We start from the raw sequence: 56,176 nt of genomic DNA, 5'->3' as shown, positions 1-56,176 counted from the left end.
CGAGTGCCTCACCGACAACCGCAACCGCGCCGCGTCCGAGGTCCGGGTGGCCCTCACCCGCAACGGCGGCTCGCTCGCCGACCCCGGCTCGGTGTCCTACATGTTCAACCGCAAGGGCGTCGTGATCGTCCCCAAGGCGGGCACCAGCGAGGACGACCTCATGATGGCCGTGCTGGACGCCGGCGCCGAGGAGGTGGCCGAACTGGACGAGGAGAACTTCGAGGTCGTCAGCGAGGCCGGCGACCTGGTCGCCGTCCGCAGCGCGCTGCAGGAGGCCGGCATCGACTACGAGTCGGCCGAGAGCAAGTTCCTGCCGAGCGTCACCGTCCCGCTCGACGAGGACAACGCCAAGAAGGTCTTCCGGCTCCTGGACGCCCTGGAGGACTCCGACGACGTCCAGGACGTCTACGCCAACTTCGACGTCTCCGACGAGATCATGGCCTCGATCGACGCCTGAGCACGGTCTCGGCGGGTTAGCCCGGCCCGGCCCGCCGCCGGTCACCGGCGGCGGGTACGGTCTGGATCATGGAGATCCGCGCCCTCGAACCCGATGAGCCCGAGGCCGCCCGCGACGTCCGGGCCCGCGCCTTCGGGCCCTACTCGGACGCGGAGTGGGAGCGGTCGCTGCGCTACAACGCCGCCACGCTCGCCGCCGAACGGCAGTTCGCGGGCTTCGACGGCGGACGCGTCGTCGCCGCCGGACGGCTGCACGACATGACGCAGTGGTGGCACGGGCGGGCGGTGTCGCTGGCGGGCGTCGGCGGCGTCGCGGTCGCGCCCGAGGAGCGCGGCCGCGGGCTCGGCCGCGCGCTGATGGCCGACCTGCTGGAGCGCTGCGCGGCGCTCGGGCACCCGCTGTCCATGCTGTATCCGGCGACGACGCGGCTGTACCGCTCGCTCGGCTGGGAGCACGCGGGCGCCCAGCACAAGATCGACTTTTCGGCCGAGGCGCTGCGGGGGATCGCGGCCGAGCGCGTCCCGGTCCGCCGCGCCGGGCCGGAGGACGCCGCCGAGGTCGCGGCCGTCATCCGCCGCGTCCACCGGGGCGCGGGCGACTGCGGTCCGGTCGGATGGGCGGACGCGGACTGGCGCGTCCAACTCGCCGAGGAGAACGACTTCTCCTACCTGGCCGACGACGGGTTCCTCACCTACCGCTGGACGGGCGGCAAGACGGCGCTGGAGGTCGTCCGGCTCGTCGCGGCGTCGGAGCGCACCCTGCGGGCGCTGTGGGCGATCGTGGGGTCCGGGTCGTCGGTCGCGCCCACCGTCCACGCGTGCGTCGGACCCATGGACGCGGCGCTGTGGCTGCCCGCCGAGCGCGAGGTCGACCACGTCCGCCGCAACCAGTGGATGCTGCGCGTGGTCGACGCGCCCGCCGCGATCGAGGCGCGCGGCTACCCGGCCGGGGTGGGCGCCCGGGTGCCCCTGCTGGTCGACGATCCGCAGCGCCCGTCGAACTCCGGCCACTGGCTGTTCGAGGTCGCGGACGGGCGCGGCCGGCTGGAACGCTCCGCCGAACACCCGGACGCCGTCCGGCTCGGGCCGCGGGGCCTCGCCGCGCTCTACGCGGGCGTCCCGGTCGCCACCCTGCGCCGCTCCGGGCTGCTCCGGGGCGGCGACGCGAGCGCGCTCACGGCGCCCTTCGCCGCCGCCCCCTTCTCCCTGGACTACTTCTGAGGGCCTTCCGGAAGCGGATTACTTCCGCGACACGTCCGCCGCCGCTGAACGGGTGGGATGCTGGCTTGGTAGCGTGTTCGGCCGAACAGATGATCGAAGGAGTGGCCGTGCGGGTGATGGGGGTGGACCCCGGGCTCACCCGGTGCGGGGTGGGCGTCGTCGAGGGCGCCCCGGGGCGGCGGCTCCATCTGGTGCACGTGTCGGTCGTCCGCACCGACCCGGGCGAGGACCACGCCCTCCGGCTGCTCGGCATCGAGCGCGGCGTCGAGGCGCTGATGGACGAGCTGGCCCCCGAGGCCGTCGCCGTCGAGCGCGTGTTCTCCCAGCACAACGTCCGCACCGTGATGGGCACGGCCCAGGCCGCCGGGATCGCCATGCTCGCCGCCGCCCGCCGCGGGCTGCCGGTCGCGCTGCACACCCCGAGCGAGGCCAAGGCCGCCGTCACCGGCAACGGCCGCGCCGACAAGGCGCAGGTGACCCGGATGGTGACGCGCCTGCTGAACCTGGAGACGGCCCCCAGGCCCGCCGACGCCGCCGACGCGCTGGCGCTCGCCATCTGCCACGTGTGGCGCGGCGGCGCCCAGCAGCGGCTCGCGCGCGAGCAGCGGAGCCGGATCGAGGACGCGGCGCGCGCCGAACGCGAGCGGCTCGCCGCCCGGACGGCCCCGGCGGTGCGGACCGCCCCGACCAGAGGAGGAACCAGCCAGTGATCGCCTTCGTCAGCGGCCAGGTGGCCGCCGCCGGGCCCGACGGGGCGGTGATCGACGTGCGGGGCGTCGGGTACGCGGTGCAGTGCACCCCCGCCACCCTGGCCGGCCTGCGGGTCGGCGACCAGGCCCGGGTGCCCACGTCCCTGGTCGTCCGGGAGGACTCCCTCACGCTGTTCGGATTCGCCGACGACGACGAGCGCACGGTGTTCGAGCTGCTCCAGACCGCCAGCGGGGTCGGCCCCCGGCTGGCGCTGGCGATGCTCGCCGTCCACACCCCCGACGCGCTGCGGCACGCCGTGGCCGCCGAGGACCTGGCCGCGCTCACGCGCGTCCCCGGGATCGGGAAGAAGGGGGCCCAGCGCATCGTCCTGGAACTGAAGGACCGGCTCGGCGGCCCCGTCGGGGACGGCGCGCCCGCCACCCGCGCGGCGGGCCCCGCCCAGGCGTGGCGCGCCCAGGTTCAGGCCGGGCTGATCAACCTCGGCTGGTCGGCCAAGGACGCCGACGCCGCCGTGGAGGCCGTCGCCGCCGACCTGGACGGCGGCGAGACGCCCCCGGTCGCCGCCCTGCTCAAGTCCGCGCTGCGGAAGCTCAGCGGATGAGCGAGGAGGAGCGGCTCGTCTCCGCGGACGCCGAGAACGTCGACGAGCAGGTGATCGAGGCGGCGCTGCGGCCGAAGAAGCTCGACGACTTCGTCGGGCAGGAGCGGGTCCGCGAGCAGCTCTCGCTCGTCCTGCACGGCGCCCTGCGGCGCGGCCGCACCCCCGACCACGTCCTGCTGTCGGGCGGCCCCGGCCTCGGCAAGACCACCCTCGCCATGATCATCGCCGCGGAGCTGGGGCAGCCGCTGCGGATCTCCTCCGGGCCCGCGATCGAGCGGGCGGGGGACCTCGCGGCGGTCCTGTCCACGCTCGCCGAGGGCGAGGTGCTGTTCCTGGACGAGATCCACCGGCTGGCGCGGCCCGCCGAGGAGATGCTCTACATGGCGATGGAGGACTTCCGGGTCGACGTCGTCGTCGGCAAGGGCCCGGGCGCGACCGCCATCCCGCTCGACATCGCGCCGTTCACGCTGGTGGGGGCCACGACCCGTGCCGGGATGCTGCCCGGCCCGCTGCGCGACCGGTTCGGGTTCGTCGCGCACATGGACTTCTACGGCCCCGCCGAGCTGGAGGTGATCGTCCGCAGGTCGGCCCGGCTGCTGGACGTGGAGATCACCGACGACGGCGCCGCCGAGATCGCCGGGCGGTCCCGGGGCACGCCCCGGATCGCCAACCGGCTGCTGCGCCGCGTCCGCGACTACGCCGAGGTCCGCGCCGACGGCGTGATCGACCGGGAGCTGGCCCGGGTCGCGCTGAAGCTCTACGAGGTGGACGAGCGGGGCCTCGACCGGCTCGACCGCGCCGTCCTCGGGTCGCTGCTGCGCAAGTTCGGCGGGGGGCCGGTGGGGCTGTCGACGCTCGCGGTGTCGGTGGGGGAGGAGCCCGAGACCGTCGAGGTCGTCGCCGAGCCCTTCCTCGTCCGGCAGGGGCTGCTCGCCCGCACGCCGCGCGGCCGCGTCGCCACCGGCGCCGCCTGGGCCCACCTCGGCCTCACGCCGCCGCCCGCCGCGCCGCTGACCGGCACGCTCTTCGACGTGGACGGGGACGCCGAAGGCACGGAGTAGTGATCATCGGATAACGGCTTGGGAACTTCCCGGCGTGACCGATCGTCACGTCGTTGCCGGGGTCTCGCGTACTCTCTAGACTCCGGGACTTGGTTCACCGTCCCCAGCCGACGGTTTCGCGGGAGTGACCGCTTCGGTCACAGGCTGGGCAAACCACATCGGAAGGATGCCCCAGTAATGGGCGGCAGCGACATGATTATCGCGGCGGGTTCGGGCGGCGGCGGGGGTTTCAACCTGCTGCTGCTCCTCGCCGTACCCCTGGTCTTCTACTTCTTGCTGATCCGGCCGCAGAGCCGGCGCCGCAAGGAGCAGGCGCAGATGCAGGCCCGCATGGAACCCGGCGCCACGGTGCTGACGACCAGCGGCATGCGCGCCACGGTCGTGGAGGTCGACGACGACGGTCTTCTCCTGGAGATCGCCCCCGGCGTCGAGGTCCGCTTCCTCAAGCAGGCCGTCATGCAGGTCCTCAAGAACGACGAGCCCGAGGACCTCGACGACGAGCTCGACGAGGACGACGACGACCAGGACGAGGCCGAGGACGCGGGGCGTGTCGAGCTGACCAAGTCCGGTGCGGCCGACAAGTCCGACGACACGGACGCCGCCGACGAGACCGCCTCCGCCGATGACACCGCGGACGAGGACGGCGACGACGACGACGCCAAGGGCTCGGGGCGCTCCAAGGGCGCCGAGTCCGTCGAGGTCGCCGAAGGGGCGGGGGCGACGGCCGCGGACGTCGCGGACACCGATGCCCCGGCCGCCAAGTCCGGGTCCAGGTCGAGGGTGCGCGTGAAGGCGAAGGCCGCGGAGAAGCCCACGGCCTGACGCCCCCTCCGGCACCGATACAAGACGGGAAAAACGACCAGTGGCTCCGCCTAGCAATGTTCCCAAGCCAGGGCGCACGCTCCTAGCGCTCTTCGCGATCATGGTGGTGCTGGCCTGCGTGGCCGTCCTGCAGGGGCGGACCACGCCCAAGCTGGGACTGGACCTCGCGGGCGGGACCACCGTCACCCTCACGGCCAAGACCGAGTCGGGGAAGAATCCCCCGTCCTCGCAGATGAACCAGGCCGTCAAGATCATGACGCAGCGCGTCAACGGCCTGGGCGTCTCCGACGCGGAGGTCGCCAAGCAGGGCAACAACAACATCGTCGTGAACGTGCCCGGCGAGGGCCAGGGGCGCGTCGTCTCGCTGATCGGGACGACGGCCAAGCTCCAGTTCCGGCAGGCCTTCGCGATCGCCGACGGCAAGCCGACCACCGGGGCGCCCGCCTCGCCCGCGCCCTCGGCCAGCCCGTCGGGCAAGGACGACGGCAAGAAGAAGGACGACAAGGCCAGCCCCTCGCCGTCCGCGTCGGCCTCGGCCTCGCCGTCCGGCTCGGCGTCCGCCACCCCGCGGGGGCGGGCGCTGTCGGGTGCGCTCACCGCGCCCACCCCGAATCCGTCCGGCTCGGCCACCCCGTCCGGCACTCCCTCGGGGACGCCGACGGGCGTCCCGTCGGGCATTCCGCAGCAGCCACAGCAGCCCCAGCAGCCCCAGCAGGACTACACGGGCATCGACGACAAGAACGTCATCAAGCAGTTCGAGGCCCTCAACTGCTACACCGGCGACCGGCGGGCGCCCGGGTCCAACGACCCGAACCGCAAGTGGGTCGCCGCCTGTGACCAGAAGGAAGAGAACGGCCAGGTCACCAAGTACATCCTCGGGCCGGTGCGGGTCCTCGGCGAGAACGTCGACGGCGCCAACGCGATGCCGCCGGACTCCCAGCAGGGCCAGGCGAGCTGGTCGGTCTCGCTGAAGTTCGACGGCAAGGGCGGCCGCCAGTTCGGCCAGGTGACCACCGAGGCCTACCGCGCCTACCAGCAGAACCCCAGCTCCCCGCAGGCGCAGATCGCGATCGTCCTGGACGGCCAGGTCGTCTCGGCGCCCAGCATCAACCGGGGCGCGATCAACGGCGGCACCGCCAGCATCGACGGCCCGCCCGACAGCTTCAACCGCCAGTACGCCACCGACCTCGCCAACGTGCTCAAGTACGGCGCGCTGCCGCTGGAGTTCACGCAGAGCTCCATCGACGAGGTGTCCTCCACGCTCGGCGCCGACCAGCTGGAGGGCGGCCTGATCGCCGGCGCGATCGGCCTCGGCCTGGTGGTGCTGTACTGCATGCTCTACTACCGGGGCCTCGGCCTGGTGGCCGTGTCCAGCCTCGTGGTGGCCTCGGCGATCACCTACATCTCGGTGGTGATCCTCGGTGAGGGCATGGGCTTCCGGCTCTCGCTGCCGCACATCATCGGCCTGATCGTCTCCATCGGCATCACCGCCGACTCGTTCATCGTCTACTTCGAGCGATTGCGCGACGAACTGCGCGCCGGCCGCAAGCTGCGCTCGTCGGTGGAGAACGCGTGGAAGCGGGCCCGGCGCACCATCCTGGTCGCCGACGCCGTCACCTTCCTCGCCGCGCTGGTCCTGTACTTCCTCGCCGTCGGCGGCGTGCGGGGCTTCGCGTTCGCGATGGGTCTCACGACGCTGATCGACGTCGTCGTGGTGTTCTTCTTCACCAAGCCGATGGTGGCGCTGCTGTCGCGCACCGACTTCTTCGGCCGCGGCCATCCGCTGTCCGGGTTGGACGCCAAGCGGCTGCGCAAGTCCGCGCAGAACGCGGCGGCCACCAAGGCCGCGCGCACGACGAGCCAGGAGGTCTGAGCGAAATGGGGCTGCGTGCGGCGATCTCCCGGATCTACCGGGGCGAGATCAGCGCCGACATCGTCGGAAAGCCGAAGATCTGGTACTCGATCTCCGGGTTCCTGCTCGTGCTGTCGATCGCGGGCCTGCTCGTCCAGGGCCTCAACATCGGCGTGGAGTTCAAGGGCGGCTCGGTCTTCACCTTCAAGGCCTCCGGCCACTCGATCGAGGACGTGCGCGGCGCCGTCACCGGCGGCGGCGCCCACCAGGCGATCGTGCAGAAGGCCGGCGGCGACTGGCGGGTGACCACCGAGAGCCTGTCCTCCGCGCAGGTCACCGAGGTCAAGAAGAGCGTCACCCAGCGGCTGGACGTGCCGGAGAGCAAGGTCAGCACCCAGGTCGTCGGCGCCTCGTGGGGCGGTGAGATCCAGAAGAAGGCCTGGCAGGCGCTGGTCGTCTTCATGATCTTGATCATCGGCTACCTGTCGGTGGCGTTCGAGTGGCGGATGGCGCTGGCCGCGGTGGTCGCGCTCGTCCACGACCTGGTGATCACGGCGGGCGTCTACGCCTGGTCGGGCTTCGAGGTCACCCCCGCGACCCTGCTGGGCTTCCTGACGATCCTCGGGTACTCGCTGTACGACGCGGTGGTCGTCTTCGACATGATCAAGGAGGTCACCAAACCGCTCACGGCGGCCTCCAGGACGACCTACAGCGAGGCGGCGAACCAGGCGCTCAGCAGCACCCTCGTCCGCTCGCTGAACACCTCGCTGGTCGCGATCCTGCCGGTCGGGGCGATCCTGTTCATCGGCACCACGCTGTTCGGCGCGGGAACGCTGAAGGACCTGTCGCTCGCCCTGTTCGTCGGCATGATCATCGGTACGTACTCCTCGCTGTGCGTGGCGACGCCGCTGCTCGTCCAGCTCAAGGAGCGCGAGCCGAAGTACAAGCAGATCCGCGCCAACATCGCGCGCCGCGAGCACAGCGCGAAGCGGCAGGCCAAGGCCGCCAAGGTCACGCGGGCGACGGGGTCCTCCGACGAGGATGCCGACGACGATGACGACGACGGCGGTGCCGAGGACGTGAAGGCGAGCGTGACCGTCCGCAAGGTGGTGCAGCAGGGGCCGCGCCAGCAGCCCAAACGCGGCAGCCGCCAGCAGCGCCGAGGCAAGTAGCGAAGATCGGATAGACACCGGCGGCCGTGCCGCGCCCCTCCCGACCGGGAGGGGACGCGCGCACGGCCGTTCCTTGAGCGGTGGAGTCCATCCTCAAGGGGACCAGCGGCATCCAGCACGGCGGTACCGAGCGCAGGGAGACGAGCGTGGACCTCGACAAGCTGATCCAGGAGCGGATCCGCGACGTGGACGACTATCCGAAGCCGGGTGTGCTCTTCAAGGACATCACCCCGCTGCTGGCCGACCATGTCGCGTTCGCGGGCGTGGTCGACGCGATCGTCAACCACCACGGCCGCGGCACCATCGACAAGATCGTCGGGATCGAGGCGCGCGGCTTCATCATCGCCGCGCCCGTCGCCTACCACTTCGGCGCGGGCTTCGTTCCGGTGCGCAAAAAGGGAAAGCTGCCCTCGCGGACCCACGAGGAGACCTATGATCTCGAATACGGGACCGAGACGATCGAGATGCACGTCGACGCCTTCGGCCCCGGCGACCGGGTGCTGATCGTCGACGACGTGCTGGCCACCGGTGGGACGGCCAGGGCGGCCGTCGATCTCGTCCGCCGAGGCGGCGGGGAGGTCGCCGGGATCAGCGTCCTGATCGAGCTTTCGTTCCTCCAGGGACGCCAGAGGCTCGGGAATGTGGACGTCCATTCGCTGGTTACGGTCTAGCACCAAAAAGGGGCCGGATACACTGGCGAGATCCGGGCCGGTCGCGGCCCGCGGGACCGGTCGGTGCACCGGGCCCGCTCTGACCAGGGAGGCTGAGTGCCAGGTGAGGTGGTATCGACCGACGCGGTGACCGACGCCGCGGTGGATCTCGCGGCCGAGTCCCGCCCGGACCGGGGCGGCGCCGTGGACGAGACCGCCGAGGCGGCGGGAACGCCGCCCTCCGCCATGCCGCCGGCCAGACCGCCCGCCAGGCCATCCGCCCAGTCGCCGCCCGCCCGGTCGCCATCCGCGGGCTCCCCGCCCGCGGGGGCGTCGCCCCCGGGCCCGCCCGCCCTGCCGACCGCCGCGACATCGTCCGACCGGTCCTCCGCCGGCAGGGCGGCGTCCGACAGCACGCCGCCGCCGGGCACGGCGGCCTCCGAGAGGGCTCCCGAGAGAGCACCGTCCGACCGGCCCGCAGGGCCCGCCGCGACGCCCGGGAGCGCCGCCACCGCCGACGGCCCCGCCGGCGGGGGCCCGTCCGCCACGTCCACCACCATCCCGCCGTCCGCCGCCCGGGTGCGCCGCAGGCTCGCCAGGCTGGGCGCCCAGCGCGGTCCCACTATGAACCCGGTACTCGAACCACTCATCAAGACGGTCCGCAACACCCATCCGAAGGCGGACCTCCGGCTGATCGAGCGCGCCTACGACGTCGCCGCGCACTACCACCGGCACCAGAAGCGCAAGAGCGGCGACCCCTACATCACCCACCCGCTCGCGGTCGCGACGATCCTCGCCGAGCTCGGCATGAACACCGAGACCCTGTGCGCGGCGCTGCTGCACGACACCGTCGAGGACACCCCCTACACGCTGGAGGAGCTCGCCACCGACTTCGGCGACGAGATCGCCGCGCTGGTCGACGGCGTCACCAAGCTCGACAAGGTCAAGTACGGCGAGGCGGCGGAGGCCGAGACCGTCCGCAAGATGGTCGTGGCGATGTCGCGCGACATCCGCGTCCTGGTGATCAAGCTCGGTGACCGGCTGCACAACATGCGCACGCTGCGCTACATGCCCCGGCACAAGCAGGAGAAGAAGGCCCGCGAGACGCTGGAGGTGTTCGCGCCGCTCGCGCACCGCCTCGGCATGAACACCCTCAAGTGGGAGCTGGAGGACCTCGCGTTCGCGACGATGTACCCCAAGCGGTTCGACGAGATCGCCCGCCTGGTGTCCGAGCGCGCCCCCCGCCGCGACGTCTACCTCCAGGAAGTGATCGAGAACGTCTCGACCGACCTGCGCGAGGCGCGGATCAAGGCGACCGTCACCGGGCGCCCCAAGCACTACTACTCGATCTACCAGAAGATGATCGCGCGGGACGTCAGCTTCGACGACATCTACGACCTGGTCGGCATCCGGGTCCTGGTGGACAGCGTCCGCGACTGCTACGCCGCCCTCGGCTCGATCCACGCGCGGTGGAACCCGGTCCCCGGCCGGTTCAAGGACTACATCGCGATGCCGAAGTTCAACATGTACCAGTCGCTGCACACGACGGTCATCGGCCCCGAGGGCAAGCCCGTCGAGCTCCAGATCCGCACCTGGGGCATGCACCGCCGCGCCGAGTACGGCGTCGCCGCGCACTGGAAGTACAAGGAGGAGACGGTCGGCGGCCGCAAGGCCGGCGACATGCAGTGGCTCCGCCAGCTCCTGGACTGGCAGAAGGAGACCGCCGACCCCGCCGAGTTCCTGGAGTCGCTGCGGTTCGACCTGTCGGTGTCGGAGGTATTCGTCTTCACCCCGAAGGGCGACGTGATCGCGCTCCCGCAGGGCGCGACCCCGGTCGACTTCGCGTACGCGATCCACACCGAGGTCGGGCACCGATGTATCGGCGCCCGCGTCAACGGCCGCCTCGTCCCCCTCGAATCGACCCTCGACAACGGCGACACCGTCGAGGTGTTCACCTCCAAGTCGCAGGACGCGGGCCCGAGCCGCGACTGGCTGGGCTTCATCAAGAGCGCCCGCGCCCGCAACAAGATCAAGCACTGGTTCTCCAAGGAGCGCCGCGACACCGCGATCGAGTCCGGCAAGGACTCCATCGCCCGCGCGATGCGCAAGCAGAACATGCCGCTCCAGCGCATGATGTCCGGTGAGGCGCTGCTCGCCCTCGCCCGCGACATGCGCTACACCGACGTCTCGTCGCTGTACGCGGCGGTCGGCGAGGGGCACGTGTCCGCGCAGACCGTCGTCCAGCGGCTCGTGGAGGCCCTCGGCGGTGTGGAGAGCGCCGAGGAGGACCTCGCCGAGATCGCCTTCCCGACGCGGCGCAAGCGGAACCGTCCCGCCGGCGACCCGGGTGTCGTCGTCGCCGACGACCCCGACGTGTGGGTGCGGCTGTCGCGCTGCTGCACGCCCGTCCCCGGCGACGACATCGTCGGGTTCGTCACGCGCGGGCACGGCGTGTCGGTGCACCGCGCCGACTGCTCGAACATCGCGAGCCTGAAGTCCCAGCCCGACCGGCTGATCGACGTGAAGTGGTCCCCGGGCGAGGACTCGGTCTTCCTCGTGGCGATCCAGGTCGAGGCCCTCGACCGCCCCCGGCTGCTGTCGGACGTGACGCGCGTTCTGTCCGACCAGCACGTCAACATCCTGTCGGCGTCGGTCACCACCACCCGCGACCGGGTCGCGGTGTCGCGCTTCACCTTCGAGATGGGCGATCCGAAGCACCTCGGCCATGTCCTGAAGGCCGTCCGGTCGATAGACGGCGTCTACGACGTCTACCGGGTGACCAGCGGCGCCACCCGGTAACGCCGGCGGCGGGCCCCGGGGCGGATCCGGGGCGGGTCCTCCAGGGCGACCGCGCTGAGCGGTCGCCCTGAACCGTCCCTAGCCCTCGGCCTGGGCCTCGTCCTCGTCGGGGACCACGTCCACGCCCGCCTCCTCGCGCTGCCGCGCGGTGATCGTGGTGGGCGCGTCGGTCAGCGGGTCGGTGCCGGACGCCGCCTTGGGGAAGGCGATCACGTCGCGGATCGTGTCCTGGCGGGAGAGGAGCATGACGGTCCGGTCCCAGCCGAAGGCGATGCCGCCGTGCGGCGGCGGGCCGAACTTGAACGCCTCCAGCAGGTGCCCGAACTGCGACTCGGCCTCCTGCTTGGACAGCCCGAGCACGTCGAACACCTGCTGCTGCGTCTCGGCGCGGTGGATACGCAGCGACCCGCCGCCGATCTCCGTGCCGTTCAGGACGAGGTCGTAGGCGTCGGCGAGCGCGGTGCCCGGGTCGTCCGCGAAGGAGTCGGCGAACTCCGGCTTGGGCGCGGTGAAGGGGTGGTGGACCGACGTCCAGCCGATCTGCTCGCCCTTCTCGTCCTCGACGGGCTCGAAGATCGGCGCGTCCACGACCCAGACGAACTCCCAGGCCGACTCGTCGATCAGGTTCCCGCGCCGGCCGATCTCCAGGCGGGCCGCGCCGAGCAGCTCCTGCGTGGCGTGCCGCTTGCCGGCGCCGAAGAAGATCGCGTCACCGGCGGCCGCGCCGGTCGCGGCGGCGAGCCCTGACTTCTCGGAGTCGGAGAGGTTCTTGGCGACCGGGCCGCCGAGCGTGCCGTCCTCGCCGACGAGCACGTAGGCGAGGCCGCGGGCGCCGCGCGCCTTCGCCCAGTCCTGCCAACCGTCCAGCTCCTTGCGGGTCTGGGACGCGCCGCCCGGCATGACCACCGCGCCGACGTAGGGCGCCTGGAACACCCGGAACGAGGTGCCGGCGAAGTACTCGGTCAGGTCGGTCAGCTCGTTGCCGAACCGCAGGTCGGGCTTGTCGGAGCCGTAGCGGGCCATGGCGTCGGCGTAGGTGATGTGGGGGATCGGGCGGGGGATCTCGTATCCCGCGACGTCCTTCCAGAGCCGGGCGACGAGGTCCTCGCCGACCCGCAGGACGTCGTCCTGCTCGGCGAAGGACATCTCGATGTCGATCTGGGTGAACTCGGGCTGCCGGTCGGCGCGGAAGTCCTCGTCGCGGTAGCAGCGCGCGATCTGGTAGTAGCGCTCCATCCCGGCGACCATGAGGAGCTGCTTGAACAGCTGCGGCGACTGCGGCAGCGCGTACCAGTGGCCCGGGCGGAGCCGGACGGGCACGAGGAAGTCGCGGGCGCCCTCGGGCGTGGACCGGGTGAGGGTGGGGGTCTCGACGTTGACGAAGCCGTGCTCGCGCATCACCTCATGGGTGATGAAGGTCGCCTCCGAGCGGATCCGCATCGTCCGTGCGACCGCGTCGCGGCGCAGGTCCAGGTAGCGGTACCGGAGCCGGATCTCCTCGTTGACGTTGACGTCGCCCTCGATGGGGAACGGCAGCGGCGCCGAGTCCGACAGGACCTCGATCTCGGTGGCGGCGACCTCGATGCCGCCGGTGGGCAGCTCCGGGTTCTCGTTGCCGGCGGGCCGCACCCGGACCTCGCCGGTGACCCGGACGCAGAACTCGGCGCGCAGGTCGTGCGCGACGCCGCTCACCACGGCGCCCGCGCCGCCCTCGGGGGCGGCCCCCGCGGCGTCCGGGCCGCCCTCCTCGCGGAACACCACCTGCGCGGTGCCGGACGCGTCGCGCAGGTCGATGAACGTGACGCCGCCGTGGTCGCGGCGGCGGCCCACCCAGCCGGCCAGCGTGACCTGCTGCCCGGCGTGCTCCTTGCGGAGCGTCCCCGCCTCGTGCGTGCGGATCATCTCGAAAGCCTTTCCTTCAACGTCGGGGTGATGTCGGCGAGGGGGACGGCGGTCTGCTCGCCCTCGGTCAGATCCTTGACCTGGGCGACGCCGTCCGAGATATCTCGCTCGCCGAGGATCACGGCGTACCGGGCGCCCGACCGGTCCGCGTCCTTCATCGCGCCCTTGAGCCGCTTGCCCCCGAACGCCATGTCGGCGGCGACGCCCGCGCCGCGCAGTTCCGCCACGAGCGCGAACATCGCGCGCTCGGCCGCGTCGCCGAGCGGCACCCCGAACACCTCGCAGCGCGGCTTGGCGGCGAACGCGGCGCCCTCGGCCTCCAGCGCGAGCACGGTCCGGTCGAGGCCGAGGCCGAACCCGATGCCGGGCAGCGGCGGGCCGCCGATGTCCTCCGACAGGCCGTCGTAGCGCCCGCCGCCGCCGATGCCCGACTGCGCGCCGAGCATCGGGTGGTCGAACTCGTAGGTGGTGCGGGTGTAGTAGTCCAGGCCGCGGACGAGGGTGGGGGTGTCCTCCCAGCCGATGCCGAGGTCGGCCAGCAGGCCGCGGACGCGGTCGTGGTGGTCCTTGCAGGCCGCGCACAGGTGGTCGGCCATCAGCGGCGCGCCCGCGAGCTGCTCGCGCACCCGGGGGCGCTTGTCGTCCAGGACGCGCAGCGGGTTGATCTCGATGCGGGCGCGGGTCGCCTCGTCCAGGTCGAGGCGGCGCAGGAAGTCCTGGAGCAGGGCCCGGTAGGCCGGGCGGCACTCCCGGCAGCCGAGCGAGTTCAGCAGCAGCCGCACCCGCGTCAGGCCGAGCGAGCGGTACCAGTTCGCGGCGATCGCGATCGTCTCGGCGTCGACCTGCGGGTCCTCGCTGCCGATCGCCTCCAGGTCGAGCTGGTAGAACTGCCGGTAGCGGCCCTGCTGCGGGCGCTCGGCGCGGAACGCGGGCCCACTCGTCCACACCTTGACCGGCAGCGCGCCCTGCTTGTGCAGGTTGTTCTCCAGGACCGAGCGCAGCACGGTCGCGGTGAACTCCGGGCGCAGCGTCAGCGACCTGCCGCCGCGGTCCTCGAAGGTGTACATCTCCTTGGACACCACGTCGGTCGACTCGCCGACGCCCCGCCGGAACAGGTTGGTGTCCTCGAAGACGGCCAGCTCCAGGTAGCCGTAGCCGGCGAGGCGGGCCTGCTCGGCGAACGCCTCCCGGATGGCGTAGAAGAGGTCCGCGCGCGGCGGGACGTATTCACTGACCCCCTTGGGGGCCTGAAAGCTCGAACTCATGATCTTCTTGGCTCAGATTCCCTTGGTGGGCGCGTTCAGCGGTGCCTCGCCCGGCGAACCCGGAGCGCCGCCCGGCGCGAGCCGCGTGAGGTAGGGGTTGGTCGCCCGCTCGCGGCCGATTGTGGTCTGCACGCCGTGGCCGGGCAGGACGGCGGTGTCGTCGGGACGCGCCAGGCACACACGCCGCAGGCTCTCGGTCATCTCCTCGTCCGACCCGCCGGGCAGGTCGGTGCGGCCGATCGACCCGGCGAACAGCAGGTCGCCCGAGAACATCACCTCGGGGATCTCGGCGGTCGCGGGCGTCCGGAACGTCACCGAGCCCGGGGAGTGGCCGGGGGCGTGGTCGACGGTGAGGGTCAGCCCCGCCAGCTCCAGCGTCGTCCCGTCGGTGAGCTCGCGCACGTCGTCGGGCTCGCTCATCTCCAGGCCGCCGAGCAGCTGCTGGGCGGCGGCGAGGCTCAGCCCGCGGCCGGGGTCGCTGAGCAGGGCCCGGTCGTCCGGATGGATGTAGGCGGGGACGTCCCGGGCGCCGCAGACGGGGGCGACCGACATGACGTGGTCGAAATGGCCGTGCGTGATCAGCACCGCGACCGGCTTCAGCCGGTGCTCGCGGAGGATCTCCTCGATCCCGCCCCCGGCGTCCTGGCCCGGGTCGACGATGACGCATTCCTCGCCCGCGGCGGGCGCCACGACGTAGCAGTTCGCGGCGAGCGATCCAGCGGGGAACCCGGCGACGAGCACGGCCGTCCTTCCTTCGAACCATCTCGGATGGGCGTGTCCGAGGGTACCGGCGCGGCCGAGGCCACCGCGAACGAGATGCCCCGGCCGCCGTGTCGCGCGGCCTGCCGCGCGGGCTCGCGGCGGGGGAGCAGGAGGGTTCCTCCATGTTCGTTCAGGGGGAGGGGCGCCCCGCGCGCGGTACCGCTACTATGCGCTGCACGTTCACCTGATCACCGTGGAGAGGCAGGCCCGTGGCGGGGAAGGATCGCAAGAAGCAGCTCGCTCGGCAGCGCTACGAGCGCCAGGAGCAGCGCCGGCAGGCCGAGGCCGCCAGGGCCCGCCGGGTCAAGATCATAGGGTCCGTCGCGGGGGTGGTCGTCCTCGCGGGCGGCGGCACCGCGACCGCCGTGGTCATGAAGGACGACGACAAGCCCAAGGCCAAGCCCGCGCCCGTGGCCTCGGGCTGCGCCTACAAGGCGGTCGACGCCGCGCAGGCCGCCGACTCCAAGAAGGTCGGCACGCCGCCCGGGAACCCCGCCTACACGGGGATGGTCCAGGCGACCGTCAAGACCGGCCAGGGCGACATCGTCATGTCGCTGGACGCGTCCAAGGCGCCCTGCACGGTGAACTCCTTCGGGTTCCTGGCGCAGAAGAACTACTTCGACAACACCCCGTGCCACCGGATCACCGGCGGGGGCTCCCTCAACGTGCTCCAGTGCGGCGACCCCAAGGGGACCGGACGCGGCGGGCCCGGCTACCAGTACGCCAACGAGAACACCACCGGCGCGAAGTACCCCAAGGGGACGCTCGCGATGGCGAACTCCGGCCCCGACACCAACGGCAGCCAGTTCTTCATGGTGTACGCCGATTCGCAGCTCCCGCCCGACTACACCGTGTTCGGGAAGATCACCAAGGGTGTCGAGGTGCTGGAGAAGGCGGCGAAGGCGGGCGTGGCGGACAACAAGCAGGAGAAGGGGCAGCCCGGCTTCGACGGCGCGCCCAAGGAGAAGGTCACGATCCAGGACGTAACGATCGTCGGGAAATAGCCGAACGGGATACTAAGGTGTGGAGGGTCCGGTGGCCGAGAGCTCGATCGGACCTGCGATTCAGGAGGCAAGGGTGTCCAGCGCTACCGATCCCTGGGGCCGGGTGGACGAGGACGGCACCGTCTACGTGAGAACGTCGGACGGTGAGCGGGTCGTGGGGTCCTGGCAGGCGGGCGCGCCGGAGGAGGCGCTCGCCTACTTCAAGCGCAAGTACGATGCGCTCGCCACCGAGATCGGGCTGCTGGAGCAGCGCGTCCGCACCACCGACCTGCAGCCCGCGCAGGCGCAGCAGAGCATCGAGCGGCTGCGCGAGGCGGTCGTCGACGCGCACGCGGTCGGCGACCTCGACGCCCTCGCGCGCCGGCTGGACGGGCTGACCGAGCAGGTCGGGCGCCGCCGCGAGGAGGTCAAGGCCCAGCGCGAGCAGCACCGGCACGAGGCCCGCGAGGTCAAGGAGCGCATCGTCGCCGAGGCCGAGCGGATCGCCGCCGAGGAGACCCACTGGAAGAACGGCGGGGAGCGGCTGCGCAAGCTGGTCGAGGAGTGGAAGGCCGCCGACCGCATCGACCGGCCGACCGAGACCGCGCTGTGGAAGCGGCTGTCGGCCGCCCGCAACGCCTTCACCAAGCGCCGCAAGGTCTACTTCGCGACGCTGGACGACCAGCGCGAGGAGGCCCGCCGCGAGAAGGAGCGGCTGGTCGCCGAGGCCGAGGCGATGGCCGGGTCCACCGACTGGGGCGACACCGCCGCCGCCTACCGCGACCTGATGCGCCGCTGGAAGATGGCGGGCCGCGCGTCCCGCGAGGCCGAGGAGGACCTGTGGGCCCGCTTCAAGGGCGCCCAGGACACCTTCTTCCAGGCGCGCGGATCGGCGTTCGCCGAGCGGGACGCCGAGTTCCGCGGCAACGCCGAGGAGAAGGAGAAGATCCTCGCCGAGGCCGAGCGGCTGCTGCCCGTCCGGGACGTTCGTGCCGCCAGGCAGGCGCTGCGGACCGTCCAGGAGCGCTGGGAGGCCGCCGGGATGGTGCCGCGCGAGCAGCGCGACCGGCTGGAGGGGCGGCTCCGCAAGATCGAGGAGGCCGTGCGCTCCGCCGAGGAGAACGAGTGGCGGCGCACCAACCCCGAGGCCCGCGCCCGCGCCGAGGCGACCGTCAACCAGCTGCGCAGCTCCATCGAGCAACTGGAGAAGCGCCTCGACAAGGCCCGCGGCGCGGGGCGCGACAAGGACATCAAGGACGCCGAGGAGGCGCTGTCGGCCCGCCGCGCGTGGCTGGAGGAGGCCGAGCGCACGCTCGCCGAGTTCTCCTGACCCGCGCCGTTCCCCTGACCCGCGCCGGTCACGCCCGGTAGGTCCGCGCGTCGGCGTGTCCGTCGGTGGCCCGTCCGGTGGCATGTCCGTCGGAGCCGCGGCCGTCGGCGGGTCCGTCGGAGGCGCGGCCGAGGAAGGCCAGCAGGCGTGTCTGCTCGTCCGCGCCGCGCGGGACCGGCAGCGCCGGGGCCAGGTGCCCGGCCGCCCGCAGCGGCGCCGCGATCAGGTGGGCGGTCGCGAAGGCGTGGTGGACGAGGCCCGGGTCCAGCCGGGACGGCTGGCCGGTGGCCACGGCCAGGTCCCACGCGTGCGCCAGCGGCTCCAGGACGTAGCCGCCGAGGTAGTCGCCCAGCGGCAGCTCGCCCAGCGCCCCCACCGGGACGGGGCGTCTCAGCGCCTCCGGGGTGAGGGCCGCCGCGCACTCCTCGCGCGCCGCGTCCCACGCCGCCCGCACATCGCCGGGGACGAACCGCGCCGGGTCGGCGGTGACGTCCGGGACGGGCCCGCCGCACGCCAGCGCGCGGACCAGGTGCTGGCCGCCGGTGACATGGCCCGCGACGTCCCGCGCCGTCCAGCGGGCGCAGGGTGAGGGGGCGTCCCAGCCGTCCCGGGGGACGCCGGCCACCAGGCCCTCGAACAGGTCGAGGGCCCGGTGGTAGCCGCTGAGGTTCTGAGCCATGGTCGTCAGTGACCCGCGATCGGGGGACGCTGTCAAGCGATATCACGAAGGTGGCCGGGGTCACCTCCGGACCGGTCCGCCGCGTGAGCGCCCCCGCTCGGCGGCCCTCACGCGGCGCCGCCGCCGCGCTCGGCGAGCATCCGGTTCATCAGCGTGATCTCCGCGTTCTGGCCGTCCACCATCGTGCGGGCCAGCCGCCGCACGCGGTCCCGGCCGGTGCGGGCGAGGACCGCCTCCGCCATGCCGACGCCGCCGCGGTGGTGGGCGATCATCAGGCGCAGGAAGCGCAGCTCGGCGTCCCGGCCCTCGGCCTTCTCCAGCTCCGCGAGCTGCTCGCGGGACGCCATCCCCGGCATCCGCGCCGGAGCCGTCCCGCCCGGGGAGGCCGCGCCGTGGCCGGGATGGCCGGACATCCAGCGCATCGGGCCCGCCGGGTCGGTCTTGGGCGCCCCCCACTCGTCCAGCCAGGCGGTCATCATGCCGATCTGCGCCGACTGGGTGTTGATGATGTCGTAGGCCAGCAGGCGGACGGCGGGGTCGCGCGTGCGGTCCCGGACGAGGAAGGACATCCGGACCGCCTGCGCGTGGTGGGTGCTCATGTCCCGGGCGAACCCCGCCTCGGGGCCGTCCGCGCCCGGGCCGCCCGAGCGCGTCATCGCCAGCGTGGCGAGCGCGGCGGCCGCGAGGAGGGCCGCGAGGACGACGGTGACCCGCCGTCCTCGCGCGGGGGCGGGCGTGCTCACGGGGCGTCCTTGGCGCCGTTGCAGGCGGCGCCGGGCTCAGGGGTCTGCGGGCCCTTCACGAACGCGCGCAGGAACGCGTTTACGCGCCCGTCGCCCGCGTCCTGGAGCTTGACCTGGCGGCCCCACGCGGTGAGCGCGAGCGGGGCGTCCAGGGACGGGTAGGGGCTCAGGAACGTGTAGTCGGTGGAGGCGACCCGGGCCTTGAGCCGGTCGAGCTGCTCGGCGGGCAGGCCGGGGCGGTAGGTGATCCACACGGCGCCGTGCTCCAGGGAGTGGACGGCGTTCTCGTTGCGCAGCGGCCGGTCGTACACGTGCGCGTCGCAGTTCTGCCACGTGGGGTCGTGGTCGCCGCCCATCGGCGGCTCGGCGTCGTACTTGACGGCGCCGGTGGTGTGGTCGCGGCCGAGGCCGTCCTTCTGGACGAGCCCGGAGATCGACGCCGACCCCGCCGAGGCCGACCTGGTCTGCATGAACGCGTAGGTGATCGCGACGACCGCGACCAGGCCGATCACGGTGAAGAAGGCGATGCCGCCCCACGGCACCTGCCGCTGGGTCAGCACGTTCTTGTTCCTGGCGCCGGAGCCTCTCGCGCTGGTGTTCCTGGTGTTCCTGGCGTTCCTGTTGCGACTGCTCTTGGACATGGCTGTCCCCTCCGCTCTGGCTGGATGTTCGGAAACGGCGGCAGCGCCGCACCGCGGCGGGCGCGGGCGACGGGTGCCGGTGGCCTTACGGCCGGTCCGTCACAGCCGGAGCACCTGGAGAGAGGACACGGGGGAGAGCGGCGGGACGCCGCCCCGGGGCAGCGCCGGCGACCAGCCGGAGCGGGCGGGCAGGCGCAGGAGGGGGCGCCGCAGGCCCGCCGCCAGCAGGCCGAGGGCCAGGAGGGTGAACAGCACGGCCAGGCACAGGCAGACCTCGGCCGGGCCGTGCGCCGGGGGCTTCGGGACGCTCATCGCCGCGTCGGCGACGGCCCCCTGCAAGGCATGCCGGGCGGTGGCGTGCCCTGTGGTCTGCCCTGTGGTCTGCCCTGTGGCGTGCCCGGTCGGGGCGCCCACGGGGGCGGTCACCGCATGCTCGGTGCAGGCGCGCGCGGGCGGGGCGTGGCCCAGCCCGTAGCTGAAGACGAGCCCGCCCACGACGAAGAGCGCCACGAGCAGCCCTGCCAGCCCGTGCCGCCGACGCTGGGTCGTCCCTGGCACCTTCACGCTCCTGATTCAACCCTCCGGCCGGTTCCAACGCCAAAACCCGCCCTGGGGTTCCCCGTGCCTGGGACCTCGGATGGAGCGCGGCCCCTCCTGACGTACCAGGCGAACCCTCCTGACGTATCACGCGCGGAAGCGCGGGTAGTTGGATGATGAACGGATGCGGCGATGGGCGGGCGAGGGAGCGACACTGCGCGGCGACAGGCGCGTCACGGGCCTGGCGTTCGCCGCCGTCCTGCAGTTCCTGCTGATGGCGGCGGCGCTCGGCGCCTACGCCTACGGCCGCCACCTCGCCGACGGGCGCCCCGAGCGGGCCTACGAGCACGCGCGGGCCGTCTGGGGGCTGGAGCGCTCCCTGTTCCTGCCGGACGAGTCGTCCCTGCAGAAGGGCGCGCTGCGCTGGGACGGCTGGGTCCGGGCCGCCAACGAGTACTACGTCCGCGTGCACTTCCCCGCGATCACCGCGTTCATGGTCTGGGTGTACTTCTGGCGGCGCCGCGCCTGGCCGCGGGTCCGCGCGGTGATCCTCGGGTCGGCGGCGGCGGCGCTGCTCGTCCACTTCGCCTACCCGCTGGCGCCGCCCAGGATGCTGCCCGGCCACGGGTTCGTGGACCTGATGACCGCCTACGGGCCGAGCGCCTACGCGACCGAGCCGGGGCAGGGGATCACCAACCAGTTCGCCGCGATGCCCTCGCTGCACGTCGGCTGGGCGCTGCTGATCGCCTGGGGCGTGATCCGCTACGCCCGCGGCCGGTGGCGCTGGCTGGCCGCGGCCCATCCCGTGGTCACGCTGCTGGTCGTGGTGCTCACGGCCAACCACTACTGGCTGGACGGCGTCGCCGGATCGGCCATCGTCGTCGCCGCGCTGTGGGCCACGTCCCGGATCCCGGCGCTGGACGACCGGGACCGCGGCCGGGCCGGGGCGTCGGCGCGGCGAGATAGTGTCGGAGCGTGACCAGTAGGGCGGAATCGGGCCAACCAGAGGGCCTTTTCGACGATCCGGCCGGCGGCCCGGCGCAGTCCCCGGCACCGGAGTCCGCGGCGGCCTCCAGGAGCACCGGCACCGAGGCCGGGCAGCCGCTCGCGGTGCGGATGCGCCCCCGCGGGCTGGACGAGGTCGTCGGCCAGGCGCACCTGCTCGGCCCCGGCACCCCGATCCGCCAGCTCGTCGACCGGGACGCGCCGATGTCGCTGGTCCTGTGGGGGCCGCCGGGCACCGGCAAGACCACCCTCGCCACCGTCGTGAGCCACGTCACCTCCCGCCGGTTCGTGGAGGTCTCGGCGGTCAGCGACGGCGTCAAGCGCGTCCGCGCCGAGATCGACCTGGCCCGCCGCGAGCTCGGCATGACCGGCCGCCAGACGGTGCTGTTCGTCGACGAGGTGCACCGCTTCAACAAGGCCCAGCAGGACGCGCTGCTGCCCGCCGTCGAGAACCGCTGGGTGTCCTTCATCGGCGCCACCACCGAGAACCCCTTCTTCTCGGTGATCAGCCCGCTGCTGTCGCGGTCGCTGCTGCTCACCCTCCAGCCCCTCGGCGAGGACGACCTGCGCGAGGTGATCCGCCGCGCGCTCGCCGACGAGCGCGGCCTGCGCGGCGCCGTCGGCCTCGACCCCGCCGCCGAGGACCACCTGATCAGGCTCGCGGGCGGCGACGCCCGCCGCACCCTCACCTACCTGGAGGCCGGGTCCCTCGTCGTCGAGGAGGGCGGCACCATCGACGTGGACGTGCTGGAGCGGGCCGTCGACCGCGCCGCCGTCCGCTACGACCGCGAGGGCGACCAGCACTACGACGTGATCAGCGCGTTCATCAAGAGCATCCGGGGCAGCGACGTCGACGCCGCGCTGCACTACCTCGCCCGGATGATCGAGGCCGGCGAGGACCCGAGGTTCATCGCGCGGCGGCTGGTCGTGCACGCCAGCGAGGACGTCGGCATGGCCGACCCGACCGCGCTCCAGACCGCGGTCGCGGCGGCGCAGGCCGTGGAGCTGGTGGGTCTGCCGGAGGTCCGCATCAACCTGGCGCAGGCGGTCATCCACCTGGCTCTAGCCCCCAAGTCCAACGCGGTCGTCAAGGCGGTGGACGAGGCGCTCGGCGACGTCCGCAAGGGCCTCGCCGGGGCCGTCCCCACGCACCTGCGCGAGGCGCACTACACGGGCGCGAAGCAGCTCGGGCACGGGAAGGGCTACAAGTACGCCCACGACCACCCGGGCGGCGTCGTCCGGCAGCAGTACGCGCCCGACGCCGTGGACGGCCGCGAGTACTACCGCCCGACCCGGCACGGCGCCGAGTCCCGCTTCACCGAGGTCCTCGCCCGGATCCGGTCGGTGCTGCGCGGCACCCGCGCGAACGGGACGCCCTGACGCGGCGCCGCCCGCCGGCCGGGCCGGCGCCGTCCCAGGCCGTGATCACGCCCACGCCGTGATCACGCGGTGCTCGCGCCATCGGCGGCGTTCGCCCGATAGCCTGGATCGCCCGAGCGGCCGGGGCCGGCGCCCACGGTAGGGTCTGCTGACCCGGCCCGAGCCGCACACACGTCGAACGGAAAGCCCCGATGCTCACTGGTGGACAGCTCGCAGGTCTCATCGTGGCCGTCTTCTGGGCGGTGCTCGTCACGTTCGTCGCGCTGACGTTGCTGCGGCTCGCGCGGCTGCTCGGCGAGGCCGGCGAGGTCGTACGCGAGATCGGCGACCAGGCGGGCCCGCTGATGGACGAGATGGCCCGCACGGTCGGCCGCGCCAACGAGCAGCTCGGCCGCACCGACGTGATCACCAAGCAGGTCGCCGGCGTCACCCAGAACGTCTCGGCCGTCACGACCGTCATGACCTCGGTCGTCGGCGGCCCGGTGGTGAAGGCCGCCGCGTTCTCCTACGGCGTCCGCAAGGCGCTCGGCGGCTCGGCGAAGGGCGCGGAGGAGGACGCCGCCCCGGCCCCCGCCCCGCGCAAGCGCTCCGGCAGGCGCGCGGGGAAGGGCAGGGGCCGGTCCGCCGGGTCCGGCCGGCGCGAGCTTCAGACCCGCTCCGACGGGAAGGGACGCGGATGAGAAGGCTCTTCTGGCTCTCGGTCGGGGCGGGCGCCGGCATCTACGCCACGCACCGCGTCAAGCGGCGGGTGGAGCGCATCGCGCGCACCTGGTCGCCCGAGGGCGTCGCGGCCCGCGCGGTCTCGACCGGGCAGGGCGCGGGCGAGCGGTTGAGGGATTTCGCCGCGGACGTGCGTACCGAGATGCGGGCCCGCGAGGAGGAGCTGCGCGAGGCCGTCCGCATGGACCAGGCTCCTCCCGAGCCCGACGGCTCCCGGCCCCGCCGGGTCCTGCGGGCCAGGTACACGATCATCGACGACGACAAGGATGGCCACTGATCATGGAGTCGGCAGAGGTAGCGCGCCGCTTCCTTCGGTTCTACGAGGAGCGCGGCCACACGGTGGTGCCGTCGGCCAGCCTGATCGCCGAGGACCCCACCCTGCTGCTGGTGAACGCCGGCATGGTCCCCTTCAAGCCGTACTTCCTCGGCCAGCGCACGCCGCCGTCGCAGCGGATGACCAGCGCCCAGAAGTGCGTCCGGACCCCCGACATCGAGGAGGTCGGCCGGACCACCCGGCACGCCACCTTCTTCCAGATGCTGGGCAACTTCTCCATCGGCGACTACTTCAAGGAGCAGGCGATCCCCTTCGCGTGGGACCTGCTGACCCGGCCGCGTGAAGAGGGCGGCTTCGGGTTCCCCGAGGAGAAGCTGTGGGTGACCGTCTTCACCGACGACGACGAGGCCCAGGACATCTGGCACCGCAAGGTCGGGGTGCCGCTGGAGCGCATCCAGCGGCGCGGCATGGAGGACAACTTCTGGTCGATGGGCGTCCCGGGCCCCTGCGGGCCCTGCTCGGAGATCTACTACGACCGCGGCCCCGAGTACGGGCGCGAGGGCGGCCCCGTCGCCGACGAGGACCGCTACCTTGAGGTGTGGAACCTCGTGTTCATGCAGTTCGAGCGGGGTCCCGGCGACAGCAAGACCGACTTCCCGATCCTCGGTGACCTGCCCGCCAAGAACATCGACACCGGCATGGGCCTGGAGCGCATGGCGGCGATCCTGCAGGGCGTCGACAACATCTACGAGACCGACACGCTGTGGCGCGTCCTGGACCGTGCCGCCGAGCTGACCGGCGCGAAGTACGGCCGCGACCAGCGCGCGGACGTGTCGCTGCGCGTCGTCGCCGACCACGTCCGCAGCGGGACGATGATGGTCGCCGACGGCATCCGCCCCGGCAACGAGGGCCGCGGCTACGTGCTGCGCCGCATCCTGCGCCGCTCCATCCGCAACCTGCGGCTGCTCGGCGGGCAGGACGCCGGGCTGATGCACGAGCTGACCGCCGTCGCGGTCGCCGCGATGGGCGAGCAGTACCCCGACCTCGTCCGCACCGCCCCGAACATCCACACGGTCATCGACGCCGAGGAGGACTCCTTCCTCCAGACGCTGCGCACCGGCACCGCGATCTTCGACACGGCGGTGGAGGAGACCCGGAGGTCCGGCGGCCGCGCGCTGGCGGGCGAGCAGGCGTTCAAGCTCCACGACACCTACGGCTTCCCGATCGACCTGACCCTGGAGATGGCCTCCGAGCAGGGCCTCAAGGTCGACGAGGAGGGCTTCCGCAGGCTCATGCGGGAGCAGCGGGAGCGCGCCAAGAAGGACGCCCGCGACAAGAAGACCGGCAACCTCGACGTCTCGGTCCTCGACGAGCTGCTCACCGGCGCGGGCGGGACCGTCGACTTCATCGGCTACAGCAGCCTGCTCGGCGACGCCCGCGTCGTCGGCCTGCTGGTCAACGGCGCCAACGCGGGCGCGGCGGGGGAGGGCACCGAGGTCGAGGTCGTCCTCGACCGCACCCCCTTCTACGCCGAGGGCGGCGGCCAGCTCGCCGACCAGGGGCTGATCAGGCTCGGCAACGGCGCCGTCATCGAGGTGACCGACGTGCAGGCGCCGCTCGCGGGTCTCATCGTGCACCGGGGCCGCGTGCGCAGCGGCGAGGCGCGGGCCGGCGACACCGCGCACGCCGAGGTCGACGTGGAGCGGCGGCGGGCGATCTCCCGCTCGCACACCGCGACCCACATGGTCCACGCCGGGTTCCGCCGCGCGCTCGGCGAGTCCGCCGCGCAGGCCGGCTCGGAGAACTCGCCCGGCCGGTTCCGGTTCGACTTCACCGCCTCCGGCGCCGTCCCGGTCAGCGTGCTGCGCGACGTCGAGGACGAGGTCAACGAGGTCCTGGTCAACGACCTGGACGTGCGGGCCTTCCACACCTCGCTGGACGAGGCGCGCGCGATGGGCGCGCTGGCGCTGTTCGGCGAGAAGTACGGCGACGACGTCCGGGTCGTGGAGGTCGGCGACTACTCCCGCGAGCTGTGCGGCGGCACCCATGTCGCCAGCTCGGGGCAGCTCGGCCTGGTCAAGGTGCTCGGCGAGTCCTCGATCGGGGCCGGGGTGCGCCGCGTCGAGGCGCTCGTCGGCATCGACGCGTTCCGCTTCCTGGCCCGCGAGAGCGTTCTGGTCGCGCAGCTCGCCGAGCAGATGAAGGCGCGCAAGGAGGAGCTCCCCGAGCGGATCTCCGGCGTCGTCTCCCGGCTCCGCGACGCCGAGAAGGAGCTGGAGCGGCTGCGCTCGCAGCAGGTCCTCGCGGTCGCCGGGTCGCTGGCCGAGGGGGCCCGCGACGTGCGCGGCACCGCGTTCGTCGGGCACCGCGCCCCGGACGGCACCGGCGCCGACGACCTGCGCAAGCTCGCCGTCGACGTCCGCGGGCGGCTGACCGGCCGGCCCGCCGTGGTCATGGTCGGCGGCGTCCCGAAGGACCGCCCGGTCGTCGTGGTCGCCGTCACCGAGGGGGCCCGCGAGCGCGGCCTGAAGGCCGGGGCGCTCGTCGGCGTGGCCGCCAGGACCCTCGGGGGCGGGGGCGGCGGGAAGGACGACCTCGCCCAGGGAGGCGGCGCGAACGCGGCCGCCCTCGGTGAGGCGCTCGCCGCCGTCGAGAACGCCGTAGGGGCCGCGTGAGGCCCGCGTTCGGGGGAACGAGCGCGTGCCCGCCCCGGCCGGGGCGGGCGGAGCGATGAGGCCGGGCGTCCGGCTCGGGGTGGACGTGGGGACCGTCCGCGTGGGCGTCGCCCGCTGTGACCCGGGCGGGATCCTCGCCTCGCCGCTGGAGACGGTGAAGAGCGGCAAGGGGGACGTGGACCGGCTCGTCCGGCTCGCCGCCGAGCACGAGGCGATCGAGGTCGTCGTCGGCCTGCCGACGTCGCTGTCGGGCCGGGAGGGCCCGGCGGCGCAGGCGGCGCGCAGGTTCGCGGCGCGGCTCGCGGGCCGCCTCCCGGACGCGGAGGTCCGCCTTTACGACGAGCGGCTCACCACGGTCACGGCCGAGGCGGGCCTGCGCGCGGGCGGCGTGCACGGTCAGGCGCGCCGCCGCGTCGTCGATCAGGCCGCGGCCGCCGTCCTGCTTCAAGCGGCTCTTGACGGGGAACGGTTGACTGGGCGCCCCCCAGGCGAGATCGTCCGGGGGAGCTCATGAACGATTTGGACCTTTTCTCCGATCCCCACGGGGACGGCCCGCAGCCGGAGCGCCAGCAGCCCGGCCGGCGGGCCCAGCGACGCGTGCGCAAGAAGCAGCGCAGGCGCAAGGGCAGCGGCCGGGCCGCCGCGCTGTTCGCGATGGCGTTCATCGTGGCCGTGTTCGGCACCGGCGGCGTCCTCGGCGCCGCCTGGCTCGACAACAAGCTCCACCCGCCGGACTACAAGGGCGCCGGGAGCGGCAAGGTCACCGTCCAGATCAAGGACGGCGACAGCGGCTCGGCGATCGGCACGACGCTCCAGGAGCACCGCGTCGTCAAGAGCGTCCGCGCGTTCGTGAAGGCCTACGGCAAGGAGACCAAGGCGTCCTCGATCCAGCCGGGCTTCTACCAGATGCGGCTGAAGATGTCCTCGTCGGCGGCGATGGCGCTGCTGCTGGACGCGAAGTCCCGCGCGGGCAACCAGGTCACGGTCCCCGAGGGCCGCCGCGCCATCGAGGTCTACCAGTTCCTGTCGAAGAAGACCGGCATCCCGGTGAAGGAGTTCCAGACGGCGGCCAAGGACGGGGCGGGCCTCGGCCTCCCCGCCTACGCCAAGGGGAACGTCGAGGGCTACCTCTACCCGGGGCGCTACGACCTCGACCCGAACGGCTCGGCGAAGCAGGCCCTCAAGCTCATGGTGGACCGCTTCCGCAAGGAGGCGGAGTCGGTCGGCCTGGAGGAGAAGGCGAAGGCGGCGGACCTGAGCCCGGGGACGGTGCTGACGCTCGCGAGCCTCGTGCAGGCCGAGGGCGGCCGACCGTCGGACTTCCCGAAGATCTCGCGGGTGATCTACAACCGGATCAAGACGGGCATGCCGCTCCAGTTCGACACCACGGTCCTGTACGCGCTCAACAAGCGCACGCTGGACGTGCGCAACCGCGACCTGCAGGTCGACTCGCCCTACAACACCTACAAGCACAAGGGGCTGCCGCCGGGGCCGATCTCCAACCCGGGGCCGGAGGCGATCGAGGCGGCGGTGACGCCGGAGAAGGGCGACTGGTTGTTCTTCGTCGCCACCGACCCGACCAGAAAGATCACCAAGTTCGCCTCGACGGAGGCGGACCGGCAGAAGCTGGAGCAGGAGTTCCGCGAGTGGCAGCGCAAGCACCCGGGCAACTGACGCGGGCGGAGCGGGAGGACGGCGCGGTCCGGCGGGCGGCGGTGCTGGGCTCGCCCGTCGCCCACTCGCTCTCGCCGGTCCTGCACCGGGCGGCGTACGCGGCGATGGGCCTGGACGCCTGGTCCTACGAGGCGGTCGAGTGCGGCGAGGACGGCCTCGCCGCACTCCTGGACGGGCTCGGACCGCAGTGGGCGGGCCTGTCGCTGACCATGCCGCTCAAACGGGTCGCGCTGGAGCTGGCGGACTCGGTGTCCGACCTCGCGGCCGGCGTCGGCGGCGCCAACACGATCGTCCTGCGGGAGGGGCGGCGGTACGCCGACAACACCGACGTCCACGGGATCACGGCGGCGCTCGCCGAGGCGGGCCTCTCGGCGCCCGGCTCCGCGCTGGTGCTCGGCGGCGGCGCGACCGCCGCCTCGGCGCTGGCGGCGCTCGCCGGACTCGGCCTGGACGAGGCGGTGCTCGCCGCCCGCGCCCCCGCGCGCGCCGCCGAGGCCGCCGCCGTGGGGGAGCGGTTCGGGCTCGCGGTCCGGGTCGTCCCGCTGGACCGGCTGGCCGAGCACCTCCCGGCCGGGCTCGTGGTCTCGACCCTGCCCGGACGGGCCGCCGACGCCTACGCCGAGCCGGTCGCGGCCTCGGGCGCGGCGCTGTTCGACGTCGTCTACGCGCCGTGGCCCACCGCCCTCGCCGGTGCCGTCGCGGCGGCGGGCGGGACGGTCGCGGGCGGCTTCGGCATGCTGCTGCACCAGGCGGTCCGGCAGGTGGCGCTGATGACCGGGTGCGAGGACGTCCCGGTGGAGGCGATGCGCGCCGCCGGGGAGGCCGAACTCGCCCGCCGCGCCTGATCCCCGCGCGGGTCGCGGGTCAGGTCGGGTCGAGCGGCGGGTCGCGCGAGCCGCGCCGCCGCTTCAGCGACTCGTCCACCATCGCCAGGACGATCGGCAGGATCACGCTCAGCCAGAAGTCCCGCCAGCCCCATGCCCCGGCCGTGACGCCGAGCGCGCTGCCGAGGCAGATGAGCGCCAGCAGCAGCGCCGACCAGTGCCGCCGGACGAGCGCCACCGGCTCCAGCCGCCGGTGGTGCGGCAGCAGCGCGGCGAGGGGCAGCTCGCGCGCGTGGGCGCGCTGCACGATCGTGGCGTCCGGCAGCCAGTGCAGCACGTCCGCGCGCCCCGCCAGCGGGATGCGGGTGAGTGCGACCAGGCTTTCCAGCCGCCACCACAGCGTCCACAGCGAGGTGCGCCCGCCGCCGGGATGGCTGTTCCAGCGGGGGCCGGTGACCTCGCCGCGCGCGAGCGCGCGGAACACGCGGGCGACGGCGGGCCCGCGCGGGCCCCGCGGGTCGCGCAGCAGCGCGACCAGCGCGATCGGCAGGCCGTAGTGCCACAGCGCGAGCCGCCAGACGGGCCCCGGTCCGGTGCCCGGCGGGGAGACGTCGTAGGTCTCGATCCAGATGTGGTCGTCGGCGCCGTCCAGCCGCGCCGCGAGCCAGTCGTGGGCGTCCAGCAGCCGCTCGGTCGCCAGCTCCGGACGCGCCTCGGCCAGCGTCACCAGCACGAACGCCGTGTGGGTGACGGTGGGCGCGGCGGGCGGGGTCGGGCCCCAGCCGGGGCGGTGCGCGGTCCGGTCGGCGGTCAGCCACTCCACGCCCCGGTCGACCGCCGGGTCGTGCGGGTTGAGCTGGCTCAGCGCCCGCAGCGCCAGGCATGTCAGCCACACCCGCGAGGGGCAGCCGAGCAGCGAGCCCCAGCCGCCGTCGGGGTTCTGGTTGCGCAGCAGCCACCGGTAGGCCCGCCGCAGGTCGGGCGCGTCCTCGCGCAGGTCGCAGCGGGCGCGGGCGAGGAACCTGGCGATCCAGCCGGTGGCCTCCACGACGGGCATGCCGAGGCTCGTGCGGGTGGCCCAGCCGCCGTCGCGCAGCGCGTCGTCGGAGGCGGCCTGCCGCGCGGCGAGCAGCGCCAGCCCCTCGTGGAAGTACTCGAAGGGCCTTCCGGCCTCCACGAACGCCAGCAGGCCGAGGGCCGTCGCGGTCGTCCCCGGCTCGGGCCGCGTGAGCTCGTGGTACCAGCCGCCGCCCGCGCCGAGCGCGGGCGCGTAGGTGTCGCGCAGCACGTCGAGGGACTCCTCCAGCCGCGTCGCGAGGACGGCCATGTCGATGACGGCCCCGGTGACCGGGAACGGATCGTCCGGACGGGCGCCACGGGTGGCCTGCGGAAGCGGGGGTTCTGGGGGAGACTGGTGCACGGTATCGCCTTCTGGATGTTTTATGCCCGCCCGGCCAGGCTTTGTACCCCGTGGGTTCCATGTCTGTATCGGTGTCCGCACAGATCGGGTCGCCCGGCCACCGGGCACGCTGGGAAGGGCAGATCCCGTGCGGCCCCCGGCGCAGGAGGACGGTTGGCCGAGCCATCGACTTGGAGCCCGCCCGTCCGCGACTGCGTCCTGTGCCCGCCCCTGCGGTTCCGCGTCAACGCCGCGGCCGGGCTGCCCGGAGACTCCGCCGTGCTCGCCCGCGACCCCGGGTTCCTGCTCATCCCGGACGTGGCGCCCCTCGCCGCCGGCCACCTCCTCCTGGTGACCCGGCGCCACCACCAGTGCGCCGGGGCGTTCGGCGCCCCGCTGTGGGGATCGGCCCTCCACTGGCGCGACCACGTCTCCCGCCTCTACGAGGCCGCCTACGGGAGCGGCGACCTGGTGCTGTTCGAGCACGGCCCGGCGACGTCCCAGGGCGGCGGCGCGTGCGTCGACCACGCGCACTGGCACCTCCTGCCGGGGACGCCGGGCGTCCGCGCGGTGCTGGAGGAGCGCGGTCTGCCCGGCGCGCCGGCCGGGCACGCCGCCCTGCGCGCCCGCTTCCGGGCGGGCCGCTCCTACCTGCTGGTCGAGGAGGAGGGCCGCGCGACCGTCCACGCGGGGGACGGCGTGCCGAGCCAGTTCCTCCGCTGGGCCTTCACCGCCGCCACCGGCTCCGGCGGGCCCTGGCGCTGGCAGGAGACGTTCGGCCTGCCCGCCGGCAGGCGGCGCTTCCTGCGCACGGTCCGGGACATGCGGCGGGCCGCCGCCGTCCAGGCCGCGCGGCACTGACCACCGGCGCCGGGGTCAGCGCCGCGACAGCCACCAGTACAGCTCGCTCGACGCCAGCCGGTCGCCGAAACCCGCGCGCTCCATCCCCGCCCCGTACCCGGACGGATACTCCAGCAGAAGCCGCTCCCGCTGGTAGGCCAGCACATACTCCAGCGACGTCGCCCCGAACCGCAGCAGCCACAGCGGACGGCCCGGCGCGGCCCGGTCCAGCGCGGGCAGCAGGTCCCGCATGCCGCCCGACCCGGTCGGCGGCGCGACCCCGAGCAGCCGCGCCACCGTGGGCGCCTCGGTGAACACCACGTCCGCGAGCGAGAGCGCCGGCAGCACGTCGGCCGCGGGCAGCCGCCCGTCGATGTCGTGCGGGACGAGGTCGAGGGCGACCAGCGTCCCCGCCTCCCGCGCGACGCGGGCGGCCGCGCGCAGCGCCGCCCGCGACACCGGCGACAGCAGCGCGTACCCGTCGACGAACAGCGCGTCCGCGCGGCGGATCCCGGCGGACGCGGCGCGCACCTCCGACTCGGTCAGCCGCCGGCCCGGCGCGTCCTCCGCCGCCACGAGCAGCCGCACCCCGGGGCCCTCGCCGTCCGGGCGGTCCCGCACCATCACGGTCACGCCGTTCGGCGCGCCCTCCTCCACGCGCAGCCGGTCGCGGACGCCCAGCCGCCGCAGCTCCCGCCGGATCACCGGGGTGAACGCGTCGTCCCCGACCTTGCCGAGGACGCTCACCCTGCGGAAGTAGCCGACCGCGCACCGGGCCAGGTTGACGGCCGTCCCCGCGACCAGCGCCCGCGCGGGGGCGTAGGACAGCCGGTCCGCGGTCAGCTCGCCGAACCGCGCGTCCGGCAGGGACGCCCGCGCCTCGATCCGCACCTCGCCCACGACGAACAGCGAGAAGCGGCGGCGCGGCGCGCCGTCCAGGCCCGGCGACCGGGCGGGCGAGGGGTCCCGGGCGTCCATCGGCGGCTCAGCCGGACCGCGACAGGTAGGCCCGCATCACCGGGCGCAGGCTCGGGATGAGCGCGTACCCGGCGACCTCGGCCAGCGGCACCCAGGCGCACTCGGCCAGATGGTCGCCCGGCTCCTGGTTGCCGAGGTCGGCGTCCAGCGACAGCGGGCGGCAGCGGCGGGCCGTCGCCACGACGCGGATCCGCGCGTTCCGGGCCCGCGCGCCGCGGTCGGGCATGAACCACTGCCACAGGTGGAAGGGCGGCCCCGGGTCGATCTTGAGGCCGACCTCCTCCCAGACCTCCCGGCGGACGTGGTCGTCCAGGTCGAGGTCGTCCTCCACCTCCAGCCGGCCTCCGGGCACCTCCCAGCGGCCGGGGTGGAAGGGGTCGTCCGCCGACTTGCGGACCAGCAGCAGCCTGCCGTGGGCCTCGATGAACGCCTTCTGCGCGAACTGGAGCCTGACCGGGGACCCGGCGGTGAGGGGGCCGGGGGCGCCGGCCTTGACCGAGGGCATCGCGGGAAACCTCCCTGGTGCCGGCCCCACCGGGCCGTCATCCGCCCTACCGTAACAAGCCCCGCCCCCCGCGCCGAGAGCCCTGCCGGGCCAGAAGAACCTCACCCGCCCGGGCACCGCCACGAGGGAATGGTCCGCCCGCGCGGCCGGTTGTAGACGGCGACGTACCCCGGGACCGCGACAGGCGCGGGATCCCGCGAGACGGCGGACGAGCAAGGGACGAACCGGACGAACGAGGAGCGAACCGGCGGGGCGCGCCGGGGCTTCGCAGGTGGTAGTCTTGGAGGCCGACCGGCCCTGTGCGCGCGATCGAGGCGATCAATCGTGCGGGGCGCTCAAGCGGAGGCCACCTCCCACCTGACCGGCCGTGCGGCCGGTGGGTCTCGGTCCGGCGAAACGAGCGTCGCGCGCTCGTCCCGCCGTCGTCCCCGGGCGGTTCCACCGTACGGGGAGACCGAAGGTGGCCCCGTACGTGAGTCGTGCGGGGCTTTTCGCGTGAGAGCCTCGGGGTACGACCGGTCTACGAACTTGAGAACGGCCCCAAGGAGGTCCCATCAGCGCCGAACCGCGTATCAACGACCGCATTCGCGTGCCCGAGGTCCGGCTCGTCGGCCCGAACGGCGAACAGGTGGGCATCGTGCCCATCGCCAAGGCCCTTGAACTCGCGCGCGAGTCGGATCTCGACCTCGTCGAGGTGGCGCCGACCGCGCGCCCGCCCGTCGCCAAGCTCATGGACTACGGCAAGTTCAAGTACGAGTCCGCGATGAAGGCGCGTGAAGCGCGGAAGAACCAGGCGCACACGGTCATCAAGGAGATCAAGCTCCGCCCGAAGATCGACCCGCACGACTACGAGACCAAGAAGGGTCACGTGGTGCGGTTCCTGAAGGCAGGGGACAAGGTGAAGGTCACGATCATGTTCCGTGGTCGTGAGCAGTCCCGTCCCGAGCTCGGCTACCGGCTGCTCCAGCGGCTCGCCGACGACGTCGAGGAACTCGGCTTCGTCGAGTCGCGGCCCAAGCAGGACGGCCGGAACATGATCATGGTGATCGGTCCGCACAAGAAGAAGGCGGAGGCCAAGGCCGAGCGCGCGGCGAGCCGCGAGCAGGACGCCGGCACCGCCTGACGGCCCGGCCGGGGCCCGCCCCCGCGGGGAGCTTCGGCGGAGCCGAGCACCGGGAGACCGGCGGCGACCCCGGGGATCCGGGGCGACGCGGGGCGAACCGGCCACCAGGGCCCGCCTCTCCGGGCGGGTCCGTCTCACGCCCCCGCGGTTTCGCGGGGTCGTGACGCACGTACATTGAAGCCTGACCCGGCGCGTCACACGGGGTTCCGTGCGATGCGCCGATTCAGGCGCGCCACCGTGCCGCCGCGCGGGGCCACACAGCGAGGGAGACGACGGCGACCATGCCGAAGACCAAGACCCACAGCGGTGCCAAGAAGCGGTTCAAGCTGACCGGCTCCGGCAAGGTGATGCGCCGCCGCGCCAACAAGAACCACCTGCTTGAGCACAAGCCGACCAAGCGGACCCGCCGCCTGTCCGGCCCCGCCGTGGTGGCCCCCGCGGACGCGAAGAACATCAAGAAGCTGCTGCGCAAGTAGCACCCGACCGGCAACATCAGCGACCGGCCGAGGCCCGGATGGCCCCGGCCCCCACGAAGGAGTCCATCACGTGGCACGCGTGAAGCGGGCGGTCAACGCCGCCAAGAAGCGTCGGGTCGTCCTGGAGCGGTCGAGCGGCTACCGCGGCCAGCGGTCGCGCCTGTACCGCAAGGCCAAGGAGCAGCAGCTCCACTCCATGACCTACGCCTTCCGGGACCGCAAGGACCGCAAGGGCCAGTTCCGCCGGCTGTGGATCCAGCGGATCAACGCCGCCGCCCGCGCGAACGGCATCACCTACAACCGGTTCATCCAGGGCCTGAAGGCGGCCGAGGTCGAGGTCGACCGGCGCATGCTCGCCGAGCTGGCCGTGAACGACGCCGCCGCGTTCGCCGCCCTCGTCAAGGTCGCCAAGGACGCGCTCCCGGCCGAGGGTTCGGAGGCCGCCTGAGCCGGGCGACCGGCATCCAGGCGATCACAGTGACATGGCGGGCCGCGAGCTGACCTCCCTCCGATCACCACGGGTGAAGGCCGCTCGCCGGCTCGCCAAGCGCGCCTTCCGGCGCCGCGAGGGCCGGTTCCTCGCCGAGGGCCCGCAGGCGGTGCGGGAGGCGCTGCGGATCCCCGGCGGGCTCGCCGAGCTGTTCACCACGGCCGAGGCCGAGGCGCGCCACCCCGAGCTGGTGGCGGCCGCCGAGCAGGCCGGCGCGCCGGTGCTGCGCGTCAGCGGCGAGGTCATGGCCGAGCTGGCGCAGACGGTCACGCCCCAGGGGCTGCTGGCCGTCTGCGGGTTCCTCGACGTCCCGCTCGGCACGGCGCTGGAGACCGGGCCCGAGCTCGTGACCGTGCTGGCGCACGTCCGCGACCCCGGCAACGCCGGGACGGTGCTGCGCACCGCCGACGCGGCGGGCTCGGAGGCGGTCGTGTTCACCGACGCCTCCGTCGACCCCTACAACGGCAAGTGCGTGCGCGCCTCGGCGGGCAGCCTGTTCCACCTGCCGGTCGTGGTCGGCCCGCGCTTCGACACCCTCGTCCCCGAGCTGCGCGGCGCCGGGCTGACGATCCTCGCCGCCGACGGCGCGGGCGAGCGCACGCTGGACGAGGGCATCGACGACGGCCTCCTCGCCCGGCCCACCGCCTGGGTGTTCGGCAACGAGGCGTGGGGGCTGCCCGAGGAGATCCTCCGGCACGTGGACGAGGTCGTCCGGGTGCCGATCCACGGCCGCGCCGAGAGCCTGAACCTCGCGACGGCCGCCGCCGTATGCCTGTACGCCTCGGCGCGGGCGCAGCGGTCGCAACGGGAGCGTTCCCGCAGCTGACGGCATGTGACGAGCGTTACGCGGACGCTTGCGCTGGATTCACTGCGTTCCGTGTTCGGATGGCCGCAAGCGGTCGCCTCCGAACTGATTTCTCCGGGTGTGACCTGCGAAGATGGTGCCTCGCGACGGCGGGGCGGGGGTCCGGCCGGCGCGGCGGGCCCTCGTCCCCAGGTAGGAGCGGGATACCGGCCCGGCGAGGGATTTGCACGTTCCAACGGGTGCTTACCGTGGTTGACCAGGGGCGGCGACGATGCCGCGCAGAGTGGGGGCGAACGTGATGACCGAGGAGACCAGGGCGGCCAGGAGGCCGGGCCGGCGGGGGCCGGAGTTCAGGTGCCGTGCGGGCGTGCCCGCCGGGGCCGCCGCCTCCACCGTGCCCGCCGCGTCCGCCGTGTCCGCCGAAGGCGCGCCCGCGGCGCGGCCCGGCGCGGCGGGCCCCGCCGTGACCGCCGCGGTGGGCACCGGCCTGACCATCGAGACCGCCCAGGTCCGCGGCGACACCGCCGTCGCCGCCGTGACCGGCGAGATCGACCTGCACACCGCCGACACGCTGCGCGCCCGCCTCATCGAGATGTACGGCGCGGGCTTCCGCCGCCTCGTCGTCGACTTCGCCGCCGTGCCGTTCTGCGACGCGGCCGGGCTCGGCGCGCTCGTCGCCGCGCACAACCAGGTCTCCGCGTCCGGCGGCGAGATCGTCCTCGCCGGTGTCCGCCCCGCGCAGCTGCGGCTGCTGCGCATCACCGGCCTGCACCGGCTGTTCGCCCTGCACCCGGACGCCGACCGCGCGCTGACCGAGGGCCCGCCCAGGCGCGCGAGCTGATCCCGTCCGTCCGGCACCGGCGGTTCCCGTCCTCGGGCCGCCGCCCTGCTCCGCGGCCGCGCCGCGAAACGATCTCGATCGGCGGGGACGCGGTCGAACCGTCGCGGGGGCGGCCCGCGTACTTCCTGGTGAGGACGTCCACGGCGGGGCGCGCACCCCGCCCGGTGGCTACAAAAGCCTTGCCGCAGGGCGTTTTCCGGGTCCCGCGAGGGGCCCGAGTCCAGATAGAGTCTCTTCTCGACAGGCCACGTCCCGACCGGTGTTTCTGGAGGCCGCAGTGGGCGGAGATCGACCTCCCCGCGTGGCCGCGCGCGCGCCGGCGGGCGATCCGGCCGACGACCTGCCCGACGGCCTGCTCGTGGCCGACCGGGACGCCCGCGTCGTGGTGTTCAACGCCGCCGCCGTCCGGATGACCGGGGTCGAGGCCGGCGCCGCGCTCGGCGCCGACTTCCGCGACGTCCTCCCCCTGCACGACGCCGAGGGGCGCGACTGGTGGAAGTGCCTGGCGCCCTACGAGGGCCTGGCCACCCGCACCCGGCACCCCGAGCGGGTGCTGTTCCTGCCCGGCGGCACCGAGCTGCTGGTGACCGCCGCCTACCGCCGCGACCAGCGCGGCCGGGTCGAGCGCTTCACCGTCTCGCTGCGCGACGCCGCGCACCGCGCCCGCCAGGAACGCGACCGCGCCGACCTCGTCTCCACCGTGGCGCACGAGCTGCGCTCCCCGCTGACCAGCGTGAAGGGCTTCACGGCGACGCTGCTCGCCAAGTGGCACCGCTTCAACGACGACCAGAAGCGCGTCATGCTGGAGACCGTCAACGCCGACGCCGACCGCGTCACCCGGCTCATCACCGAGCTGCTGGACGTCTCGCGCATCGAGGCGGGCCGCCTGGAGATGCACCGCCAGGTCGTCGACCTGCCCGAGGAGGTCCGCAAGGTCATCGCCGGGCGCGTCGCGGCCGGCGAGCCCGAGGACCGGTTCCGCTTCGAGACGCGCGGCGAGCTCCCCGAGATGTGGCTCGACCCCGACAAGGTCGACCAGATCCTCGGTAACCTGGTCGAGAACGCGGTGCGGCACGGAGCCGGCACCGTGACGATCGTGGTGGAGCCGGACGCGCACAAGGAGGGGGCCGCCGTGTCGGTGCGCGACGAGGGCGAGGGCATACCGCCCGAGGCCGTCCAGCGCGTGTTCCGGCAGTTCTGGCGCGGCCCCGGCGGCAACCGCCGCGGCGGCACCGGCCTCGGCCTCTACATCGTGAAGGGCCTCGTCGAGGCGCACGGCGGCGTGATCACGGTGCGGCGCGCGCCCGGCGGCGGCGCCGAGTTCCGATTTACCGTGCCCGCCGGGGCCCCCGACTACGCGAGCTGATCCGGCCGACGGCCGGAGCCGCGGTACCGGGCCCCCGGGGGGCCGCGCTGAGCGCGCACGAGCTTTCCGGATCCTTTCCGCCCGCGCACTAGACTGCGGGCGTCCCACGCCGACCGGAGTTATCACACCACCATGTCTGCACCCAACAAGTCCTACGATCCCGTCGAGGTGACCGCGTTGAGCCCGCAGGAGCTGGAGCGGGCCCGTGACGAGGCGCTCGCCGCCATCGCCGCGGCCGGCACCCTCGACGACCTCAAGCAGGTCCGCCTGGCGCACGCCGGCGACCGTTCCCCACTGGCGCTCGCCAACCGCGAGATCGGCGCGCTGCCGCCCGCGGGCCGCGCCGAGGCCGGCAAGCGCATCGGCGCCGCCCGGGGCGCGGTCGGGCAGGCGCTCAAGGCGCGCCAGGCCGAGCTGGAGGACGAGCGCGACCAGCGCGTCCTCGTCGAGGAGACCGTCGATGTCACGCTGCCCTGGGACCGCGCGCCCCGGGGCGCCCGGCACCCGCTGACCACCACCCAGGAGCGGATGGCCGACGTCTTCGTCTCCATGGGCTTCGAGGTCGCCGAGGGCCCCGAGGTCGAGGCGGAGTGGTTCAACTTCGACGCCCTGAACTTCACGCCCGACCACCCCGCCCGCACCATGCAGGACACCTTCTTCGTCGGCTCGGAGGAGACGGGCCTGGTGATGCGCACCCACACCTCGCCGGTGCAGGTCAGGTCGCTGCTGTCGCGCCCGCTGCCGGTGTATGTGGTGATGCCGGGCAAGACGTTCCGCACCGACGAGCTGGACGCCACGCACAGCCCCGTCTTCCACCAGCTGGAGGGCCTCGCCGTCGACGAGGGCCTGACGATGGCCGACCTGCGCGGCGGGATCGGCGTGTTCGTGGAGGGCATGTTCGGCGAGGGGCTGAAGACGCGCTTCCGCCCGTCCTACTTCCCGTTCACCGAGCCGTCGGCCGAGGTCGACATGCAGTGCTTCGTGTGCCGGGGCGCCTCGGCCGAGCCGGGCGGCGACCCCTGCCGGACGTGCAGTTCGGAGGGCTGGATCGAGCTGGGCGGCTGCGGGATGGTCAACCCCCGGGTGCTGGTGGCCTGCGGCGTCGACCCGGAGCGCTACAGCGGCTGGGCGTTCGGCCTAGGCGTCGAGCGGACGCTGATGTTCCGGCACGGTGTGGAGGACATGCACGACATGGTGGAGGGCGACGTCCGGTTCACCCTCCCGTTCGGGATGGAGATCTGATGCGGGCGCCGCTTTCCTGGGTGCGCGAGTACGTCGAGCTGCCCGCCGGGGTCACCGGCCGCGACCTGGCCGCGAAGCTGATCGCGGCGGGCCTTGAGGTCGAGACCGTCGAGCGGGCGGGTGCCGACCTGACCGGCCCGCTGGTCGTCGGCCGGGTCCTGGCGATCGAGGAGCTCACCGGGTTCAAGAAGCCGATCCGCTACTGCCAGGTGGACGTCGGCCAGGCGAACGGCACCGGCGAGCCGCAGAACATCATCTGCGGCGCGACGAACTTCGCCGTCGGCGACCACGTCGTGGTCATCCTGCCGGGCGGGGTGCTGCCGGGCGGGTTCGAGATCGGGGCGCGCAAGACCTACGGCAGGCTGTCGGAGGGGATGATCTGCGCGGTCGACGAGCTGGGCATCGGCGACGACCACGCCGGCATCCTCGTGCTGCCGCCCGGCACGCCGCCGGGCACGGACGCGGTGGAGCTGCTCGGCCTGCGCGACGACGTCCTCGACATCGCCGTCACGCCCGACCGCGGCTACGCGCTGTCGATCCGCGGCATCGCCCGCGAGGCCGCCACGGCCTACGGGGTGCCGTTCAAGGACCCGGCCGAGGTGGAGTTGCCCGCCGACACCGGCGAGTCCTACCCGGCGAGCATCGGCGACCCGTCGGCGTGCGACCGGTTCGTGCTGCGCGAGGTGCGCGGGTTCGACCCGGACGCCACGACCCCGATCCGGATGCAGGTCCGCCTGCACCGGGCCGGGATGCGGCCGGTGTCGCTGGCCGTGGACGTCACCAACTACCTGATGCTGGAGCTCGGGCAGCCGCTGCACGCCTTCGACCGGTCCAAGCTCACCGGCCCGATCGTGGTGCGGCGCGCCGCGCCGGGCGAGGCGCTGGAGACCCTCGACCACGCCAAGCGGACCCTCGACCCCGAGGACGTCCTCATCACCGACGCGTCGGGGCCGATCTCGATGGCGGGCACGATGGGCGGCCTCGCCACCGAGATCGACGACCGGTCGGCGGACATGGTGATCGAGGCGGCGCACTTCGACGCCGTCGGCATCGCCCGGATGGCCCGCCGGCACCGGCTGCACAGCGAGGCGTCCTACCGGTTCGAGCGCGGTGTCGACCGCGAGCTGCCGCTGTACGCCTCCTACCGGGCGGCGCGGATGCTGGCCGAGCTGGGCGGCGCCGAGATCGTGCCCGGCGTGACGCACGCGCAGGCACCGGTGGAGCCGGTCACGGTCACGATGTCGGCGGGCCACCCCGGGCGGGTCGCGGGCGTGGCCTACCCGCCGGACGCGGTCGTCCGGCGGCTGGAGGACGTCGGCTGCTCCGTGGCGGGCGGCACCGGCGAGGGGGAGGTGCTGACGGTGACCCCGCCGTCGTGGCGCCCCGACCTCGTCGACCCCAACGACCTCGCCGAGGAGGTCATCCGGCTGGAGGGGTATGAGGACATCCCGGTCCGCGCGCCGCGCCCCTCGAACGGGCGGGGGCTGACGCTCCAGCAGCGGCTGCGGCGCCGGGTGGGCCGCGCGCTCGCGGGCGCCGGGTACGTCGAGGTGCTGTCGTTCCCGTTCGCCGCCGAGAAGGACTGGGACGACCTCCAGCTCCCGTCCGGCGACGAGCGGCGCACGGCGCTGCGGCTCGCCAACCCCCTCTCCGAGGACGAGCCGCTCCTGCGCACGACGCTGCTGCCCGGACTGCTGCGCGCCCTCGTCCACAACGTGGGGCGCGGCTTCGGCGACGCGGCGCTGTTCGAGATGGGCCTGGTGTTCCGCCCCCGCCCCGACGCGCCGGGCCGGGCGCCGCGCCTCGCGGTCGACCGCGGGCCGACGGCGGAGGAGGTCGCCTCCGTCGAGGCGGCGCTGCCCGACCAGCCGCACCGGGTGGCCGTCGTGCTGTCGGGCGACCGGGAGCCGTCGGGCTGGTGGGGCCCGGGCCGCCCCGCGCTGTGGGCGGACGCCGTCGAGGCGGCCCGCACCGTGGCCCGCGAGGCCGGGGTCGAGCTGGAGGTGCGGGCCGACCGGCACGCGCCGTGGCATCCGGGGCGCTGCGCCGCGCTGTACGCGGGCGACGTCCTCGTCGGCCACGCCGGTGAGCTGCACCCGCGCGTCACCAAGGCCTACGGGCTGCCGCCGCGCACCTGCGCGATGGAGCTGGAGCTGCGCCGCCTGGGCGAGCCCGCGGCGCCCCGCGCGCCGCACGTGTCGACCTACCCGGTCGCCACCCAGGACGTCGCGCTCGTCGTCGACGCGGACGTCCCCGCCGCGCGTGTCGCGGCGGCGCTGCGCGAGGGCGCGGGGGAGCTGCTGGAGGCGATCCGGCTGTTCGACGTCTACACCGGCGAGCAGGTGGGCGAGGGGCGCAAGTCGCTGGCCTACACGCTGCGGTTCCGCGCGCCCGACCGCACGCTGACGGCGGAGGAGGCGACCCGGGCCCGCGACGCGGCTGTCGCCGCCGCGGCTTCTGGGACCGGCGCCACGCTCCGCGGCGCCTGACGGCTGAGGAGGGCGGCCCCGCGCGGGGCCGCCCTTTCGTCTCCGCTGACGCGATTTGCGTCCCGGTGATGGTTCGGGTAAGGTGACCGCGTCACATTGCCGCCCGGCAGGGGAGTCCATTGAGGATCTGAGGTCCGACACCGCGCGACGGCCGTTCACCGGCCCGCGCACGTGACCTCAGCCGTGGACCTTCGTCCCCGCCGGGCTTTCGCATGTCATGACGGCCTCGCCCGCCGCCATGGCCTCCCGCCCGCCGGCCGCGTCGCGCGCCCCACGCGGTGTCTCCATGTGTTCCGCCAATCGCTCGCCATCATGGAGGCCCCCTCATGTCATTCGCCATCGTGTGCTCCGGCGTGTCGTTCGCCTGGCCCGACGGCACGCGAGTCCTGAACGGCCTGGACGTCGCGTTCGGCGCCACCCGCACCGGGCTGATCGGCGTCAACGGCTCCGGCAAGTCCACGCTGCTGAGGCTGATCGCGGGAGAGCTGGCCCCCGCCGCGGGAAAGATCAACGTGGCGGGGGAGGTCGGCTACCTGCCGCAGTCCCTCCCGCTCGACGGCGCCGGCACCGTCTCGGACCTGCTCGGCATCAGCGCCGCGCGGGCGGCGCTGCACGCCATCGAGCGCGGTGAGGCCACCGAGGAGAACTTCGCCGCCGTCGGCGACGACTGGGACGTCGAGGAGCGCGCCCGCGCCGAACTCGACCGGCTCGGTCTCGGCGAGGTGGGGCTGGACCGCACCGTCCCGACGCTGTCGGGCGGCGAGGCCGTCATGGTCGCGCTCGCGGCGCTGTTCCTGGCCCGCCCCGACGTCCTGCTGCTGGACGAGCCGACCAACAACCTCGACCTGGACGCGCGCCGCCGCCTGTACGAGGCGGTCGAGTCCTGGACGGGCGTGCTCGTCGTCGTCAGCCACGACCGGGAGCTGCTCGACCGGGTGCAGGAGATCACCGACCTGCGCGAGGGCGCCGTCCGGACGTTCGGCGGCAACCTCACGGCCTACGAGGAGCTGCTCGCGGTCGAGCGGGAGGCCGCCGAGCGCACCGTCCGGGCGGCCGAGACCGACATGCGCCGCCAGAAGCGCGAGCTGGAGGAGGCGCACGTCAAGCTGGCGCGGCGGCTGCGCTACGGCAAGAAGATGCAGGAGACCAAGCGCGAACCCAAGATCGTGATGGGCGAGCGCAAGCGGCAGGCGCAGGTCGCGGCGGGCAAGCACCGCATCATGCACGAGGAGCGGCTCGCCGGGGCCCGCGACCGGCTCACCGAGGCCGAGGAGGCGGTGCGCGGGGACGCCGAGATCCGGGTGACGCTGCCCGCGACCGAGGTGCCCGCCGGGCGGACGGTCGCGACCGTGACCGGGCTCGCGCCGCCCGAGCCGGAGACCGGGTCGCTGGAGGAGCTGATCGTCCGGGGCCCGGAGCGGATCGCGCTGGTCGGCCCGAACGGGTCGGGCAAGACGACGTTCCTGCGGGCCCTGACCGGCGAGTCCGTCCCGGAGGGGGTGGAGGTACGGCTCGGCGTGGAGGGCGTCCGCTATCTGCCGCAGCGGCTCGACGTCCTCGACCCGGACCTCAGCGTCATCGACAACGTCCGCGCGGTCGCGCCGTCGGTGCCGGTGAACCAGGTCAGGGCCGGGCTGGCGCGGTTCCTGTTCCGGGGCGCGCGGGCCGAGCAGCCGGCGGGGACGCTGTCGGGCGGCGAGCGGTTCCGCGCCGTGCTGGCCTCGCTGCTGCTCGCCGAGCCCGCGCCGCGGCTCCTGCTGCTGGACGAGCCGACCAACAACCTCGACATGGCGAGCGTCCGGCAGCTCGGCCAGGCCCTGTCGGGGTACCGGGGCGCGCTGCTGGTGGTCAGCCACGACCTGCCGTTCCTGCGGACGATCGGGATCACCCGCTGGCTGGCGATGGACCGCCGCGCCGGCCTGTCGGAGGTGGACCCGATGTGATCGCGGCGGGTCAGCGCACGCGTCCGCGCGCCGCCCGCCCCAGGGCCTCTTCGAGGTCGTCGAGGAACTGCCCGTCGCCGCCCTGCGCCGAGCAGTCCGCCGTCCCGGTCATGCACCGCAGCCGGTCGCGGAGCCGGTCGCGGAGGACACGGCTGACCTCGGGGTAGTAGACCGAGGAGGGCCGCGGGCGCGCGGAGGCCACGGCCCGGCGGATCACGGGCGCCTCGGCGTGCAGGACGACCTCCTCGTTCGGGGCCCCCTGGGACCCGCAGGCCCGGGGGCCCTGGTAGGCGTCCTCGCGCACGGGCGCCCACCCGCCGCAGGCGAACAGCCGCCGCTGCCGCTCCCGGTCGGTGAGGTACTCGACCAGCTCGCGCGCCGCGCGGGCCCGTTCGCCGGTGAGCGAGGCGGCCAGGGCGAGGCTCTGGCCGCCCAGCACCCGCTCGCCCGGGTAGGGGACGGCGTCGAGGTGCTTCGCGGCCTCGCTCCCGCTGTTGAGGAGCAGGGTGTAGAACGCGGGCCAGTCGCGCAGGAAGGCCACCTCGCCGTTCTTGAAGGCCGTGACGCCCGCCGTCTCGTCGGCCTCCAGCGACGCCGGGGAGATCACCGGGCGCTCTCCCCGCATGGCGTTGGCGAGGTCGCGCAGCGCGGCGCGGACCGCCGCGCGGTCCATCGCGACCTTCCCGTCCTCGCCGACGGTGATGTCCCCGCCCTGGTCGCGGACCAGTTCGAGCATGTCGACGGTGAAGCCCTCGTAGCGGTCGAGCTGGAGCATGAGCCCGGCCTTGAGGCGGGTGCCGGGGCCCATGACCGCGCGCGCCTGCTCCCTGAGCTCCGCCTGGGTGGCCGGGACGCGGCGGACGAGGTCGGTGCGGTAGATCAGCAGGGGCGCGTCGGTGTTCAGCGGCACCGTCCACAGCCTGCCGCGGTAGCGTCCGGTGCGCAGCAGGTCCGGGATGATCGGCCGCAGGCCCGCCTGCGGGAGGTCGTCGAGCGGCCGGATGTAGCCGGCCCTCGCGAACTCCGGGGTCCAGGGCGTGTCGAGGATGTAGACGTCGCCGTCGCAGCCGCCCGAGCGCGCGGTCGACACCAGCTCGCTGTGCTCCATGTCGCTGTTCAGCGGCAGGTGGCGGAACCGCGCCCGGAGCCCGCGCCGGCCGGCCCACTCGCCGACGAGCGCCTGCCGCACGCCGATCGGGTCCTTGCCGCCGACCACGACGAGCGGGGCGCCCGGCGCGCAGCCCGCCCCGGACGGCCCGGACGCCACCCTCGGGTACGCGACCAGGGCGACCAGGGCCGCCAGCGCTCCGGCGACGGCGCTGACCTGCACGGCGGAGGGGTTCACCTGCTTCGGCTCCGTTTCTGTGCGAGGGTCCGGCGGCTGGGGCGGGCGGAGGGCGGCTAGGACGAGCCGAAGAGCGCGTCGAACAGCGGGTCGCCGTCCGCGTTCGCGGGGAGGCAGTGGAACCGCTGCTCCGCCCGCCGCAGATCGGCCAGCTCCTTCGGGCATCCCGCCCCGGTGAGCGCGAGGACGTAGACGTCCGGGGCGTCCGCGCCCTTCAGCGCGTCCTGGAGTTCCGCGCGGGTGGCGCGGTCGCCGTGGCCGGGGTCGTCGTCGACGCCGTCGGTGAGCACGACCAGCGCCTGGCGGCCGTCCCGGTGCCCCCTGGCGCGCCGGTCGGCGGCCTCCCCGGCCGCGTGCCGCGCCGCGCCCGCGATCGCGTGGTAAAGCGGCGTCGTCTCGGCGTCCGCCTCGTGCGCCTGCGCCAGCCACCGCTCGATCCGCGTCTTGGCGGGATCGTTCGCGGGCGCCATGGGGACGAGCCGGCGCGGTTCGCGGCCCCCCGGGCCGTCGGGGAACCGCCACAGGCCCACCCGGTCGTTCGGGCCGAGCCAGCCGAGCGTGCGGTAGACGGTGTTCCGGGCGTCCGTCAGCAGCGTCCCGCCGTTCACGGGCGTGTTCATCGTCCGGGAGAGGTCGAGCATGAAGCCCACCGAGCGCGGCTTCCACGCGTTGGTCATCAGGGCGCGGGCGTTCCTCAGGTCGTCCAGCCCGAACCGGGGGCGGGCGGCGGGCGCCGCGCCCCGGGGCAGCGAGCGCGCCAGCCAGTCCCCGAACCGCTCGGCGAAGGTGATCCCGTCCGGGTCGCCGTCCTGCCAGCGGACCTGGACCACCGGCCGGTCGACCGCCATCGCCCCGCCCTCGGGCTGCACGGTCACCAGCTGCCGGGCCTCCGCGCCGGGGGCGTCGCAGCGGGTGCCGGGCCGGTCCCCCTTGACGGTGTCCAGCGGCACGATCGCGGCGGTGGCCGGGCCGCCGTCGCGCGCCGTCCGCAGCCGGCAGAGCACCTCGCCGGGGTCGTCCGCCGCCGCCCCGCCGGCCTCGACCTGCCCGGCGAGGACCCTGCGCCGCTGCTGGAAGGCGTCGGAGGTGTCGCCGGACAGGAGGGCGGCGAGGCCGACCAGCCCGGTCTCGGTCGTCTGCGGGCTGGGCATGAGCAACCGGGTGCCGCGGACCTTCTCCGCGAGCCGCCTCCAGGTCAGGGACTCCGAGCCGGTGAGGCCCAGCTCGCCCGCGTCCGGCTCGGACAGCACGAGCACCAGCGGCGACGCCGGCCCGGCGTACCGCCCGCCCCAGGTCAGCCGGGCCTCCGGGGCGAGGTTCCGCACGACCTCCTCGACCGAGGCGCTGGTCGCCGGGAGCCAGACGTCGGGGCGCGGCAGCTCGGTGAGGATGCCCATGTCCTTGAAGACGCCGCCGAGGACGTTGCCGGGCGGCGGCGCCTCGAACACGGTCACGCGGACGGCCAGGCAGCCGTCCGCGTCGCTCTCGGCCTGGACGAACCTGGCGGCCTCGGCCTGGGCCAGGGCCATGTTCTCCGGCGCGGCCATGACGCGCACGTCGGGCGGCGGCTCGCAGCCCTCGGCCCCGAAGGACCGGGCCTGCAGGACGACGATCCACCCGGCGGCGACGACGGCCGCCCCGCCCAGCGCGGCGCCCCCGCATTTGACGACGGTCCACGACATGCGCTTCTTGAGGTGGCCGAGCCGGTCGGTGTCCTCCAGCCACCACGCCACGACGTAGACCAGGCAGAAGACTCCGGCGAGGTAGAACGGGAAGCGCCTCGGCTGGTCGGCGGCGGCCAGCCCGCCCGCGACGGGCGCGGCGACGCCGAGCAACTGGACCCAGTTCCTGAGCGGGTTCGCCATTCGCGCCTCCGGCCCGGTGCGGTCCCGGGGCCTGGTCGCCGGTCGGAGTGGGGAGACGACCACTCTCCGCTTCCTGGTGTGACGACCTGGCGGGCACCGGGGTTCCGTGCCCGGCCCCGCGGGGCCGGGCCGGATCCGGTCAGGTCAGGACGCGCTTGGTGAAGGTGCGGGTCGCCGCCCAGGACAGGACGACGGTCCCGCCGACGATGGCCAGCAGGAACGCCCAGACCGGCATGTGGTCGATGCCGGGGGTCAGCGCGGTGCGCAGGCCCTCGCTGACGTACACCAGCGGGTTCACGAGGCTGAGGATCTGGAGCCAGCGGATGTCCGCCAGCGCCGACCACGGATAGTACACGCAGCCGAGCATGGTCATCGGGAGCAGGACGAGCGCGAACAGCATCTGGACCTTCTGCGGGTTCAGCAGCGTGCCGAGCAGCAGCCCGCCGGCGGCCGACAGCAGCGACCCGGCCACCATCACGACGATCAGCACCGGCCAGTTCCCGACGTGGACGCTCGGGGCCTGCCCGTCGGCGTGGATGAACAGCACCGCGGGGAAGACCAGCAGGCCGCCGATCAGGCCCTGCAGCGCCGCCGCGATGATCTTCTGGACGGCCAGCAGCGGCACCGGCACCGGCGCCAGCGCCCGGTCGGTGATCGACTTCTGCCAGTTCAGCTCCATCATCAGCGGGAAGATCACCGCCATCATCGCCTGCATGATGATGGACGAGCCGACGAGGCCGGGCAGCAGGATCGTGGAGAACGTCGGCCCGCCGGGCCCGCCCGCCATCGCGCCGCCGCCGAGCTTGGGCAGCACGTAGGCGAACACGAACACGAACATCACCGGCTGCACCAGCACCCGCAGGAACGTCGACAGGAAGTTCTTGCGCATCACCCGCGCCTCGCGCGCCATCATCGCGGCGAAGGTGCGCGGGACCGTCGCCCTGGCGGGGGGCGGCGGGGGGAGGACCTGGGAGCTCATTCTCGGTAGTCCCTTCCGGTGATGGTGAGGAAGACGGTCTCCAGGCTGGGGCGGAGCTGGGTCGCGTCGGTGACGCCGACGCCCGCCGCGGCGCCGACCGCGACGAGTTCGCCGAGGATGCCCTCGGCCTCGGCGGCGAACACCCGCACCTGGCCGTCGTGAATCTCGACCTTGCTGATGCCGTCCCGGTCGGCGAGCGCCTTGATCTCGCGCGGGGGCGGCGCGTCGTAGGTGACGGTGATGACGGTGTCGGCGCCGGCGGCGCCCTTCAGCTCGTCCACCGTGCCGCTGGCGAGGATTTTGCCGTGGTCGACGACGGCGACCTTCTCGCAGAGCGCCTCGGCCTCCTCCATGTAGTGGGTGGTGAGCACGATCGTCTGGCCGCTCTCCTGGAGGCCGCGCAGCACCTCCCACAGGTTGGTGCGGGTCTGCGGGTCGAGGCCGGCGGTCGGCTCGTCCAGGAACAGCACCTCGGGGCCGTGCATGAGGGCGCGGCAGATCATGAAGCGCTTGGCCTGCCCGCCCGAGATCTCGAACGGGTTGCCGCCGCGCTGCTCGGTGAGCCCGAACAGCTCCATCAGCTCGTCGGCGCGGCGGCGGGCGTCGCGGGCGCCCAGCCCGAAGAACCGGCCGCGGAACTCCAGGTTCTCGCCCGCGGTCAGGTCGGAGTCGAGCGTGTTGTTCTGCGAGACGACGCCGATGCGCCGCTTGATCTCGACGGGCTGCCTGACCACGTCGAGCCCGCAGACCCGCGCGCTGCCGCCGGTCGGGACGACCAGCGTGGTGAGCATGCCGATCGTGGTGGACTTGCCGGCCCCGTTCGGGCCGAGCAGCCCGAAGAACTCGCCCTTCGGGACGTCCAGGTCGATGCCGCGGACGGCGTGCACCGCCGGCCGGGGGCCGGCGGCGGGATAGGTCTTCTTCAGGTCCGTCGTGCTCACGGCGGACTCGGGGGGTGCGCTCACGCGCCGTCTCCCTTCGGTTCCGGCGGATCCTCGGGGATCGCCTCCGGATATTCCTCGAAGCGTTCGATCAGGTTGACCAGGAACCGCCGGACGGCGGGCGCGTCGCCCTCGTCGACGACGTCGTAGAGGTGCCACAGGTCGCGGCCGATGGGCATGCCCTTCTCGGAGAGCAGCCGCCGTCCCTCGTCGGTGATGTAGACGAGCACGGCGCGCCGGTCCGTCTCCGAGCGGCGCCGTTCCACATGTCCGTTGCGTTCCAGGGTGTCGACGACCGAGGTCGCCGACGCGGGGGTGATGAGCAGCCGCTTGGCGATCTCCCCGGCCCGCAGCCCGTCCTCGGCGAGGAGCATGCGCAGGGTGAAGAACCCGACCGGGCTGACGCCGTGCCGCTCGATGATCCGCGACACGACCGGGCCCGACATGCGGGACGCGAGGGCGAACAGGCGGCCGACGGGCCACTGCTCGATCGGCCCGAGGCCCGTGAGGTCCCCGAAACCGAGCTTGCGGGTGTCCATGCCCAGGATTATTAGGGTCCTGATGTTTAGGCGTCAAATCATTAGGTGTCTAAGTACTTGGTGTGTCCCTCGTCTCAGACGGCTCGGACCGGCGGTCACGGCATTGAATAGACATCCACCCTCATGCATACTCTTGCTCATTGCTTCGGAAGGGCGAGTGCGACATGGGAATCCGGACGGCGGTGGCCGGCGCCAGCGGGTACGCGGGCGGCGAGGTGCTGCGCCTCCTGGCGGGACATCCAGAGTTCGAGATCGGCGCGCTGACGGCGGGCTCCAACGCGGGCACCGAGCTGGGCGCGCACCAGCCCCACCTGCGATCCCTGGCCGGGCGCGTCCTGGCCGAGACCACCCCGGACGTCCTCGCCGGGCACGACGTCGTGTTCCTGGCCCTGCCGCACGGGCGGTCGGGGCCGCTGGCCGCCGAGCTGGGCGACGACGTCCTGGTCGTCGACTGCGGCGCCGACCACCGCCTCGCCGACCCCGCCGCCTGGGAGCGCTTCTACGGAACGGTCCACGCCGGCACCTGGCCCTACGGCCTCCCCGAGCTGCCCGGCCAGCGCGCGCGGCTGCGCGGCGCCCGGCGGATCGCGGTCCCCGGCTGCTACCCGACGGCAGTCGACCTCGCGCTGTTCCCCGCGTTCGCCGCCGGTCTCGCCGAGCCCGACGTCGTCGTGGTCGCCGCGTCCGGCACCTCGGGCGCCGGGCGGGCGCTCAAGCCGCACCTGCTCGGCAGCGAGGTCATGGGCTCGGTCGGCGCCTACGCCGCCGGCGGCGCGCACCGCCACACGCCCGAGATGGTCCAGGGCCTCAGCGCCGTCGCGGGGGAGCCGGTCACGGTCTCCTTCACCCCGACGCTCGCGCCGATGAGCCGGGGCATCCTCGCGACCTGCACCGCCAAGGCCCGCCCCGGCGTCACCGCCGCGACGCTCCGCGCCGCCTACGAGGCCGCCTACGCGGGGGAGCCGTTCCTCGGCCTGCTGCCGGAGGGGCGCTGGCCCGCCACGTCCATGACGCTGGGCGCCAACACCGCGCTCGTCCAGGTCGCCCTGGACGAGGACGCCGGACGCGTCGTCGCCGTCGCCGCCATCGACAACCTGACCAAGGGGACGGGGGGCGCCGCCGTGCAGAGCGCCAACCTCGCCCTCGGCCTTCCGGAAGAACTCGGGCTGACCACGATCGGAGTGTCCCCTTGAGCGTCACCGCCCCCCAGGGTTTCCGCGCCGCAGGCGTCGTCGCGGGGCTGAAGGCCAACGGCGGCCGCGACGTCGCCCTCGTCGTCAACGACGGGCCGTCGCGCGCGGCGGCCGGCGTCTTCACCCGCAACCGGGTCAGGGCCGCTCCCGTCGAGTGGACCGAGCAGGTGCTCAAGGGCGGCCGCCTCCGCGCCGTCGTGCTGAACTCCGGCGGCGCCAACGCCTGCACGGGCGCGCCCGGCTTCCAGGACACCCACGCCACCGCCGAGGCCGTCGCCGAGGCGCTGGAGGACTCGGCCGGCGAGGTCGCCGTCTGCTCCACCGGGCTGATCGGCGTGCGCCTCCCGATGGAGGTCCTGCTGCCCGGCGTCGGCAAGGCCGCCGCCGAGCTGTCGCGCGGGGACGGCGGGCTCGCCGCCGCCGACGCGATCCGCACCACCGACACCGTCGCCAAGATCGCCTTCCGGCAGGGCGAGGGCGGCTACCGGATCGGCGCGATGGCCAAGGGCGCGGGCATGCTCGCCCCGTCGCTGGCCACGATGCTGTGCGTCATCACCACCGACGCCGACCTGCCCGCCGAGGCGCTGGACCGGGCGCTGCGCGCCGCGACCGCCGTCACCCTCGACCGGCTCGACACCGACGGCTGCATGTCCACCAACGACACCGTCCTGCTGCTGGCCTCCGGCGCCGCCGGGGTCGTCCCCGGCGAGGAGGAGTTCACCGCGCTGGTCACCGACGTGTGCGCCGACCTCACCCGGCAGCTCCTCGTGGACGCCGAGGGCGCGAGCAAGGCCATCGCGATCGAGGTCGTCGGCGCCGCGTCCGAGGACGACGCGGTCACCGTCGGCCGCTCGATCGCCCGCAACGACCTGCTCAAGTGCGCCATCCACGGCGAGGACCCGAACTGGGGCCGGGTCCTGTCGGCCGTCGGGACCACCGACGCGGTCTTCGAGCCCGACCGGATCAACGTCGCGATCAACGGCGTGTGGGTGTGCCGGAACGGCTCGTCCGGCGACGACCGCGACCGGGTCGACCTGCGCCCCCGGGACGTGACGATCACCGTCGACCTCTCGGCGGGCTCGGCCAGCGCGACCATCTGGACGACCGACCTCACGGCCGAGTACGTCCACGAGAACTCGGCGTACTCGACATGAGCGACGTGGCCACCGAGACGCGGACCGGCCCGCGCGGCGAGCCGCAGCGCCGCGCGGAGACCCTGATCAGGGCGCTGCCGTGGCTGGAGCGCTTCCACGGCGCGACGATCGTGATCAAGTACGGCGGGCACGCGATGTCCGACGAGGCGCTGCGGCACTCCTTCGCCGAGGACGTGGTGTTCCTGCGCTACGCGGGCCTGCGGCCGGTCGTCGTGCACGGCGGCGGCCCGCAGATCGACTCCGCGCTCGCCCGCAACGGCATCGACTCCACCTTCACCGCCGGGCTGCGGGTCACGACGCCGGAGGCCATGGAGGTCGTCCGGATGGTGCTGACCGGGCAGGTGCAGCGCGACGTCGTCGGGCTGATCAACCGGCACGGCCCGTTCGCGCTCGGCATGTCCGGCGAGGACGCCAACCTGTTCACCGCCGAGCGCAAGCGCGCGCTCGTCGACGGCGAGCCCGTCGACATCGGCCAGGTCGGCGAGATCGTCGAGGTGCAGGTCGGGGCGCTGCGGGCGCTGCTGGACGACGGCCGGATCCCGGTCATCTCCAGCATCGCGCGCGGCGACGACGGCGAGGTGTTCAACGTCAACGCCGACACCGCCGCCGCGGCCGTCGCGGTCGCGCTGGACGCCGCCAAGCTGGTCGTCCTCACCGACGTCGAGGGCCTGTACGCCGACTGGCCGAACAGCGACGACGTGATCGACAGCCTCACCACCGACGAGCTGGCGGCGCTGCTGCCCGGCCTGTCGGCGGGGATGGTGCCGAAGATGGAGGCCTGCCTGACCGCCGTGCGCGGCGGTGTCCCGCGGGCCCACGTGCTGGACGGCCGCGTCCCGCACGCGCTGCTGCTGGAGATCTTCACCGACGAAGGGATCGGCACGATGGTGCTGCCCGCCCCCCAGGGGATGGCGTCATGACCGCGAACGACGACCTCAGGGCGCGGTACGAGGCCGCGTTCATGCCGAACTACGGCGTCCCGCCGCTGGCGCTCGCGCGCGGCGAGGGCGCCCGGGTCTTCGACGTCGACGGCCGCGCGTACCTCGACCTGATCGCCGGCATCGCGGTCAGCTCCCTCGGACACGCCCACCCGGCGCTGGTCGAGGCGGTGTCCACGCAGGTCGCGACGCTGGCGCACACCTCCAACCTGTTCCTGCACGAGCCCGAGGTGCTGCTCGCCGAGCGGCTGCGTGGCCTGCTGGACGGCGACGGCCGCGTGTTCCTCACCAGCAGCGGCACCGAGGCCAACGAGTGCGCGCTCAAGCTCGCGATCAAGTACGGGCGGGCGCACGGGCGGGCGCGGTTCGTCGCGACCGAGAACGGGTTCCACGGCCGCACCATGGGCGCGCTGTCGCTGACCGGGAAGGCGTCGATCCGCGAGCCGTTCGGGCCGTTCGCGCTGGACGTCACCTTCGTCCCCTACGGGGACGCGGCCGCGCTCAAGGACGCCGTCGGCGAGGACTGCGCCGCGGTCTTCCTCGAACCCACGCAGGGCGAGGCCGGGGTCGTCCCCCCGCCGGAGGGCTACCTCGCCGCCGCCCGCGAGATCTGCGACGCCACCGGCGCGCTGCTGGTCGCCGACGAGATCCAGGCGGCGATCGGACGCACCGGGGCCTGGTTCGCCTTCCAGGCCGAGAACGCCAGGCCCGACATCCTGACGCTGGCCAAGGGCCTCGGCGGCGGCCTGCCGATCGGCGCGTGCGTCGGGTTCGGCGAGCACGGCGACCTGTTCGCCAAGGGCGACCACGGCAGCACGTTCGGCGGCAACCCGGTCGGCGCCGCCGCCGCCCTCGCCGTCCTCGACACGATCGAGAAGGACGGCCTGCTCGCCAACGCCGCCGCCGTGGGCGAGGTCCTCGGCGCCGGGCTCGCCGCCGTCGACCACCCGCTGCTCGCGGGCGTCCGGGGCCGCGGGCTGTGGCTCGCGACCGTCCTCACCGGGCCGCACGCCGCCGCCGTGGAGGCCGCCGCCCGCGACGCCGGATTCCTGATCAACGCGCTCCAGCCCGACGCGCTGCGGATCGCGCCGCCGCTCGTCCTCACCGCCGCGCAGGCGGAGTCGTTCGTCGCCGCGTTCCCCTCGATCCTCGCCGCGGCGTCCGCCGCCACCGGCACCGCGACTCCTCCCGCGAAGGAGAGCTGACCATGACCAGGCACTTCCTCCGCGACGACGACCTCGCCCCCGCCGAGCAGGCCGAGGTGCTCGACCTCGCCGCCCGGGCCAAGGCCGACCGGTTCGCGCTCCGGCCGCTGGAGGGCCCGAGGACGGTCGCCGTGCTGTTCGACAAGCCCTCCACCCGCACCCGCATCTCCTTCGCCACCGGCGTCGCCGAACTCGGCGGGCACGCCCTGGTCATGGACGCCGGATCCAGCCAGCTCGGCCGCGGCGAGCCCATCGCCGACACCGCGCGCGTCCTGGAACGGCAGGTCAGCGCCATCGTCTGGCGGACGTCCGGGCAGGAGCGCATCGAGGAGATGGCCGCGGGCACGACGGTCCCGGTCGTCAACGCCCTCACCGACGCCTTCCACCCCTGCCAGATCCTCGCCGACCTCCAGACCGTCCAGGAGGCCAAGGGCTCCCTCGCGGGCGCCACCCTCGCCTACTTCGGCGACGGCGCCAACAACATGGCCCACTCCTACCTGCTCGGCTGCGCCACCGCCGGGATGCACGTCCGGATCGGCGCCCCCGCCTCCCTGCCCCCGGACGCGGGCATCGTCGCCCGCGCCACCGAGATCGCCGCCGCGACCGGCGGCTCGGTCACCGTGACCGACGACGCCAAGCGCGCCGCCGCCGGAGCCGACGTCCTCGCCACCGACACCTGGGTGTCGATGGGGCAGGAGGGCAAGGACACCTCCCTCTACGACCCCTACACCGTGGACGAGGAGCTCCTCGCCCTCGCCGACCCCACCGCGATCGTCCTGCACTGCCTGCCCGCCTACCGGGGCAAGGAGATCGCCGCGTCCGTCCTGGACGGCCCCCGCAGCCGCGTCTGGGACGAGGCGGAGAACCGGCTGCACGCCCAGAAGGCCCTGCTGGCATGGCTGCTGGAGCGCACGTGACGACCCCGCTGACCAAGGCCGCCCGGCACGCCCGGGTGATCGAGCTGCTGACCCGGCACCCCGTCCACTCCCAGGGCGAGCTGGCGAAGCTGCTCGTCGACGAGGGCGTGGAGGTCACCCAGGCCACGCTCTCGCGCGACCTCGTGGAGATCGGCGCCGTCAAGCTCCGCGCCGACGACGGCACGCTGATCTACGCCGTCCCCGGCGAGGGCGGCGAGCGCATCCGCCGCGCCCGCACCGGCGCCGCCGAGACCTTCACCGGCCGGCTCGGCCGGATCGCGGCGGAGCTGCTGGTGTCGGCCGAGGCGTCCGCCAACCTCGTCATCGTGCGGACCCCGCCCGGGGCCGCGCAGTACCTCGCCTCGGCGATCGACCACGCCGAATGGCCCACGATCCTCGGCACCGTCGCCGGCGACGACTCGATCCTCGTCATCGCCCGCGACCCGCTGGGCGGCGAGCAGGTCGCCGAGTCGCTGCTCAAGCTGGCGGGCGGCCGCGAACGACGAAGTCAGGGGCCGACGGCCCCCTGACCCCGCCCTTCCACCATCGGACACCCTTTTCTCACAGGAGATGACGACCATGAGCGAGCGCGTCGTACTCGCGTACTCCGGGGGCCTGGACACCTCCGTGGCCATCCCGTTCCTCGCCGAGCAGACCGGCGGCGAGATCATCGCGGTGGCGGTCGACGTCGGCCAGGGCGGCGAGGACCTCGACGCCATCCGCGACCGGGCCCTGGCCTGCGGCGCCGCGGAGGCCGTCGTCGTCGACGCCAAGGAGGAGTTCGCCGCGGACTTCTGCGTCCCCGCGCTCCAGGCGAACGCCCTCTACATGGACCGCTACCCGCTGCTGTCCTCGCTGTCCCGGCCGCTGATCGTCAAGCACCTCGTCTCGGCGGCCGAGGAGTTCGGCGGGACGTCGGTCTCGCACGGCTGCACCGGCAAGGGCAACGACCAGGTCCGCTTCGAGGCCGGCCTGTCCGCCCTCAACCCCGACCTGAAGGTCATCGCGCCCGCCCGCGACTTCGCCTGGACGCGCGACAAGGCCATCGCGTTCGCCGAGGAGAAGGGCCTGCCGATCGACGTGTCGGCCAAGTCGCCCTACTCCATCGACCAGAACCTGTGGGGGCGCGCCGTCGAGACCGGGTTCCTGGAGGACATCTGGAACGGCCCCATCGAGGACGTCTACGACTACACCGCCGACCCCGCGCAGCCGCGCGAGGCCGACGAGGTCGCCATCACCTTCGCCGCCGGCGTCCCGGTCGCGCTGGACGGCCGCCCGCTCACCCCGTACCAGGTCATCGACGAGCTGAACCGGCGCGCTGGCGCCCAGGGCGTCGGCCGCATCGACATGGTCGAGGACCGGCTCGTCGGCATCAAGAGCCGCGAGGTGTACGAGGCGCCCGCCGCGATCGCGCTGATCGCCGCGCACATGGAGCTGGAGAACGTCACCGTCGAGCGCGACCTCGCCCGCTTCAAGCGGTCCGTCGACCAGCGGTGGGGCGAGCTCGTCTACGACGGCCTCTGGTTCTCGCCGCTCAAGGACGCCCTCGACGCGTTCATCGCCGACGCGCAGAAGCATGTGTCCGGCGAGGTCCGGATGACCCTGCACGGCGGCCGCGCCGTCGTCACCGGGCGCCGCAGCGACGCGTCCCTGTACAGCTACGACCTCGCCACCTACGACACCGGCGACACCTTCGACCAGAGCCTCGCCAAGGGCTTCGTCGAGCTGTGGAGCCTGCCCAGCAAGATCGCCGCCAAGCGCGACCGGGACCAGGCCGGCTGACCGCCGCCCGGCTCCGGCCGGGGGGGGGGGGGGGGGGGGGGGGGGGGGCGGGGGGGCCCCCCCCCCCCCCAGGCGGGACCAC

At 73.8% G+C, this 56,176-nt stretch carries 52 protein-coding genes (1 of these 52 running past the window's edge); 37 read left to right on the top strand and 15 right to left on the bottom strand.

From position 1 onward, the window contains the following. From KLI87_RS38610 to KLI87_RS38565, 10 genes are all read left to right on the top strand, one after another. Positions 1–457: the 3' portion of a YebC/PmpR family DNA-binding transcriptional regulator gene (locus KLI87_RS38610; protein ID WP_156221743.1), read on the top strand. Its footprint begins 299 nt before the window's first position; only the last 457 of its 756 coding nucleotides appear in the window; the start codon falls outside the window, past its left edge; its stop codon occupies positions 455–457. A gap of 68 nt (positions 458–525) precedes the next feature. Next, positions 526–1,677, top strand: coding sequence for an enhanced intracellular survival protein Eis (gene eis / locus KLI87_RS38605; RefSeq protein WP_214620951.1), 1,152 nt, complete (start codon positions 526–528; stop codon positions 1,675–1,677). 107 nt (positions 1,678–1,784) lie between these two features. Further along, entirely contained in the window at positions 1,785–2,387 is a 603-nt protein-coding gene (gene ruvC, locus KLI87_RS38600; RefSeq protein ID WP_214621003.1) for a crossover junction endodeoxyribonuclease RuvC, read from the top strand. Beyond that, positions 2,384–2,989 (top strand): Holliday junction branch migration protein RuvA, encoded by a 606-nt coding sequence (gene ruvA / locus KLI87_RS38595; protein WP_214620950.1) that lies wholly within the window; start codon positions 2,384–2,386, stop codon positions 2,987–2,989. The genes ruvC and ruvA overlap by 4 nt, the downstream gene beginning before the upstream one ends. After that, on the top strand, positions 2,986–4,050 hold the full coding sequence (gene ruvB, locus KLI87_RS38590; RefSeq protein WP_156221745.1) for a Holliday junction branch migration DNA helicase RuvB: 1,065 nt from the start codon (positions 2,986–2,988) through the stop codon (positions 4,048–4,050). The genes ruvA and ruvB overlap by 4 nt, the downstream gene beginning before the upstream one ends. A gap of 177 nt (positions 4,051–4,227) precedes the next feature. Continuing rightward, positions 4,228–4,872 carry a preprotein translocase subunit YajC gene (gene yajC / locus KLI87_RS38585; protein ID WP_246251157.1) on the top strand — a complete coding sequence of 215 codons (645 nt, stop codon included), beginning with the start codon at positions 4,228–4,230 and terminating at the stop codon, positions 4,870–4,872. 100 nt (positions 4,873–4,972) lie between these two features. After that, positions 4,973–6,745: a protein translocase subunit SecD gene (gene secD / locus KLI87_RS38580; RefSeq protein ID WP_156221746.1), complete on the top strand. Its 1,773-nt coding sequence runs from the start codon at positions 4,973–4,975 to the stop codon at positions 6,743–6,745. Between the two features lie 5 nt (positions 6,746–6,750). Beyond that, entirely contained in the window at positions 6,751–7,896 is a 1,146-nt protein-coding gene (gene secF, locus KLI87_RS38575; protein ID WP_156221747.1) for a protein translocase subunit SecF, read from the top strand. Between the two features lie 146 nt (positions 7,897–8,042). Beyond that, on the top strand, positions 8,043–8,567 hold the full coding sequence (locus tag KLI87_RS38570) for an adenine phosphoribosyltransferase (protein WP_214621002.1): 525 nt from the start codon (positions 8,043–8,045) through the stop codon (positions 8,565–8,567). A gap of 603 nt (positions 8,568–9,170) precedes the next feature. Further along, entirely contained in the window at positions 9,171–11,345 is a 2,175-nt protein-coding gene (locus KLI87_RS38565) for a bifunctional (p)ppGpp synthetase/guanosine-3',5'-bis(diphosphate) 3'-pyrophosphohydrolase (protein ID WP_173391006.1), read from the top strand. Between the two features lie 78 nt (positions 11,346–11,423). Here KLI87_RS38565 and aspS read toward each other — a convergent pair whose 3' ends face one another. The 3 genes from aspS to KLI87_RS38550 are packed head-to-tail and all read right to left on the bottom strand — an operon-like array spanning position 11,424 to position 15,253. After that, entirely contained in the window at positions 11,424–13,247 is a 1,824-nt protein-coding gene (gene aspS, locus KLI87_RS38560) for an aspartate--tRNA ligase (RefSeq protein ID WP_214620949.1), read from the bottom strand. Continuing rightward, positions 13,244–14,512, bottom strand: coding sequence for a histidine--tRNA ligase (gene hisS, locus KLI87_RS38555; RefSeq protein WP_214620948.1), 1,269 nt, complete (start codon positions 14,510–14,512; stop codon positions 13,244–13,246). The genes aspS and hisS overlap by 4 nt, the downstream gene beginning before the upstream one ends. A gap of 12 nt (positions 14,513–14,524) precedes the next feature. Next, on the bottom strand, positions 14,525–15,253 hold the full coding sequence (locus KLI87_RS38550; protein WP_214620947.1) for an MBL fold metallo-hydrolase: 729 nt from the start codon (positions 15,251–15,253) through the stop codon (positions 14,525–14,527). Between the two features lie 230 nt (positions 15,254–15,483). Here KLI87_RS38550 and KLI87_RS41790 point away from each other — a divergent pair, with 230 nt between their 5' ends. Both KLI87_RS41790 and KLI87_RS38540 read left to right on the top strand, forming a co-directional pair. Then, entirely contained in the window at positions 15,484–16,278 is a 795-nt protein-coding gene (locus KLI87_RS41790; protein ID WP_214620946.1) for a peptidylprolyl isomerase, read from the top strand. A gap of 73 nt (positions 16,279–16,351) precedes the next feature. Next, positions 16,352–17,587, top strand: coding sequence for a DUF349 domain-containing protein (locus KLI87_RS38540; protein WP_214620945.1), 1,236 nt, complete (start codon positions 16,352–16,354; stop codon positions 17,585–17,587). Between the two features lie 28 nt (positions 17,588–17,615). Here KLI87_RS38540 and KLI87_RS38535 read toward each other — a convergent pair whose 3' ends face one another. The 4 genes from KLI87_RS38535 to KLI87_RS38520 all read right to left on the bottom strand — a co-directional run bounded on the left by KLI87_RS38535 (position 17,616) and on the right by KLI87_RS38520 (position 20,208). Continuing rightward, positions 17,616–18,266: a TIGR03086 family metal-binding protein gene (locus tag KLI87_RS38535; protein WP_214620944.1), complete on the bottom strand. Its 651-nt coding sequence runs from the start codon at positions 18,264–18,266 to the stop codon at positions 17,616–17,618. Positions 18,267–18,373: 107 nt separating this feature from the next. After that, on the bottom strand, positions 18,374–19,009 hold the full coding sequence (locus KLI87_RS38530; RefSeq protein WP_308166549.1) for a DUF305 domain-containing protein: 636 nt from the start codon (positions 19,007–19,009) through the stop codon (positions 18,374–18,376). Next, complete coding sequence (locus KLI87_RS38525; protein WP_214620943.1) at positions 19,006–19,650, bottom strand: DUF3105 domain-containing protein; 645 nt, start codon at positions 19,648–19,650, stop codon at positions 19,006–19,008. The genes KLI87_RS38530 and KLI87_RS38525 overlap by 4 nt, the downstream gene beginning before the upstream one ends. A 99-nt stretch (positions 19,651–19,749) precedes the next feature. Then, complete coding sequence (locus KLI87_RS38520; RefSeq protein WP_214620942.1) at positions 19,750–20,208, bottom strand: hypothetical protein; 459 nt, start codon at positions 20,206–20,208, stop codon at positions 19,750–19,752. Positions 20,209–20,371: 163 nt separating this feature from the next. Between KLI87_RS38520 and KLI87_RS38515 the strand changes: the two genes are divergently transcribed. The 8 genes from KLI87_RS38515 (at position 20,372) to KLI87_RS38480 (ending at position 28,760) form a co-directional block, all read left to right on the top strand. Beyond that, complete coding sequence (locus tag KLI87_RS38515; protein WP_156221759.1) at positions 20,372–21,166, top strand: phosphatase PAP2 family protein; 795 nt, start codon at positions 20,372–20,374, stop codon at positions 21,164–21,166. A gap of 137 nt (positions 21,167–21,303) precedes the next feature. Next, entirely contained in the window at positions 21,304–22,572 is a 1,269-nt protein-coding gene (locus tag KLI87_RS38510; protein ID WP_156221849.1) for a replication-associated recombination protein A, read from the top strand. Positions 22,573–22,763: 191 nt separating this feature from the next. Next, positions 22,764–23,252, top strand: a complete 489-nt coding sequence (locus tag KLI87_RS38505; RefSeq protein ID WP_214620940.1) for a DUF948 domain-containing protein — start codon at positions 22,764–22,766, stop codon at positions 23,250–23,252. Further along, positions 23,249–23,569 (top strand): hypothetical protein, encoded by a 321-nt coding sequence (locus KLI87_RS38500; RefSeq protein ID WP_156221763.1) that lies wholly within the window; start codon positions 23,249–23,251, stop codon positions 23,567–23,569. Before KLI87_RS38505 ends, KLI87_RS38500 begins: the two co-directional genes overlap by 4 nt. 2 nt (positions 23,570–23,571) lie before the next feature. Continuing rightward, positions 23,572–26,241, top strand: a complete 2,670-nt coding sequence (alaS, locus tag KLI87_RS38495; RefSeq protein WP_156221765.1) for an alanine--tRNA ligase — start codon at positions 23,572–23,574, stop codon at positions 26,239–26,241. Between the two features lie 55 nt (positions 26,242–26,296). Then, complete coding sequence (gene ruvX / locus KLI87_RS38490; RefSeq protein WP_156221851.1) at positions 26,297–26,755, top strand: Holliday junction resolvase RuvX; 459 nt, start codon at positions 26,297–26,299, stop codon at positions 26,753–26,755. Continuing rightward, positions 26,752–27,915, top strand: coding sequence for an endolytic transglycosylase MltG (mltG, locus tag KLI87_RS38485; protein WP_156221767.1), 1,164 nt, complete (start codon positions 26,752–26,754; stop codon positions 27,913–27,915). The genes ruvX and mltG overlap by 4 nt, the downstream gene beginning before the upstream one ends. Next, positions 27,888–28,760 carry a shikimate dehydrogenase gene (locus KLI87_RS38480; protein ID WP_308166548.1) on the top strand — a complete coding sequence of 291 codons (873 nt, stop codon included), beginning with the start codon at positions 27,888–27,890 and terminating at the stop codon, positions 28,758–28,760. Before mltG ends, KLI87_RS38480 begins: the two co-directional genes overlap by 28 nt. 19 nt (positions 28,761–28,779) lie before the next feature. Here the strand turns inward: KLI87_RS38480 and KLI87_RS38475 are convergent, their stop codons facing one another. Further along, positions 28,780–30,159, bottom strand: coding sequence for a prenyltransferase/squalene oxidase repeat-containing protein (locus tag KLI87_RS38475; protein WP_214620939.1), 1,380 nt, complete (start codon positions 30,157–30,159; stop codon positions 28,780–28,782). A 153-nt stretch (positions 30,160–30,312) separates the two neighbouring features. Here KLI87_RS38475 and KLI87_RS38470 point away from each other — a divergent pair, with 153 nt between their 5' ends. Then, positions 30,313–30,999 (top strand): HIT family protein, encoded by a 687-nt coding sequence (locus tag KLI87_RS38470; RefSeq protein ID WP_214620938.1) that lies wholly within the window; start codon positions 30,313–30,315, stop codon positions 30,997–30,999. A 15-nt stretch (positions 31,000–31,014) separates the two neighbouring features. Here the strand turns inward: KLI87_RS38470 and KLI87_RS38465 are convergent, their stop codons facing one another. Both KLI87_RS38465 and KLI87_RS38460 read right to left on the bottom strand, forming a co-directional pair. Further along, positions 31,015–31,956 carry a carbohydrate kinase family protein gene (locus KLI87_RS38465; RefSeq protein ID WP_214620937.1) on the bottom strand — a complete coding sequence of 314 codons (942 nt, stop codon included), beginning with the start codon at positions 31,954–31,956 and terminating at the stop codon, positions 31,015–31,017. Positions 31,957–31,963: 7 nt separating this feature from the next. Beyond that, the gene (locus tag KLI87_RS38460) at positions 31,964–32,461 is read right to left on the bottom strand and encodes an NUDIX domain-containing protein (protein ID WP_156221775.1); all 498 of its coding nucleotides are present in this window, start codon (positions 32,459–32,461) and stop codon (positions 31,964–31,966) included. 553 nt (positions 32,462–33,014) lie between these two features. On the opposite strand from KLI87_RS38460, the gene infC reads away from it, so the two are divergent. The 9 genes from infC to KLI87_RS38415 all read left to right on the top strand — a co-directional run bounded on the left by infC (position 33,015) and on the right by KLI87_RS38415 (position 43,236). After that, on the top strand, positions 33,015–33,584 hold the full coding sequence (infC, locus tag KLI87_RS38455; RefSeq protein WP_214620999.1) for a translation initiation factor IF-3: 570 nt from the start codon (positions 33,015–33,017) through the stop codon (positions 33,582–33,584). 281 nt (positions 33,585–33,865) lie between these two features. Next, positions 33,866–34,060 carry a 50S ribosomal protein L35 gene (gene rpmI / locus KLI87_RS38450; RefSeq protein ID WP_156221776.1) on the top strand — a complete coding sequence of 65 codons (195 nt, stop codon included), beginning with the start codon at positions 33,866–33,868 and terminating at the stop codon, positions 34,058–34,060. A 70-nt stretch (positions 34,061–34,130) separates the two neighbouring features. Then, the gene (gene rplT / locus KLI87_RS38445) at positions 34,131–34,508 is read left to right on the top strand and encodes a 50S ribosomal protein L20 (protein ID WP_131736762.1); all 378 of its coding nucleotides are present in this window, start codon (positions 34,131–34,133) and stop codon (positions 34,506–34,508) included. Positions 34,509–34,542: 34 nt separating this feature from the next. Continuing rightward, on the top strand, positions 34,543–35,376 hold the full coding sequence (locus KLI87_RS38440; protein WP_156221778.1) for an RNA methyltransferase: 834 nt from the start codon (positions 34,543–34,545) through the stop codon (positions 35,374–35,376). Between the two features lie 250 nt (positions 35,377–35,626). After that, the gene (locus tag KLI87_RS38435; RefSeq protein WP_214620936.1) at positions 35,627–36,196 is read left to right on the top strand and encodes an STAS domain-containing protein; all 570 of its coding nucleotides are present in this window, start codon (positions 35,627–35,629) and stop codon (positions 36,194–36,196) included. Positions 36,197–36,497: 301 nt separating this feature from the next. Then, positions 36,498–37,562 carry a HAMP domain-containing sensor histidine kinase gene (locus tag KLI87_RS38430; protein WP_308166547.1) on the top strand — a complete coding sequence of 355 codons (1,065 nt, stop codon included), beginning with the start codon at positions 36,498–36,500 and terminating at the stop codon, positions 37,560–37,562. Positions 37,563–37,694: 132 nt separating this feature from the next. Further along, a complete protein-coding gene (gene pheS / locus KLI87_RS38425; RefSeq protein ID WP_156221780.1) occupies positions 37,695–38,804 on the top strand; it encodes a phenylalanine--tRNA ligase subunit alpha in 1,110 nt (369 codons plus the stop codon). After that, positions 38,804–41,293 (top strand): phenylalanine--tRNA ligase subunit beta, encoded by a 2,490-nt coding sequence (gene pheT, locus KLI87_RS38420; protein ID WP_156221782.1) that lies wholly within the window; start codon positions 38,804–38,806, stop codon positions 41,291–41,293. The genes pheS and pheT overlap by 1 nt, the downstream gene beginning before the upstream one ends. 326 nt (positions 41,294–41,619) lie before the next feature. After that, on the top strand, positions 41,620–43,236 hold the full coding sequence (locus tag KLI87_RS38415) for an ABC-F family ATP-binding cassette domain-containing protein (protein ID WP_214620934.1): 1,617 nt from the start codon (positions 41,620–41,622) through the stop codon (positions 43,234–43,236). Between the two features lie 10 nt (positions 43,237–43,246). On the opposite strand, the gene KLI87_RS38410 is transcribed toward KLI87_RS38415, so the two are convergent. From KLI87_RS38410 to KLI87_RS38390, 5 genes are all read right to left on the bottom strand, one after another. Next, positions 43,247–44,581, bottom strand: coding sequence for an extracellular solute-binding protein (locus KLI87_RS38410; protein WP_214620933.1), 1,335 nt, complete (start codon positions 44,579–44,581; stop codon positions 43,247–43,249). A gap of 56 nt (positions 44,582–44,637) precedes the next feature. Beyond that, complete coding sequence (locus KLI87_RS38405) at positions 44,638–46,446, bottom strand: vWA domain-containing protein (protein WP_156221788.1); 1,809 nt, start codon at positions 46,444–46,446, stop codon at positions 44,638–44,640. Positions 46,447–46,585: 139 nt separating this feature from the next. Beyond that, a complete protein-coding gene (locus tag KLI87_RS38400; RefSeq protein WP_156221790.1) occupies positions 46,586–47,425 on the bottom strand; it encodes an ABC transporter permease in 840 nt (279 codons plus the stop codon). Next, entirely contained in the window at positions 47,422–48,390 is a 969-nt protein-coding gene (locus tag KLI87_RS38395) for an ABC transporter ATP-binding protein (protein WP_214620932.1), read from the bottom strand. Before KLI87_RS38395 ends, KLI87_RS38400 begins: the two co-directional genes overlap by 4 nt. Further along, on the bottom strand, positions 48,387–48,905 hold the full coding sequence (locus KLI87_RS38390) for a MarR family winged helix-turn-helix transcriptional regulator (protein ID WP_156221792.1): 519 nt from the start codon (positions 48,903–48,905) through the stop codon (positions 48,387–48,389). The genes KLI87_RS38395 and KLI87_RS38390 overlap by 4 nt, the downstream gene beginning before the upstream one ends. A gap of 164 nt (positions 48,906–49,069) precedes the next feature. Between KLI87_RS38390 and argC the strand changes: the two genes are divergently transcribed. Genes argC through KLI87_RS38355 form a run of 7 tightly spaced genes read left to right on the top strand, consistent with a single transcriptional unit; the run spans position 49,070 to position 56,094 of the window. Next, positions 49,070–50,098, top strand: a complete 1,029-nt coding sequence (gene argC, locus KLI87_RS38385) for an N-acetyl-gamma-glutamyl-phosphate reductase (RefSeq protein ID WP_214620931.1) — start codon at positions 49,070–49,072, stop codon at positions 50,096–50,098. Then, positions 50,095–51,252: a bifunctional glutamate N-acetyltransferase/amino-acid acetyltransferase ArgJ gene (gene argJ, locus KLI87_RS38380; RefSeq protein ID WP_214620930.1), complete on the top strand. Its 1,158-nt coding sequence runs from the start codon at positions 50,095–50,097 to the stop codon at positions 51,250–51,252. Before argC ends, argJ begins: the two co-directional genes overlap by 4 nt. Next, on the top strand, positions 51,249–52,172 hold the full coding sequence (gene argB / locus KLI87_RS38375; RefSeq protein WP_156221798.1) for an acetylglutamate kinase: 924 nt from the start codon (positions 51,249–51,251) through the stop codon (positions 52,170–52,172). The genes argJ and argB overlap by 4 nt, the downstream gene beginning before the upstream one ends. Then, entirely contained in the window at positions 52,169–53,395 is a 1,227-nt protein-coding gene (locus tag KLI87_RS38370) for an acetylornithine transaminase (protein WP_156221800.1), read from the top strand. The genes argB and KLI87_RS38370 overlap by 4 nt, the downstream gene beginning before the upstream one ends. A gap of 2 nt (positions 53,396–53,397) precedes the next feature. Next, complete coding sequence (gene argF / locus KLI87_RS38365; protein WP_214620929.1) at positions 53,398–54,312, top strand: ornithine carbamoyltransferase; 915 nt, start codon at positions 53,398–53,400, stop codon at positions 54,310–54,312. Beyond that, the gene (locus KLI87_RS38360) at positions 54,291–54,842 is read left to right on the top strand and encodes an arginine repressor (RefSeq protein WP_156221804.1); all 552 of its coding nucleotides are present in this window, start codon (positions 54,291–54,293) and stop codon (positions 54,840–54,842) included. The genes argF and KLI87_RS38360 overlap by 22 nt, the downstream gene beginning before the upstream one ends. A 49-nt stretch (positions 54,843–54,891) precedes the next feature. After that, entirely contained in the window at positions 54,892–56,094 is a 1,203-nt protein-coding gene (locus tag KLI87_RS38355; RefSeq protein ID WP_214620928.1) for an argininosuccinate synthase, read from the top strand. Positions 56,095–56,176: the final 82 nt, after the last annotated feature.

Origin of the sequence: Actinomadura sp. NEAU-AAG7 (assembly GCF_018603865.1) — a bacterium.
GTDB classification, from domain to species: Bacteria; Actinomycetota; Actinomycetes; order Streptosporangiales; family Streptosporangiaceae; genus Spirillospora; species Spirillospora litoris.
This window is presented reverse-complemented; position numbering and strand designations above follow the sequence as displayed.

What these genes read in the sequence shown, in the direction of transcription:
- eis (WP_214620951.1), top strand. Translation starts at nt 526, where the DNA reads ATGGAGATCCGCGCCCTCGAACCCGATGAGCCCGAGGCCGCCCGCGAC.
- ruvB (WP_156221745.1), top strand. Translation starts at nt 2,986, where the DNA reads ATGAGCGAGGAGGAGCGGCTCGTCTCCGCGGACGCCGAGAACGTCGAC.
- yajC (WP_246251157.1), top strand. Translation starts at nt 4,228, where the DNA reads ATGGGCGGCAGCGACATGATTATCGCGGCGGGTTCGGGCGGCGGCGGG.
- secD (WP_156221746.1), top strand. Translation starts at nt 4,973, where the DNA reads ATGGTGGTGCTGGCCTGCGTGGCCGTCCTGCAGGGGCGGACCACGCCC.
- secF (WP_156221747.1), top strand. Translation starts at nt 6,751, where the DNA reads ATGGGGCTGCGTGCGGCGATCTCCCGGATCTACCGGGGCGAGATCAGC.
- KLI87_RS38565 (WP_173391006.1), top strand. Translation starts at nt 9,171, where the DNA reads ATGAACCCGGTACTCGAACCACTCATCAAGACGGTCCGCAACACCCAT.
- aspS (WP_214620949.1), bottom strand. Translation starts at nt 13,247, where the DNA reads ATGATCCGCACGCACGAGGCGGGGACGCTCCGCAAGGAGCACGCCGGG.
- hisS (WP_214620948.1), bottom strand. Translation starts at nt 14,512, where the DNA reads ATGAGTTCGAGCTTTCAGGCCCCCAAGGGGGTCAGTGAATACGTCCCG.
- KLI87_RS38535 (WP_214620944.1), bottom strand. Translation starts at nt 18,266, where the DNA reads ATGGCTCAGAACCTCAGCGGCTACCACCGGGCCCTCGACCTGTTCGAG.
- KLI87_RS38525 (WP_214620943.1), bottom strand. Translation starts at nt 19,650, where the DNA reads ATGTCCAAGAGCAGTCGCAACAGGAACGCCAGGAACACCAGGAACACC.
- KLI87_RS38515 (WP_156221759.1), top strand. Translation starts at nt 20,372, where the DNA reads ATGCGGCGATGGGCGGGCGAGGGAGCGACACTGCGCGGCGACAGGCGC.
- KLI87_RS38510 (WP_156221849.1), top strand. Translation starts at nt 21,304, where the DNA reads ATGCGCCCCCGCGGGCTGGACGAGGTCGTCGGCCAGGCGCACCTGCTC.
- KLI87_RS38505 (WP_214620940.1), top strand. Translation starts at nt 22,764, where the DNA reads ATGCTCACTGGTGGACAGCTCGCAGGTCTCATCGTGGCCGTCTTCTGG.
- KLI87_RS38500 (WP_156221763.1), top strand. Translation starts at nt 23,249, where the DNA reads ATGAGAAGGCTCTTCTGGCTCTCGGTCGGGGCGGGCGCCGGCATCTAC.
- alaS (WP_156221765.1), top strand. Translation starts at nt 23,572, where the DNA reads ATGGAGTCGGCAGAGGTAGCGCGCCGCTTCCTTCGGTTCTACGAGGAG.
- ruvX (WP_156221851.1), top strand. Translation starts at nt 26,297, where the DNA reads ATGAGGCCGGGCGTCCGGCTCGGGGTGGACGTGGGGACCGTCCGCGTG.
- mltG (WP_156221767.1), top strand. Translation starts at nt 26,752, where the DNA reads ATGAACGATTTGGACCTTTTCTCCGATCCCCACGGGGACGGCCCGCAG.
- KLI87_RS38465 (WP_214620937.1), bottom strand. Translation starts at nt 31,956, where the DNA reads ATGGACGCCCGGGACCCCTCGCCCGCCCGGTCGCCGGGCCTGGACGGC.
- KLI87_RS38460 (WP_156221775.1), bottom strand. Translation starts at nt 32,461, where the DNA reads ATGCCCTCGGTCAAGGCCGGCGCCCCCGGCCCCCTCACCGCCGGGTCC.
- rpmI (WP_156221776.1), top strand. Translation starts at nt 33,866, where the DNA reads ATGCCGAAGACCAAGACCCACAGCGGTGCCAAGAAGCGGTTCAAGCTG.
- KLI87_RS38440 (WP_156221778.1), top strand. Translation starts at nt 34,543, where the DNA reads ATGGCGGGCCGCGAGCTGACCTCCCTCCGATCACCACGGGTGAAGGCC.
- KLI87_RS38435 (WP_214620936.1), top strand. Translation starts at nt 35,627, where the DNA reads ATGCCGCGCAGAGTGGGGGCGAACGTGATGACCGAGGAGACCAGGGCG.
- pheS (WP_156221780.1), top strand. Translation starts at nt 37,695, where the DNA reads ATGTCTGCACCCAACAAGTCCTACGATCCCGTCGAGGTGACCGCGTTG.
- pheT (WP_156221782.1), top strand. Translation starts at nt 38,804, where the DNA reads ATGCGGGCGCCGCTTTCCTGGGTGCGCGAGTACGTCGAGCTGCCCGCC.
- KLI87_RS38415 (WP_214620934.1), top strand. Translation starts at nt 41,620, where the DNA reads ATGTCATTCGCCATCGTGTGCTCCGGCGTGTCGTTCGCCTGGCCCGAC.
- KLI87_RS38405 (WP_156221788.1), bottom strand. Translation starts at nt 46,446, where the DNA reads ATGGCGAACCCGCTCAGGAACTGGGTCCAGTTGCTCGGCGTCGCCGCG.
- KLI87_RS38400 (WP_156221790.1), bottom strand. Translation starts at nt 47,425, where the DNA reads ATGAGCTCCCAGGTCCTCCCCCCGCCGCCCCCCGCCAGGGCGACGGTC.
- KLI87_RS38390 (WP_156221792.1), bottom strand. Translation starts at nt 48,905, where the DNA reads ATGGACACCCGCAAGCTCGGTTTCGGGGACCTCACGGGCCTCGGGCCG.
- argC (WP_214620931.1), top strand. Translation starts at nt 49,070, where the DNA reads ATGGGAATCCGGACGGCGGTGGCCGGCGCCAGCGGGTACGCGGGCGGC.
- argB (WP_156221798.1), top strand. Translation starts at nt 51,249, where the DNA reads ATGAGCGACGTGGCCACCGAGACGCGGACCGGCCCGCGCGGCGAGCCG.
- KLI87_RS38370 (WP_156221800.1), top strand. Translation starts at nt 52,169, where the DNA reads ATGACCGCGAACGACGACCTCAGGGCGCGGTACGAGGCCGCGTTCATG.
- argF (WP_214620929.1), top strand. Translation starts at nt 53,398, where the DNA reads ATGACCAGGCACTTCCTCCGCGACGACGACCTCGCCCCCGCCGAGCAG.
- KLI87_RS38360 (WP_156221804.1), top strand. Translation starts at nt 54,291, where the DNA reads ATGGCTGCTGGAGCGCACGTGACGACCCCGCTGACCAAGGCCGCCCGG.
- KLI87_RS38355 (WP_214620928.1), top strand. Translation starts at nt 54,892, where the DNA reads ATGAGCGAGCGCGTCGTACTCGCGTACTCCGGGGGCCTGGACACCTCC.